50 protein-coding genes and 2 pseudogenes (1 of these 52 cut by a window edge) are annotated in these 56,713 nt (G+C 71.8%); 19 read left to right on the forward strand and 33 right to left on the reverse strand.

Annotation, left to right across the window (positions count from 1 at the left end):
- The first annotated feature begins 554 nt into the window (after window positions 1-554).
- Complete coding sequence (gene trpS, locus ASC56_RS15220; RefSeq protein ID WP_055491950.1) at window positions 555-1,550, forward strand: tryptophan--tRNA ligase; 996 nt, start codon at window positions 555-557, stop codon at window positions 1,548-1,550.
- 90 nt (window positions 1,551-1,640) lie between these two features.
- Here trpS and proC read toward each other — a convergent pair whose 3' ends face one another.
- The 6 genes and pseudogenes from proC to ASC56_RS15250 form a co-directional block, all read right to left on the reverse strand.
- Entirely contained in the window at window positions 1,641-2,453 is an 813-nt protein-coding gene (gene proC, locus ASC56_RS15225; RefSeq protein WP_055491951.1) for a pyrroline-5-carboxylate reductase, read from the reverse strand.
- Between the two features lie 124 nt (window positions 2,454-2,577).
- Window positions 2,578-3,351, reverse strand: a complete 774-nt coding sequence (locus ASC56_RS15230) for an ABC transporter permease (RefSeq protein WP_055491952.1) — start codon at window positions 3,349-3,351, stop codon at window positions 2,578-2,580.
- Window positions 3,348-4,169 carry an ABC transporter ATP-binding protein gene (locus ASC56_RS15235; RefSeq protein ID WP_234376976.1) on the reverse strand — a complete coding sequence of 274 codons (822 nt, stop codon included), beginning with the start codon at window positions 4,167-4,169 and terminating at the stop codon, window positions 3,348-3,350. The genes ASC56_RS15230 and ASC56_RS15235 overlap by 4 nt, the downstream gene beginning before the upstream one ends.
- Before the next feature lie 176 nt (window positions 4,170-4,345).
- A pseudogene (locus ASC56_RS37975) lies at window positions 4,346-4,826 on the reverse strand (class I SAM-dependent methyltransferase); the annotation flags it as partial.
- A 63-nt stretch (window positions 4,827-4,889) separates the two neighbouring features.
- Window positions 4,890-5,381 carry a hypothetical protein gene (locus ASC56_RS15245; protein WP_055491954.1) on the reverse strand — a complete coding sequence of 164 codons (492 nt, stop codon included), beginning with the start codon at window positions 5,379-5,381 and terminating at the stop codon, window positions 4,890-4,892.
- A gap of 80 nt (window positions 5,382-5,461) precedes the next feature.
- Entirely contained in the window at window positions 5,462-5,779 is a 318-nt protein-coding gene (locus ASC56_RS15250) for an SH3 domain-containing protein (protein ID WP_055491955.1), read from the reverse strand.
- A 181-nt stretch (window positions 5,780-5,960) separates the two neighbouring features.
- Here ASC56_RS15250 and ASC56_RS15255 point away from each other — a divergent pair, with 181 nt between their 5' ends.
- A complete protein-coding gene (locus ASC56_RS15255; RefSeq protein ID WP_055491956.1) occupies window positions 5,961-8,060 on the forward strand; it encodes a PQQ-binding-like beta-propeller repeat protein in 2,100 nt (699 codons plus the stop codon).
- A 49-nt stretch (window positions 8,061-8,109) separates the two neighbouring features.
- Here the strand turns inward: ASC56_RS15255 and ilvD are convergent, their stop codons facing one another.
- From ilvD to ASC56_RS15275, 4 genes are all read right to left on the reverse strand, one after another.
- Complete coding sequence (gene ilvD, locus ASC56_RS15260) at window positions 8,110-9,963, reverse strand: dihydroxy-acid dehydratase (RefSeq protein WP_055491957.1); 1,854 nt, start codon at window positions 9,961-9,963, stop codon at window positions 8,110-8,112.
- Window positions 9,964-10,166: 203 nt separating this feature from the next.
- A complete protein-coding gene (locus ASC56_RS15265; RefSeq protein WP_055491958.1) occupies window positions 10,167-10,796 on the reverse strand; it encodes a TetR/AcrR family transcriptional regulator in 630 nt (209 codons plus the stop codon).
- 16 nt (window positions 10,797-10,812) lie between these two features.
- Window positions 10,813-11,637 carry a sugar phosphate isomerase/epimerase gene (locus tag ASC56_RS15270; RefSeq protein WP_199835998.1) on the reverse strand — a complete coding sequence of 275 codons (825 nt, stop codon included), beginning with the start codon at window positions 11,635-11,637 and terminating at the stop codon, window positions 10,813-10,815.
- A gap of 213 nt (window positions 11,638-11,850) precedes the next feature.
- Window positions 11,851-12,783, reverse strand: coding sequence for a Ppx/GppA phosphatase family protein (locus ASC56_RS15275; protein WP_055491960.1), 933 nt, complete (start codon window positions 12,781-12,783; stop codon window positions 11,851-11,853).
- Between the two features lie 71 nt (window positions 12,784-12,854).
- Between ASC56_RS15275 and ASC56_RS15280 the strand changes: the two genes are divergently transcribed.
- Window positions 12,855-13,721, forward strand: coding sequence for a hypothetical protein (locus ASC56_RS15280; RefSeq protein WP_055491961.1), 867 nt, complete (start codon window positions 12,855-12,857; stop codon window positions 13,719-13,721).
- Window positions 13,722-13,755: 34 nt separating this feature from the next.
- Here the strand turns inward: ASC56_RS15280 and ASC56_RS15285 are convergent, their stop codons facing one another.
- Window positions 13,756-15,480, reverse strand: coding sequence for a sigma-70 family RNA polymerase sigma factor (locus ASC56_RS15285; protein ID WP_055491962.1), 1,725 nt, complete (start codon window positions 15,478-15,480; stop codon window positions 13,756-13,758).
- Window positions 15,481-15,968: 488 nt separating this feature from the next.
- On the opposite strand from ASC56_RS15285, the gene radA reads away from it, so the two are divergent.
- Window positions 15,969-17,378 carry a DNA repair protein RadA gene (gene radA, locus ASC56_RS15290; protein WP_055491963.1) on the forward strand — a complete coding sequence of 470 codons (1,410 nt, stop codon included), beginning with the start codon at window positions 15,969-15,971 and terminating at the stop codon, window positions 17,376-17,378.
- 82 nt (window positions 17,379-17,460) lie between these two features.
- Complete coding sequence (disA, locus tag ASC56_RS15295; protein WP_055491964.1) at window positions 17,461-18,585, forward strand: DNA integrity scanning diadenylate cyclase DisA; 1,125 nt, start codon at window positions 17,461-17,463, stop codon at window positions 18,583-18,585.
- A gap of 297 nt (window positions 18,586-18,882) precedes the next feature.
- On the opposite strand, the gene ASC56_RS15300 is transcribed toward disA, so the two are convergent.
- Window positions 18,883-19,710: a hypothetical protein gene (locus tag ASC56_RS15300; protein ID WP_079102512.1), complete on the reverse strand. Its 828-nt coding sequence runs from the start codon at window positions 19,708-19,710 to the stop codon at window positions 18,883-18,885.
- A 420-nt stretch (window positions 19,711-20,130) separates the two neighbouring features.
- Between ASC56_RS15300 and ASC56_RS15305 the strand changes: the two genes are divergently transcribed.
- From ASC56_RS15305 to cseC, 5 genes are all read left to right on the forward strand, one after another.
- Window positions 20,131-21,096, forward strand: a complete 966-nt coding sequence (locus ASC56_RS15305; RefSeq protein WP_055491966.1) for an A/G-specific adenine glycosylase — start codon at window positions 20,131-20,133, stop codon at window positions 21,094-21,096.
- Window positions 21,097-21,482: 386 nt separating this feature from the next.
- Window positions 21,483-22,022 (forward strand): SigE family RNA polymerase sigma factor, encoded by a 540-nt coding sequence (locus tag ASC56_RS15310; RefSeq protein WP_055491967.1) that lies wholly within the window; start codon window positions 21,483-21,485, stop codon window positions 22,020-22,022.
- A complete protein-coding gene (locus ASC56_RS15315) occupies window positions 22,010-22,666 on the forward strand; it encodes a hypothetical protein (RefSeq protein WP_055491968.1) in 657 nt (218 codons plus the stop codon). The genes ASC56_RS15310 and ASC56_RS15315 overlap by 13 nt, the downstream gene beginning before the upstream one ends.
- Window positions 22,667-22,675: 9 nt before the next feature.
- Window positions 22,676-23,380 carry a two-component system response regulator CseB gene (gene cseB / locus ASC56_RS15320; protein ID WP_055491969.1) on the forward strand — a complete coding sequence of 235 codons (705 nt, stop codon included), beginning with the start codon at window positions 22,676-22,678 and terminating at the stop codon, window positions 23,378-23,380.
- A gap of 8 nt (window positions 23,381-23,388) precedes the next feature.
- Window positions 23,389-24,732, forward strand: a complete 1,344-nt coding sequence (gene cseC / locus ASC56_RS15325) for a two-component system sensor histidine kinase CseC (RefSeq protein ID WP_055491970.1) — start codon at window positions 23,389-23,391, stop codon at window positions 24,730-24,732.
- A 44-nt stretch (window positions 24,733-24,776) separates the two neighbouring features.
- On the opposite strand, the gene ASC56_RS15330 is transcribed toward cseC, so the two are convergent.
- The 3 genes from ASC56_RS15330 to ASC56_RS15340 form a co-directional block, all read right to left on the reverse strand.
- The gene (locus tag ASC56_RS15330) at window positions 24,777-25,223 is read right to left on the reverse strand and encodes a VOC family protein (protein ID WP_055491971.1); all 447 of its coding nucleotides are present in this window, start codon (window positions 25,221-25,223) and stop codon (window positions 24,777-24,779) included.
- 58 nt (window positions 25,224-25,281) lie between these two features.
- The gene (locus ASC56_RS15335; protein ID WP_055492242.1) at window positions 25,282-25,704 is read right to left on the reverse strand and encodes a helix-turn-helix transcriptional regulator; all 423 of its coding nucleotides are present in this window, start codon (window positions 25,702-25,704) and stop codon (window positions 25,282-25,284) included.
- A gap of 168 nt (window positions 25,705-25,872) precedes the next feature.
- Window positions 25,873-27,456 (reverse strand): MDR family MFS transporter, encoded by a 1,584-nt coding sequence (locus tag ASC56_RS15340; protein ID WP_055491972.1) that lies wholly within the window; start codon window positions 27,454-27,456, stop codon window positions 25,873-25,875.
- Between the two features lie 176 nt (window positions 27,457-27,632).
- Between ASC56_RS15340 and ASC56_RS15345 the strand changes: the two genes are divergently transcribed.
- Window positions 27,633-28,232 (forward strand): TetR/AcrR family transcriptional regulator, encoded by a 600-nt coding sequence (locus tag ASC56_RS15345; protein WP_055492243.1) that lies wholly within the window; start codon window positions 27,633-27,635, stop codon window positions 28,230-28,232.
- A gap of 307 nt (window positions 28,233-28,539) precedes the next feature.
- Here the strand turns inward: ASC56_RS15345 and ASC56_RS15350 are convergent, their stop codons facing one another.
- On the reverse strand, window positions 28,540-31,065 hold the full coding sequence (locus ASC56_RS15350; protein WP_055491973.1) for an ATP-dependent Clp protease ATP-binding subunit: 2,526 nt from the start codon (window positions 31,063-31,065) through the stop codon (window positions 28,540-28,542).
- Between the two features lie 430 nt (window positions 31,066-31,495).
- Here ASC56_RS15350 and ASC56_RS15355 point away from each other — a divergent pair, with 430 nt between their 5' ends.
- Window positions 31,496-32,113, forward strand: coding sequence for an SCO3374 family protein (locus ASC56_RS15355; protein ID WP_055491974.1), 618 nt, complete (start codon window positions 31,496-31,498; stop codon window positions 32,111-32,113).
- Here the strand turns inward: ASC56_RS15355 and ASC56_RS15360 are convergent.
- From ASC56_RS15360 to ASC56_RS15405, 10 genes are all read right to left on the reverse strand, one after another.
- Window positions 32,092-32,430 carry an Lsr2 family protein gene (locus ASC56_RS15360; RefSeq protein ID WP_055491975.1) on the reverse strand — a complete coding sequence of 113 codons (339 nt, stop codon included), beginning with the start codon at window positions 32,428-32,430 and terminating at the stop codon, window positions 32,092-32,094. The two genes, ASC56_RS15355 and ASC56_RS15360, sit on opposite strands and share 22 nt — an antisense overlap.
- Window positions 32,431-32,683: 253 nt before the next feature.
- Window positions 32,684-33,217, reverse strand: coding sequence for an amino-acid N-acetyltransferase (locus ASC56_RS15365; protein ID WP_079102514.1), 534 nt, complete (start codon window positions 33,215-33,217; stop codon window positions 32,684-32,686).
- 9 nt (window positions 33,218-33,226) lie between these two features.
- The gene (locus tag ASC56_RS41890) at window positions 33,227-33,778 is read right to left on the reverse strand and encodes a BlaI/MecI/CopY family transcriptional regulator (RefSeq protein ID WP_055491976.1); all 552 of its coding nucleotides are present in this window, start codon (window positions 33,776-33,778) and stop codon (window positions 33,227-33,229) included.
- A 205-nt stretch (window positions 33,779-33,983) separates the two neighbouring features.
- Window positions 33,984-34,163, reverse strand: coding sequence for a hypothetical protein (locus tag ASC56_RS15375; protein WP_055491977.1), 180 nt, complete (start codon window positions 34,161-34,163; stop codon window positions 33,984-33,986).
- Window positions 34,164-34,421: 258 nt separating this feature from the next.
- Complete coding sequence (locus tag ASC56_RS15380; protein WP_055491978.1) at window positions 34,422-35,072, reverse strand: hypothetical protein; 651 nt, start codon at window positions 35,070-35,072, stop codon at window positions 34,422-34,424.
- Between the two features lie 206 nt (window positions 35,073-35,278).
- Window positions 35,279-36,076: a type III pantothenate kinase gene (locus ASC56_RS15385; RefSeq protein WP_055491979.1), complete on the reverse strand. Its 798-nt coding sequence runs from the start codon at window positions 36,074-36,076 to the stop codon at window positions 35,279-35,281.
- Window positions 36,077-36,085: 9 nt separating this feature from the next.
- The gene (gene nadC, locus ASC56_RS15390; protein ID WP_055491980.1) at window positions 36,086-37,084 is read right to left on the reverse strand and encodes a carboxylating nicotinate-nucleotide diphosphorylase; all 999 of its coding nucleotides are present in this window, start codon (window positions 37,082-37,084) and stop codon (window positions 36,086-36,088) included.
- 5 nt (window positions 37,085-37,089) lie between these two features.
- The gene (locus ASC56_RS15395; RefSeq protein ID WP_055491981.1) at window positions 37,090-38,844 is read right to left on the reverse strand and encodes an L-aspartate oxidase; all 1,755 of its coding nucleotides are present in this window, start codon (window positions 38,842-38,844) and stop codon (window positions 37,090-37,092) included.
- Window positions 38,841-39,863, reverse strand: a complete 1,023-nt coding sequence (gene panC / locus ASC56_RS15400) for a pantoate--beta-alanine ligase (protein ID WP_055491982.1) — start codon at window positions 39,861-39,863, stop codon at window positions 38,841-38,843. The genes ASC56_RS15395 and panC overlap by 4 nt, the downstream gene beginning before the upstream one ends.
- Window positions 39,860-40,780 (reverse strand): Rossmann-like and DUF2520 domain-containing protein, encoded by a 921-nt coding sequence (locus ASC56_RS15405; protein WP_055491983.1) that lies wholly within the window; start codon window positions 40,778-40,780, stop codon window positions 39,860-39,862. Before ASC56_RS15405 ends, panC begins: the two co-directional genes overlap by 4 nt.
- A gap of 219 nt (window positions 40,781-40,999) precedes the next feature.
- On the opposite strand from ASC56_RS15405, the gene ASC56_RS15410 reads away from it, so the two are divergent.
- Window positions 41,000-42,190 carry a low specificity L-threonine aldolase gene (locus tag ASC56_RS15410; RefSeq protein ID WP_055491984.1) on the forward strand — a complete coding sequence of 397 codons (1,191 nt, stop codon included), beginning with the start codon at window positions 41,000-41,002 and terminating at the stop codon, window positions 42,188-42,190.
- A 130-nt stretch (window positions 42,191-42,320) separates the two neighbouring features.
- Here ASC56_RS15410 and ASC56_RS39685 read toward each other — a convergent pair whose 3' ends face one another.
- Window positions 42,321-42,539, reverse strand: a complete 219-nt coding sequence (locus ASC56_RS39685) for a hypothetical protein (protein WP_055491985.1) — start codon at window positions 42,537-42,539, stop codon at window positions 42,321-42,323.
- A gap of 160 nt (window positions 42,540-42,699) precedes the next feature.
- Between ASC56_RS39685 and ASC56_RS15420 the strand changes: the two genes are divergently transcribed.
- Window positions 42,700-43,806, forward strand: a complete 1,107-nt coding sequence (locus tag ASC56_RS15420; protein ID WP_055491986.1) for a DUF5937 family protein — start codon at window positions 42,700-42,702, stop codon at window positions 43,804-43,806.
- A 16-nt stretch (window positions 43,807-43,822) separates the two neighbouring features.
- On the opposite strand, the gene ASC56_RS15425 is transcribed toward ASC56_RS15420, so the two are convergent.
- The 3 genes from ASC56_RS15425 to ASC56_RS15435 all read right to left on the reverse strand — a co-directional run bounded on the left by ASC56_RS15425 (window position 43,823) and on the right by ASC56_RS15435 (window position 46,476).
- On the reverse strand, window positions 43,823-44,455 hold the full coding sequence (locus ASC56_RS15425; protein ID WP_055491987.1) for an AAA family ATPase: 633 nt from the start codon (window positions 44,453-44,455) through the stop codon (window positions 43,823-43,825).
- A 45-nt stretch (window positions 44,456-44,500) separates the two neighbouring features.
- A complete protein-coding gene (locus ASC56_RS15430; protein WP_055491988.1) occupies window positions 44,501-45,172 on the reverse strand; it encodes a response regulator transcription factor in 672 nt (223 codons plus the stop codon).
- Window positions 45,173-45,270: 98 nt separating this feature from the next.
- Window positions 45,271-46,476 (reverse strand): sensor histidine kinase, encoded by a 1,206-nt coding sequence (locus ASC56_RS15435; RefSeq protein WP_055491989.1) that lies wholly within the window; start codon window positions 46,474-46,476, stop codon window positions 45,271-45,273.
- 877 nt (window positions 46,477-47,353) lie between these two features.
- Here ASC56_RS15435 and ASC56_RS15440 point away from each other — a divergent pair.
- Window positions 47,354-48,391, forward strand: coding sequence for an SAM-dependent methyltransferase (locus tag ASC56_RS15440; RefSeq protein WP_055491990.1), 1,038 nt, complete (start codon window positions 47,354-47,356; stop codon window positions 48,389-48,391).
- On the opposite strand, the gene ASC56_RS15445 is transcribed toward ASC56_RS15440, so the two are convergent.
- Entirely contained in the window at window positions 48,356-49,507 is a 1,152-nt protein-coding gene (locus ASC56_RS15445; protein ID WP_055491991.1) for an NADH-quinone oxidoreductase subunit D, read from the reverse strand. The genes ASC56_RS15440 and ASC56_RS15445 overlap by 36 nt on opposite strands.
- Window positions 49,508-49,538: 31 nt before the next feature.
- Here ASC56_RS15445 and ASC56_RS15450 point away from each other — a divergent pair.
- Window positions 49,539-50,029 (forward strand): annotated as a pseudogene (locus ASC56_RS15450) (PH domain-containing protein).
- Entirely contained in the window at window positions 50,026-50,418 is a 393-nt protein-coding gene (locus tag ASC56_RS15455) for a PH domain-containing protein (RefSeq protein ID WP_055491992.1), read from the forward strand. The pseudogene ASC56_RS15450 and the gene ASC56_RS15455 overlap by 4 nt, the downstream one beginning before the upstream one ends.
- 93 nt (window positions 50,419-50,511) lie before the next feature.
- Here the strand turns inward: ASC56_RS15455 and ASC56_RS15460 are convergent, their stop codons facing one another.
- On the reverse strand, window positions 50,512-52,074 hold the full coding sequence (locus ASC56_RS15460) for a hypothetical protein (protein WP_055491993.1): 1,563 nt from the start codon (window positions 52,072-52,074) through the stop codon (window positions 50,512-50,514).
- 431 nt (window positions 52,075-52,505) lie between these two features.
- On the reverse strand, window positions 52,506-53,630 hold the full coding sequence (locus ASC56_RS15465; protein WP_055491994.1) for an esterase family protein: 1,125 nt from the start codon (window positions 53,628-53,630) through the stop codon (window positions 52,506-52,508).
- A 205-nt stretch (window positions 53,631-53,835) separates the two neighbouring features.
- On the opposite strand from ASC56_RS15465, the gene ASC56_RS15470 reads away from it, so the two are divergent.
- Together ASC56_RS15470 and folP are read left to right on the forward strand one after the other, a co-directional pair.
- Window positions 53,836-55,671 carry a phosphatidylglycerol lysyltransferase domain-containing protein gene (locus tag ASC56_RS15470; protein ID WP_055491995.1) on the forward strand — a complete coding sequence of 612 codons (1,836 nt, stop codon included), beginning with the start codon at window positions 53,836-53,838 and terminating at the stop codon, window positions 55,669-55,671.
- A gap of 187 nt (window positions 55,672-55,858) precedes the next feature.
- Window positions 55,859-56,713, forward strand: the 5' portion of a protein-coding gene (gene folP / locus ASC56_RS15475; protein WP_079102515.1) for a dihydropteroate synthase. Its footprint extends 108 nt past the window's final position; the window shows 855 of its 963 coding nt (coding positions 1-855); its start codon is at window positions 55,859-55,861; the stop codon falls past the right edge of the window.

A 56,713-nucleotide genomic window follows, 5' to 3' on the forward strand; every position in this document is an offset into this window, starting at 1 on the left:
CGCTTTCCAGGTTCCCGCTCTCGCGTTTCCCTTTCCGGCGATGTCGACTCTATCAGATCCCTCAGTTCCCTTCGGGCCTGACTCCCAGTCAACCGGGTTTGTCCTCGCGGCCCTTGGGCCGTTCCGACGAGTGAGACTTTAGCGGATTCCCGGCTCCCGAGCTAATCGGGGGCTGCGTCCTCGCAGAAGCTCGAACGCGGATTCCTCATTCCGAAAATACGCATGCCAATACGCACGACGAAACAGCGCCGATTGTCGGTGGGTACTTGCGGGATGGCTGTCCGGGGACCGACCGGAGTCGGCGCTCACGTCGGACAACCCGGAGAACAGTACGCACCGGACCGGGGCGTGTCAAACCCCCTCCGCGCCTGCCCTGAGGGGCGTACCCTCGTGGTCATGACTTCGCGTACGTGTACCCAGCTGTGGTGGGCCGCCTGACGGCGGCCGGACTCACGTATGCGCACATCGGCCGCCGCCTCGGCGGCCGATGTCGTATCTCCCTCCAGAAGGGGCGGCCGACCGGTGGTGGCGGCCCCGACCAGTGAGGTGGAGAGATGACACGCGTCTTCAGCGGGGTCAAGCCGACCGGGCATCTGACGGTGGGGAACTATCTGGGGGCCGTACGGCGGTGGGCCGACGTGGACCAGCGCCAGGCCGACGCGCTCTTCTGCGTCGTCGATCTGCATGCCCTGACCGTGCACCACGATCCGGCTCGGGTGCGCAGGCTCAGCCGGCAGGCGGCCACGCTGTTGCTGGCGGCGGGGCTGGATCCGGAGTTGTGCACCGTGTTCGTACAGAGCCATGTGGACGAGCATGCGCGGCTGTCGTACCTGTTGGAGTGCGTGGCCACCGACGGCGAGATGCGGCGGATGATCCAGTACAAGGAGAAGGCCGCGGGTGAGCGGCAGCGGGGCGGGAGCGTGCGGCTGTCGTTGCTGACGTATCCCGTGCTGATGGCGGCGGACATCCTGGCCTACGGGACCGACGAGGTGCCCGTGGGCGACGACCAGACACAGCACGTGGAGCTTGCGCGGGACCTGGCGGTGCGGTTCAACGAGCGCTACGGGCACACCTTCGTGGTGCCCCGGGCGACCCGTCCGCAGGTCGCTGCCCGCATCATGAACCTGCAGGAGCCGACGTCGAAGATGGGGAAGTCGGACGACTCGGGGCCCGGGATCGTCTATCTGCTCGACGAGCCGGACGTGGTGCGGAAGAAGATCATGCGGGCCGTCACCGACAGCGGGTCGGACGTCGTGTACGACCGGGAGGCACGGCCGGGGGTCGCGAATCTGCTGGAGATCCTGGCCGCCTGCGAGGGCGGGGATCCCGAGGCGCTGAGCGGTGCGTACTCGTCCTACGGCGCCCTGAAGAAGGACACCGCGGAGGCCGTGGTCGAGTTGCTGCGGCCGGTGCAGGAGCGGCACAAGGAGTTGTGCGCGGATGCCGCCCATGTGGAGGGGGTGTTGCGGGCGGGAGCGGAGAGGGCGCGGGAGATGGCGAAGCCGACGGTGGACGCCGCGTACCGGGCGATCGGGCTCCTGCCCGCCTGAACGTCGAGGTTGCCGGCCGCCCGGGGCGGGAGGCGCACACGGCACCGGGTGCGGCTCGAAGGAGGTCCGTCCCGGCGCCGCGACCCGTCGTCAGCTGGTGTTTCCGGACGCCAGCTCCCGGCTGCGGTCGCGGGCGGCCTCCAGCGCGGCGATGAGCGCGGCGCGCACGCCGTGGTTCTCCAGTTCGCGGATCGCGTTGATCGTCGTGCCCGCGGGCGAGGTGACGTTCTCGCGGAGCTTCACCGGGTGCTCCCCGCTGTCGCGGAGCATGATCGCGGCGCCGATCGCGGACTGGACGATCAGGTCGTGGGCCTTGTCGCGGGGCAGGCCGAGCAGGATGCCGGCGTCGGTCATGGCCTCGACCAGATAGAAGAAGTACGCCGGGCCCGAGCCGGAGAGGGCGGTGCAGGCGTCCTGCTGGGACTCGGGCACGCGCAGGGTCTTGCCGACCGCGCCGAAGATCTCCTCGGTGTGGGCGAGGTGCGCCTCGGTGGCGTGGCTGCCCGCGGAGATGACGGACATGGCCTCGTCGACGAGGGCGGGAGTGTTAGTCATGACGCGGACGACCGGGGTACCGGCGGTGAGGCGTGCCTCGAAGAAGGAGGTGGGGATGCCGGCGGCGCCGCTGATGACCAGACGGTCGGCGGGGACGTGCGGGGCGAGTTCGTCGAGGAGCGTGCCCATGTCCTGGGGCTTGACCGTGAGGATGAGCGTGTCGGCGGTCTTCGCGGCCTCGGGGTTGCTGACCGGGGTGACGCCGTAGCGCGTGCGGAGCTCTTCGGCCCGTTCCGGGCGGCGGGCGGTGACCAGGAGATCGGCGGGGGCCCAGCCGGCTCGGATCATTCCGCTGAGCAGGGTCTCGCCGATCTTTCCGGTGCCGAGGACTGCGACTTTCTGGGTCATGGTGCGGGTGCCCTCCGGGGGTTGCGTCGTCCGGGTTCATCCTCGCACCGGGGGTGGGTGTGCGGGTTGGTTGTCCGGTGGGCGGGACGCGGCGTGGCCGGGTGTCGGTGCCACGGCGCGTGCGTCACGCCGTGCGGCGTCGCAGCGTTGCGGCTCCCAGCGCCAGGACCAGCAGGGCGCAGCCCGCCACCACCAGGACGTCCCGTACGAACGTCGCGGTCACGTCCGTGTGCCGGAGGACCTCGTTCATGGCGTCCACCGCGTAGGACATGGGGAGGACGTCGGAGACGGCCTCCAGGACGGGGTGCATGGCGGAGCGGGGGGTGAACAGTCCGCACAGCAGGAGTTGCGGGAAGATCACGGCCGGCATGAACTGCACCGCCTGGAACTCCGAGGCCGCGAAGGCCGAGACGAACAGGCCCAGGGCCGTGCCGAGCAGGGCGTCCAGGAGGGCCACCAGAAGCAGCAGCCAGGGAGAGCCCATGACGTCCAGGCCCAGGAGCCAGACCCCGAGGCCTGTGGCCAGGGCCGACTGGATGATGGCCAGGGTGCCGAAGGCGAGGGCGTAGCCCGCGATCAGATCGGCCTTGCCGAGGGGCATGGCCAGGAGACGTTCCAGGGTGCCGGAGGTGCGTTCGCGCAGGGTGGCGATCGAGGTCACCAGGAACATCGTGATCAGCGGGAAGATGCCGAGGAGCGAGGCCCCGATCGAGTCGAACGTGCGCGGGCTGCCGTCGAAGACGTAGCGCAGCAGGAACAGCATCAGGCACGGAACGACGATCATCAGTGCGATCGTGCGGGGGTCGTGGCGGAGCTGGCGCAGGACCCTCAGGGCCGTCGCCGTCGTACGGGAGTAGGTGAGGGCGCTCCCTGCCGGGTACGGGGTGGTCGTGGTCATCGGACCGTCTCCTTTTCGGCCTTCCTCCTGGCCGCCGCCTCGTCCACGAGGCGCAGGAAGGACTCTTCGACGGTCTCCGTGCCGGTACGGGCGCGCAGGGCGTCCGGGGTGTCGTCGGCGAGGATCCGTCCCTCGCGCATCAGCATGAGTCCCTGGCAGCGCTCGGCCTCGTCCATGACGTGGGAGGAGACGAGCAGCGTGGCGCCGCGGTCGGCGGCGATGGTGTGGAAGAGCGCCCACAGGTCGCGGCGCAGGACCGGGTCGAGGCCCACCGTCGGTTCGTCCAGGACGAGGAGTTCCGGGGAGCCCAGGAGCGCGACCGCGAGGGAGACTCGGCTGCGCTGGCCGCCCGAGAGGGTGCCGGCGAGGGCGTCGGCGTGCGAGGTGAGGTCGACGTCGGCGATGGCCCGGGTGACGTTCTGGCGGCGGCGGTCGGCGGCTGCCCGGCCGGGGTCGAGGATCGCGGCGAAGTAGTCGAGGTTCTGGCGGACCGTCAGGTCGTCGTAGACGGAGGGCGCCTGGGTGACATAGCCGATGCGGGAGCGCAGGGAGGCGTGACCGGCGGGGAGGCCGAGGACCTCCAGGGTGCCGGTGACCTTGGCCTGGGTGCCGACGACCGCGCGGATCAGGGTCGACTTGCCGCATCCGGAAGGGCCCAGCAGTCCGGTGATCCGGCCCCGTGGGACGGTGAAGTCGAGGCCGCGCAGGACGGTGCGGGCGCCGCGTACGACGGTGAGGTCCTCGGCGCGGAGGGCGGGGGCGGCAGGGGCGGGATCCGACCGCGGCGGGTCGGGTGGATGGGGACGACCTATATTCATCATGCGATGAATATGGCGCGTGCCGGGGCGGCCGTCAAGCGCGGTGAACCCGCCCGCCGTCCGCTGCCGCCCCGGGCGCGCGCGGAGGGCCGTCCCACCCGGTGCTCACGGTCGTGTCGCGACGATCTGAACGGGGGTGGCCGGGCGGTGCGCGCGGCAGCGCCGGCGCTGCCGCGCGCACCGCCCGGACGCAGGACGCACAGGGCTTGCAGGACCGAACGGGAGGTGGCCGTCCAGTGCCGGGCCTGGGCATGGGTGAGGAAGTCGGAGGCGGTCGCGAGGGGGAGGGCGGTGCCGTCGCCGCGCAGGAGCGGGGCGTCCGGGAGGGCGCGGCGGGACTGGGCCGCCATGCCGTCGCCCGGCTCCACGGCGAGGACCCGCGCGCCCCGGGCCTTGAGGAGGGCGGTCGCGATCCCGGTGCCGGCGCCGATGTCCACGACGCGGGCGCCCGACGGGGCGGCCCGCGAGGTCTTCCAAGGCGTCGAGGAGGGCGGGCGGGTACGAGGGGCGGTTCGCGGCGTACGGGGCCGCGGCGGCGTTGAACGAGTGGGCCCGGGTGGCACGGGAGGGGCGGTCATACGCCCATGGCGGCGGGGCCCGGGTGCCGGGGACGGTGTGTTTCCGGCGGGAGGACGGGGTGGCCGGGCCGTTGCGCACGCCGCGTCGGCGCTGCCACGCGTGAAGGAACCGGCGGCACCTTCCGCCGGGAGTCACGCCGGGTCAGGAGCGGCGCCTGCGGGACGGGTTGCCCGTACGCCGCGACACACGCTTCTCATGGGCGGAGCGCGCCGCCTCGTACTCCTCGCGGTGGAGCTTCTCGCCGGGGGCCTCGCTCAGCGAACGGAGGAAGTACGCGAGCAGCGAGCCGATGAACCCGATCGTCAGCAGGCCGCGCAGGGAGGCCTGACGCCCCGGGTCGGGCCGCTTGGTGAAGGCGCCCCAGGTGTTGCCGAACGCCAGCGCGCCGCACACCGCGAACATGACCACGACCATCAGGGTCACCGGCGTGCCGACGGCCGCGATCCGCAGGCCCTGATAGGCGAAGCGCAGGACGAGGCAGGAGACGGCGGCCGCCAGGAGCGAGCCGACGCCGACGGCGGCGCGACGTGCCCGGTAGCCGCCGTCGTGCTCCACCCAGGTCGTGCCGAAGAAGCGGATCGGTTCGGGGCGGGGGCCCGTGGGGGTGTCCGGAGTGCCGTTCTCGTCGCTCACGCGTCGATTATCACTCCGGCCCCGCAGAGGCCCCCGCCGCCCCGCGCCTCAGCCTCAGCGCGGCGGAACCCGAGGTGTACTCAGCCGCAGCGCGAGGCGACGTACCCGTCGCTGCCCGTGTGCACGTACGCGTCCGAGACGTACTCGCCGTCGGCGATGTTGTCCCAGATGCTGCTCGTGCCGTACGGACCCGTGACCGTCGTGCCCGGCGTCTGGCAGAAGACCGGAACCATGGCGCCCTCGGGCAGGACCCTGACGATGGTGTACCCGGTGCCGGGACCGCTGCGGACGTTGAGCCGGACGCCCGGCGCGACCGGGTAGTAGCGCACGGCCGCGGCCGCCGCGGCGGCTTCCGCCCCGCCGCCGGTCCCGGCTTCCTCGATTCGGTCGACAGACATGAATGACCTCCCCCGTCGGACCCCATGACTGCCATGGGGTCCCGTTGATTCCCTTGGATCACGTCACGAAACACACGTGTGCGACGCGCACGCGGAGGCTAGCAAGCCGCCTCGGTCTCGTACGAGTCATCGACTAGGCTCCGTGCGTCGCGCGCGCGAACGAACAGCACGGGGGTGGTCCATGGCGCCACAGCGCAACACCGGAGCGGGCGCGGAAGCGGAACTTCCCGAATACGCCGGTCACTACCGCCTGGAGTCCTGCCTGGGCTCCGGCGGCATGGGCGTGGTGCACCTGGCCCGGAGCACCTCGGGGCTGAAGCTCGCAGTGAAGGTCGTACACGCCGCGTTCGCGAAGGACCCCGAGTTCAGGGGCCGCTTCCGACAGGAGGTGGCCGCCGCCCGAAGGGTGAGCGGTGCCTTCACCGCGCCCGTCGTCGACGCCGATCCGGAGGCCGAACGGCCCTGGATGGCCACGCTGTTCATCCCCGGCCCGACCCTGTCCGAGCATGTGAAGCGGAACGGCCCCATGTCTCCGGGCCAGCTGCGCCGGCTGATGGCCGGGCTCGCGGAGGCGCTGCGCGACATCCATCGCGTCGGGGTCGTGCACCGCGATCTGAAGCCGAGCAACGTGCTGCTCGCCGAGGACGGGCCGAAAGTCATCGACTTCGGCATCTCCCGGCCGAAGGACAGCGAACTGCGCACGGAGACCGGCAAGTTGATCGGCACGCCGCCCTTCATGGCGCCCGAGCAGTTCCGCCGGCCGCGGGAGGTCGGCCCCGCCGCCGACATCTTCGCGCTCGGGTCCGTGATGGTGCACGCGGCGACGGGGCGCGGACCGTTCGACTCCGACAGTCCCTACATCGTCGCCTACCAGGTCGTGCACGACGAGCCGGACCTCACCGGCGTACCGGAGAACCTGGCGCCGCTGGTGCTGCGCTGCCTCGCCAAGGAGCCCGAGGACCGGCCCACCCCGGACGAGCTGATGCGCGAGCTGCGGTCGGTGGCGGCCTCGTACGACACACAGGCGTTCATACCGGCACAGCGGCCCGGCGATACGCCGGCTCCGGAGCCCCGCGCCGAGGAGCCGGAACGGCGGCCCGGAAGCCGCCGGCGCAGAAACCTTCTCCTCGGGGGCGGGGCGCTCCTCCTCGTCGTGGGCGGTGCGCTCGTCCCGGCCCTGTCGCTCCTGTCGCCCGCGGAAGGAACCGCCACGCCGAGGGGCGCCACGCCCCGGACCGCGTCGGCCGGGTTCCGCGCGTGGCAGGCGAAACCGGTGTCCGAGGACGGAGACACGCCGCAGTGCTCCTACGGCGCCGGGAAGTTGATGTGCGCACAGCCCGGGCTGGTCTTCGCCCTCGATCCGTCGGACGGCACCACGCTGTGGCGGCACGCCGTCGCCCGGACGTCCAGAAGCCGTCCGCCGGTGGTCTCGGGCGGTCTCGTCCAGCCCCTGACGGAACAGCGCGGGCACCTGGAGGCACTGGATCCCGCCTCGGGCAGGACGCGCTGGCAGCGGAGCATGCCCTACAACGGGCTGCGACAGGCCGGGGACATGCTCCTGATCACCGGTGCCGACGGGACGGTCACCGGCGTGCACAGCGCATCGGGAGCCACCGGGTGGAGCCGCCGGATCCCCGGCCAGAGCATGCCGTACTTCACCTCGTTCACCGGGGACCCGCTGGCGTATGCGACGAGCACCTCTGCCGACGGATCGAGCACCCATGTCACCGCCGTGGATCCGAACACGGGTGACGTGCGGTGGGACGCCCGCCTGAGGGGGACGCTGGAACCATTCGGCACCTCGGGCGGGTCCGTCTTCTTCCTCTCCCTCGACCAGGTCTTCGGGGAGGCGAAAGCCGTGATCCGCTACACCCCGGCGTCCCGGTCCACGCGCGGCGTGGCGCTGCCCGTTCCGCGCGCGGGCGCCCGGGCCACCGTGCACGGCGACGTCGTGTACCTCCTCGCCGCCGGAGGTGCGCTGGAGGCCCTGGACATGGACGCGCGCAAGCAGCTCTGGCACGTCGAGACGTCCGTGAGCCGCGGCTCGGCGCCGGCCGTGGCCGACGGGCACGTCTACTTCATCGCGGCCGACGGACGGCTGCTCGCCTTCGACGCCACCAGAGGACGGCTCATCGGCCAGACCTCACCGCGGCTCGGCACGAGCGCGGACCGGGTCGCGGCCGCGCTGCCCGATCCCCTCCTCGCCGACGGCCACGTCTACGCCGGCGCTCCAGACGGCACCGTCTTCACCGTGGACGGACGCGACCCGTCACGCTGGTGACATGCGAAGGGGGCCGCTCCGGCGGGAGCGGCCCCCTCCTGGACCGGGCTCAGCCCAGCTTGCCGACGTCCCGCACCGCGCCCCGGTCGGCGCTCGTCGCCATCGCGGCGTAGGCGCGCAGGGCGGCCGAGACCTTGCGGTCGCGGCTCGCCGGGGCGTACACGCCGTGCAGGGCGGCGCGGCGGGTGTCCAGCTCCTCGTCGGCGACCAGGAGGTCGATCGTGCGGTTCGGGATGTCGATGCGGATGCGGTCCCCGTCCCGGACCAGGGCGATGGTGCCGCCCGAGGCAGCCTCGGGGGACGCGTGGCCGATCGACAGGCCCGAGGTGCCGCCGGAGAAGCGGCCGTCCGTGATCAGCGCGCAGGCCTTGCCCAGGCCGCGGCCCTTCAGATACGAGGTCGGGTACAGCATCTCCTGCATGCCCGGGCCGCCCTTCGGGCCCTCGTAGCGGATGACGACGACGTCACCCTCCTTGATCTGCTTCGTCAGGATCTTCTCGACGGCCTCCTCCTGCGACTCGCAGACGACCGCCGGCCCCTCGAACGTCCAGATCGACTCATCGACGCCCGCCGTCTTCACCACGCAGCCGTCGACGGCGAGGTTGCCCCGGAGCACTGCCAGGCCGCCGTCCTTCGAGTACGCGTGCTCGGCCGAGCGGATGCAGCCGTTCTCCGCGTCCACGTCCAGGGCCTCCCAGCGCTCGGACTGGGAGAAGGCCTCGGCCGAGCGCACACAGCCGGGTGCCGCGTGCCACAGCTCCACCGCCTCGGCGGACGGGGAACCGCCGCGGATGTCCCACGTCTTGAGCCACTCCCCGAGAGAGGGGCTGTGGACCGAGTGCACGTCCTCGTTCAGCAGGCCCGCCCGGTGCAGTTCGCCGAGGAGGGCGGGGATGCCGCCGGCGCGGTGCACGTCCTCCATGTAGTACGTGCGGTCCTTGGCGACGTTCGGGGCGACCTTCGCCAGGCAGGGGACCCGGCGCGAGACCTCGTCGATCTCCGACAGGCCGAACGGGACGCCCGCCTCCTGCGCCGCCGCCAGCAGGTGCAGGATCGTGTTGGTCGAACCGCCCATCGCGATGTCGAGCGCCATGGCGTTCTCGAAGGCCGCGAAGGTGGCGATGTCGCGGGGCAGGACGGTCTCGTCGTCCTGCTCGTAGTAGCGGCGGGTCAGGTCCATGACCGTGCGGGCCGCGTTCTCGTACAGCGCACGGCGGGCCGTGTGCGTCGCCAGGACCGATCCGTTGCCGGGCAGGGAGAGACCGATCGCCTCGGTCAGGCAGTTCATCGAGTTGGCCGTGAACATGCCGGAGCAGGAGCCACAGGTCGGACAGGCGTTCTCCTCGATACGGAGGATGTCCTCGTCGGAGACCTTGTCGTTGGCGGCGTCGGCGATCGCGTCGATCAGGTCGAGGGTACGCACCGTGCCGTCGACCAGGGTGGCCCGGCCGGCCTCCATCGGGCCGCCGGAGACGAAGACCGTCGGGATGTTCAGGCGCAGGGCCGCCATCAGCATGCCCGGAGTGATCTTGTCGCAGTTGGAGATGCAGACCAGGGCGTCGGCGCAGTGCGCCTCGACCATGTACTCCACGCTGTCCGCGATCAGATCGCGAGAGGGCAGGCTGTAGAGCATGCCGCCGTGACCCATGGCGATGCCGTCGTCCACCGCGATCGTGTTGAACTCGCGCGGGATGCCGCCGGCCTCCCTGATCGCCTCGCTGACGATCCGGCCGACCGGCTGGAGGTGGGTGTGGCCCGGCACGAACTCCGTGAAGGAGTTGGCGACCGCGATGATCGGCTTCCGTCCGATGTCCGCACCGGGTACACCGGAGGCGCGCATCAGGGCGCGGGCGCCCGCCATGTTGCGGCCGTGGGTGACTGTGCGGGACCTCAGCTCGGGCATCGTCGCTCGCTCCTTCGGAGAGTTCTGACTCACGTCGAGCGTACGCCGGTGCTCCAAGGGACGGACACGAGTGTCCGGCATACGGGACATGCGTCTCGGGCGGCGGCTGGGGAACGGGGGCGTGAGGGGGCGCGGGGGCGTGAAGGGGGGCGCGCGGGCGCGGTGTGGCTGCGGGCGGGAGGCGAAGGCCGTTCGCCTGAGGGTCAGGGGTTCGTCAGGTGGCCCTGGACCACCGGGGCCAGTCGGGCCACGAGTTGTTCCAGGTCGGCCGAGGCCAGTGGCTCGACCTTGATCACGTACCGCAGCATCGCGACCCCGACCAGCTGCGCGGCCGCCAACTCGACGCGCAGCTCCGCGTCCGGCAGGTCGAGACCGCCGGCGATACGGCGCAGCAGCTGCGCCGCGACCAGACGGCGGAAGACGGCCGCCGCGCTCTCGTTGTTCACGGCGGACCGCACGATCGCCAGCAGGGGCGTACGGGTCGTGGGGTTCTCCCAGATGCCGAGGACGAAGCGGGTGAGCCGCTCCCCGACGGCCTCGCGCGGCCCCTGGGCGATCGTGTCCGGCGCGCTCAGGGCGGGTGCGAAGGCGACCTCGATCGCGGCCTCGAAGACCTGTTCCTTGGTGCCGAAGTAGTGGTGCACCAGCGCGGAGTCCACCCCGGCGGCCTTGGCGATGCCCCGCACCGACGTCTTCTCGTAGCCGCGCTCGGAGAACTCCTCGCGGGCCGCCTCCAGGATGCGGTCGCGGGTGGCGGGGGCGGCCGCCGTCTCCGTACGGCTGGGCCGTCCTCTGCCGCGGCGGACGCGGCCCGCCCCGGTCGCCTCGGTCACGGGCGGAACACCTCGCTCACCCGCGGGGCACCTTCAGGGCCGACGCGAGGTGCAGACGCGTGAAGGCGAGGGCCTCCGCGAGATCGGCCTCGCGCTCGGCGCCGGACATGGCGCGGCGGGTGTTGACCTCGATGACCACGTACCCGTCGAAGCCGGTGAGCGCCAGCCGTTCCAGGACCTCGGCGCAGGGCTGGATGCCACGGCCGGGGACCAGGTGCTCGTCCTTGTTGGAGCCGTTGCCGTCGGCGAGGTGGACATGGCCGAGGCGGTCGCCCATGCGGTCGAGCATCTGCAGGGCGTCGGTACGGGCCGTCGCGGTGTGGCTGAGGTCGATCGTGAAGTGGCGGTAGTCGTCCCTCGTGACGTCCCAGTCGGGCGCGTACGCGAGCATCTCGCGGTCCCGGTAGCGCCACGGATACATGTTCTCGACGGCGAACCGCACATCCGTCTCGTCCGCCATGCGCCAGATCCCGTCCACGAAGTCGCGGGCGTACTGGCGCTGCCAGCGGAAGGGCGGATGGACCACGACGGCGCCCGCGCCCAGCTTCTCGGCGGCGGCCCGGGCCCGCTGGAGCTTGGCCCACGGGTCGGTCGACCAGACGCGCTGCGTGATCAGCAGACAGGGGGCGTGGACGGCGAGAACGGGGATCTGGTGGTAGTCGCTGAGCCGGCGCAGCGCCTCGATGTCCTGGCTGACCGGATCGGTCCAGACCATGACCTCGACCCCGTCGTACCCGAGGCGCGCGGCGATCTCGAAGGCCGTCGCGGTCGACTCCGGATAGACGGAGGCCGTCGACAGGGCGACCTTCGCATCCGGGATGCGCACCGCTGGTTCTGCCACGAGGGACAGGGTACGGGGCGCCGCCTTGACATGGAGGGCCGGATGCGATGCGACGAAGTGTGGGAAGGGGCACAGCGGCCGGATGTCGCCGGTGCCGGGATCGTACGGGCGTTCCCTCCCGGCCCGGGGCTGAGCGGCACCGTGACCTAGGGCCCCTGACACGGCGGACGTGCGGGAACGGCGGGAAGTCGGCCACCGTCTCCCCAGGGGCCCCTACGCCTCCGCCATGTGATCGAGCCGGCGCAGGATCACACCCTCCCGCAGCGCCCACGGGCAGATCTCCACCGTCTCCACCGCGAACAGGTCCATCGCGCCCTCCGCGACCAGCGCCCCGGCCAGGAGCTGGCTCGAGCGGCCCTCGGAGACTCCCGGGAGGTCCGCGCGTTCCACGGCCGTCATCCCGGCGAGCCGCGGTACCCACGCCTCAAGGGACTCCCGCTTGAGCTCGCGCTGCACGTACAGCCCGTCCGCGGAGCGCGCCGCCCCCGCGAGGCGGGCGAGCTGCTTGAACGTCTTGGAGGTGGCGACGACGTGGTCGGGCGACCCCAGGCGGCTGAACTCGCCGACCGTACGGGCGATCTCGGCCCGTACCCGGCGGCGCAGCGCCTTCACGTCGGCCGGGTCCGGCGGGTCCCCGTGCAGCCAGGCCGCAGTCAGCCGGCCGGCGCCCAGCGGCAGCGACACCGCCGCGTCGGGTTCCTCGTCCATGCCGTACGCGATCTCCAGCGAGCCGCCGCCGATGTCGAGGACCAGCAGCTTGCCCGCCGACCAGCCGAACCAGCGGCGGGCCGCGAGGAAGGTCAGCCGCGCCTCCTCCTCGCCGGTCAGCACCTGGAGCTCGACGCCGGTGGCGTCCTTGACCTGGTCCAGCACGTCGTCCGCGTTGCTCGCCTCGCGCACCGCGGAGGTGGCGAACGGCAGCAGGTCCTCGACGCCCTTGTCCTCGGCCGCCTGCAGGGCGTCCAGGACGACGGCGATCAGCTTGTGGACCCCCTCGGTGCCGATGGCCCCGCTGTCATCGAGGAGTTCGGCGAGCCGCAGCTCCGCCTTGTGCGAGTGCGCGGGCAGCGGGCGCGCGCCGGGGTGGGCGTCCACCACCAGCAGATGCACCGTGTTCGAACCCACGTCGAGGACACCGAGTCTCATGTACGGAACGCTACTGCCAGTACGACGATCCACAGTCTCCGGAGCGGTGCGGGGCCACTTACCCTGGTTGCGTGCCAAAGACGAAAAAGGCGAAGACCGACAAATCCTCCAAGGGTTCGAAGGAACCTTCGCAGGCGAAGGTGTCCCGGTCCCTGAAGGCCTCCCGACTGAGCGACGAGAAGGGGCTCGACTTCGCGCGCGCGTGGGTGGAGTTTCCGGATCCGGCCGACGACGAGCAGGTCTTCCGGTGCGATCTGACATGGCTGACCTCGCGCTGGAACTGCATCTTCGGAAGCGGCTGCCAGGGCATCCAGGCGGGCCGCGCGGACGACGGGTGCTGCACGCTGGGCGCGCACTTCTCGGACGAGGACGACGAGAAGCGGGTGGCCCAGCACGTGGCACGGCTGACGCCGGAGATCTGGCAGCACCATGACGTGGGCATGGAGACCGGCTGGGTCGCGGAGGACGACGAGGGTTCCCGGCAGACCCGCCCGTACCAGGGGTCGTGCATCTTCCAGAACCGGCCCGGGTTCCCGGGCGGAGCCGGCTGCTCGCTGCACATCCTCGCGCTGCGGGAGGGCCGCGAGCCTCTGGAGACCAAGCCGGACGTCTGCTGGCAGCTGCCGATCCGACGGACGTACGAGTGGATCGACCGGCCCGACGACACCCGGGTCCTGCAGATCTCGATCGGCGAGTACGACCGCCGGGGCTGGGGCCCGGGCGGCCACGACCTGCACTGGTGGTGCACATCGGCGACATCGGCGCACGGCGCGGGCGAGCCGGTGTACGTCTCGTACCGCGCGGAGCTGACCGAGCTGATGGGCAAGGCGGGGTACGACCGCCTGGCCGAGCTGTGCGAGCAGCGTCTGGCCTCGCAGCTGCCGCTGCTGGCGCCGCACCCCGCCGATCCCGCCGCCCCCGCGGACCCGGCGGGCTGAGGACGCGAACCCGCGCGCACGGTGATCGCGGCGCCTACGAGGACGGGCTCGGGGCGCCGTCGGCGCTGGGCGTCGGCGTCGAGGGCGGCGGGTCGGAGGCGGGCGGAGTCGTGGGCGGGGGGTCCGTCGGTGCAGGGACGCTGGGCGTGGGGTCCGGGCCGCTCGACGGAGGGACGCTCGGCGCGGGCGTGGACGGGCCGGTGTGCACGGGAGTGGGGCGCGGGTCGGGCGGGCCCGCCGTCCCGTACCCGTCGATCGTGACCACGGCGCCCGCTGGGGCCACCGCCACGCGCGCGTGCCAGGGGCCGGAAGGCTCGTGGAGATGGTCGACGTAGATCCGGACCGTGAACGATTCGCCCGGCGCGAGCGTCCCCGAGGACTGGCTCACATAGAGCCAGGAGGCAACCGTGGACACGGACCAGTGGACCGGTGAACTCCCGGACGCGGTCAGTTTGACCAGGGTCGTGGTGCCGTCGTTGCCGGCCGCCACCGCCAGGTCCCCCGCCGCGGGGGTTCCCGTCCGCACGCCGATGACCTCGACGGAGACATCGGGCGAGCGGCCGTCCTTGCCGAAGCGGGCGTCGGGCTTCGCACGCGCGTTGCCCGCGTTCTCGTAGCCGCCCGCGCCCTCACCGCCGAGCATGTCGGGGCCGTGCGCCTCGCGCGCCGTGGCGGTGCGGCCGTCCGCGGCCTCGCCGGTGAGAGGGCCGCGGTAGGCGGCCCACAGGGCGATGACCGGGGCCGCGACCACGGTGGCGACGACGGTCGTGGTGACGGCACGCGCGCGCAGCCGGTCGCGGCGGGCCGCGTGGTCCTTCGGGTCCATGGGGAAACCGCGCCGGTCGAAGCGGGGGGCCGCGCCCCTCGCGCGTGGAGCGTGGGTCATCGCCGCGTCCAGGGCCGCGCGAGGAGCCGCGAGGACGGGAAGCGCGGCGGGTGTGACGCTGGTGCCGGGCCAGCTGCCGGGGACCGCGCGCTCGGCGGTGCGGCGGCAGCGCGGGCAGTCGTCCACATGCCGGACGAGCTCCCGGCGCAGGGTGGCGCTCAGGACGAGCTGGGGGTCGCCGGTGAGGTGGGCGACGCTCGGGCAGCTGCCGGTCTCGACGACGGCGAGGGCGGCCCGGGTGCGCTCGACCTCGCAGGCGGCGGAGGCCAGGAGCTCACGCGCGGCGGCCTGCCCCATGCCGAGCACGGCGGCCACCTCTTGGGGGGTGAGCTGATGGCGCACGGCCAGTTCGAGCGCCTCGCGCTGCTCGGGGGTCGTACCGGCGGCCTCCGGCCAGGCGAGCTGGGTGAGCTCCCGCCGACGCAGCTCCTGGGCCTCCTCGGAGACCGGTTCGGCGCCGACCGCCCCGGCGGCACGCCGGTCGGCGGCCTCGGGCTGCGGGCCGTGTCGGCGCCCGGCGGCGTGCCCCGCCCGGCGGCGCCGCCTGGCCTCGGCGAGTCGCCGCAGACAGGACCAGCGGGCGAGGGCGTACAGCCAGGCACGAAGCCCGTCGGGGGCCTCCGGACCGCGTGTGCCGCGTCGCTCGGCGAGCGCGAGGGCGTCGCCCAGGGCGGCGGTCGCCGCGTCGTGGTCGCACAGCACGGACAGGCAGTAGGTGAACAGGCCGTCCAGGTAGGGCTCGTAGGGCGCGGGCGGGTGTGCCGCGCTGCGGGTCTTCGCGCCACGAGGCGCGCCCACCCGCTCGTAGGCGTCTTTGCGCGCCGGGTGTGCGCCGCTGGCGTCTGTGGAGGTCTCCGGCCTGCTGCTCATCACCTGTGCGACCGTAGGCGCCCAAGGGCGGCGCCTACTGCCCCCTTGCGCACATTTACTCCGTACGGGTGAGACGACCCCTCATACGGACACATGATCGGCGGATTCCCCGGCGCGTCCCCTCCGCGGGCATGCGCGGCGCTCCCGACCGGGGCGCCGGAACGGTCGCCCGCCGCGGCCCGCCGACCATGGGCCGCCGGGACCACGAGGCCTACGAGGCGTACGAGGCATACGAGGCCTACGAGGGACGCGAGACGACAACGGACCGGTCGGCGCGGCCCCGGTCGCCGTCGTCACCCACAACCCGCCCGATCCTGGGGTGCGCCTTGTCCGATCGAGTCGTCCGAGGTCACCCACCTGCGGTTCGTGCGCCGTGGTGACGCAGTCACCGCCGGCGGCCCGGCGGCGCCGGCTCGGCCGCCGACGGCACCCGACCCCGCCCGCCCCGGGCGGGTCCCCCGGTGTCGGTGGGCCCCGCTACGGTTTCGTCCATGGCTGCCCGTACGAAGACCACCAAGGACCGGCCGTCCTACCGCTGCACCGAGTGCGGCTGGCAGACGGCCAAGTGGCTCGGCCGCTGCCCCGAGTGCCAGGCCTGGGGGACGGTCGAGGAGTACGGCGCGCCCGCTGTGCGCACGACGACACCGGGCCGGGTGACGACCTCCGCCGTGCCCATCGGCCAGGTGGACGGGCGGCAGGCCACGGCCCGTTCCACCGGCGTGCCCGAGCTGGACCGCGTCCTCGGTGGCGGGCTCGTGCCGGGCGCGGTCGTGCTGCTCGCCGGTGAGCCGGGCGTCGGCAAGTCCACGCTGCTGCTGGACGTCGCGGCCAAGGCGGCCAATGACGAGCACCGCACGCTGTATGTGACGGGCGAGGAGTCGGCGAGCCAGGTCCGCCTGCGCGCGGACCGCATCGGGGCCATCCACGACCACCTCTATCTGGCGGCGGAGACCGATCTCGCCGCCGTCCTGGGCCACTTGGACGCGGTGAAGCCGTCGCTCCTCGTCCTCGACTCCGTACAGACCGTCGCCTCCCCCGAGATCGACGGCGCGCCCGGCGGCATGGCCCAGGTGCGCGAGGTCGCCGGGGCGCTGATCCGCGCCTCCAAGGAGCGCGGCATGGCCACCCTCCTCGTCGGTCACGTCACCAAGGACGGCGCGATCGCGGGCCCGCGACTGCTCGAACACCTGGTGGACGTCGTCCTGCACTTCGAGGGCGACCGGCACGCGCGCCTGCGCCTCGTGCGAGGCGTCAAGAACCGGTACGGCGCGACGGACGAGGTCGGCTGCTTCGAACTGCACGACGAGGGCATCACGGGGCTCGCCGACCCGAGCGGCCTGTTCCTCACCCGCCGCGACGAGCCGGTCCCGGGCACCTGTCTGACCGTCACGCTGGAGGGCCGCCGTCCCCTGGTGGCGGAGGTCCAGGCCCTGACCGTCGACTCGCAGATCCCCTCCCCGCGGCGCACGACCTCCGGTCTGGAGACCTCCCGCGTCTCGATGATGCTCGCCGTGCTGGAGCAGCGCGGGCGGATCAGCGCGCTGGGCAAGCGGGACATCTACTCCGCGACCGTCGGCGGAGTGCGGCTCTCCGAGCCGGCCGCGGACCTGGCGATCGCGCTGGCACTGGCGAGCGCCGCGAGCGACACCCCGCTGCCCAAGAACCTGGTGGCGATCGGCGAAGTGGGTCTGGCCGGCGAGGTCAGAAGGGTGACGGGGGTGCAGCGCCGGCTGGCCGAGGCACACCGTCTGGGCTTCACCCACGCGCTCGTACCGACCGACCCGGGCAGGACCCCGGCCGGGATGAAGGTGCTGGAAGTGGCGGACATGGGGGACGCCCTGCGGGTCCTTCCGCGCTCCCGTCGCCGAGAGGCCCCACGGGACGAGGAGGACCGCCGGTAGACTTTGCCCTGGTCTCGCCCGTCCGTACGAACCGAGTGTGCGACACGGGAGCGCCTGAAGAACCTGCGACCGGAGGAGTGCAGTGGCAGCCAACGACCGGGCGGCAGCTCCCGGAAAGTCCGGCGGGAGTTCCGGTGCCGATGGCCTGATGCGCGCCTCACTGAGCGCCGTGGCACCCGGCACGGCCCTCCGCGACGGCCTTGAGCGGGTGCTCCGCGGCAACACCGGCGGGCTCATCGTGCTCGGCTCGGACAAGACCGTCGAGACGATGTGCACCGGCGGATTCGTCCTGGACGTGGAGTTCACGGCCACCCGCCTGCGGGAGCTGTGCAAGCTGGACGGCGCCCTGGTGCTCTCGTCGGACCTGTCGAAGATCCTGCGGGCCGGTGTGCAGCTGGTCCCGGATCCCACGATCCCGACGGAGGAGACGGGCACGCGCCACCGCACGGCGGACCGGGTGAGCAAGCAGGTCGGCTTCCCCGTGGTCTCCGTCTCCCAGTCCATGCGTCTGATCGCGCTGTACGTCGACGGACAGCGCCGTGTCCTGGAGGACTCGGCGGCGATCCTCTCCCGCGCCAACCAGGCCCTGGCCACCCTGGAGCGGTACAAGCTCCGCCTGGACGAGGTGGCCGGCACGCTGTCCGCGCTGGAGATCGAGGACCTGGTGACGGTCCGGGACGTCTCCGCGGTGTCACAGCGGCTGGAGATGGTCCGACGGATCGCCACGGAAATCGCCGAGTACGTGGTCGAGCTGGGCACGGACGGCCGTCTGCTCGCCCTCCAGCTGGACGAGCTGATCGCCGGGGTGGAGCCCGAGCGGGAGCTGGTGGTGCGCGACTACGTGCCCGAGCCGACCGCGAAGCGGTCCCGCACGGTCGAGGAGGCCCTGTCCGAGCTGGACGCGCTGCCCCACGCCGAGCTTCTCGAACTGCCCACGGTGGCCCGTGCCTTGGGCTACACCGGCTCTCCCGAAACCCTCGACTCGGCGGTGTCCCCACGCGGGTTCCGTCTGCTGGCGAAGGTGCCACGGCTGCCCGGCGCCATCATCGACCGCCTGGTGGAACACTTCGGCGGCCTCCAGAAGCTCCTCGCGGCGAGCGTGGACGACCTCCAGACGGTGGACGGCGTCGGCGAGGCGCGGGCCCGCAGCGTACGGGAAGGGCTGTCGCGGCTGGCGGAGTCGTCGATCCTTGAACGGTACGTCTAGTGCTGCGACCGGAAAGGTTCACCGGCTCGCGACGCCCGGCACGGCACCTCGCCGCGTTGTCGCATCGCCCGAGTACATCCAGTACGCGGGCGACGCTCCGCCTTGCGATGCACCGCACCGGACGCCGCGAGCTTCCCGGCAAACCTTTCCGGCCACAGCACTAGCCTCCGGCCTGTGAACGGGCCAAGGCGGCCCGCTTCGTCGCCGCGGCCCGGTGTGGGCATGACCGTCGTGTGCTGCGCCCGGGACCCCTTCAGCACCGAACGGAATGGGAGTTGTCCGGAGCGCTGAAGGGCCCTAGTCCTTCGACAGCACGAACGACGCCCGGGCGTCGGGGAAGCCGGGGGCTTTCGCCTCCACCAAGTACGTGCCCGCCGATGCCGAACCCGCCGGGGGCGTCGCGCAGTTCGGGGCACTGGGCCTGCGGTCCCACTTCACGGTGTAGGCGACCTGGCCGCCCGCGGGCACGTGGAACAGCACGCTTCCCGAGCCGCCGGGGCAGTCGGCCGAGGACCAGAAGGCCTTGCCGCTGCCGGCCTGAGTGATCGTCAACACCGCGCTCCTGGAACCGAGATCGGTCTTGCAGTCGTTGGTGGACGCGTTCTTGGCGATCAGCTGGAAGGTGGGGGTGGCTCCGGGTGCGTACGTGTTCTGTGCGCTCTTGACGGTCAACTGAACCGCGCTCGCCGTGCAGTTGGGCAGGGATGAACCGGCACCGGCCGGCAACTGACCGCTGGAGGCGCCGCCGCTGCCGTCGCCGCTGCCGGTCCCACCGTCCGAGCCGCCGGACCCGGTGCCGGCACCTCCGGGATCACCGGAGCCGGACGACCCGGACGACCCCGACGATCCGGATGACCCTGAACCGTTTCCACCGCCCGACTCGTCGCGTCCGCCCGGGTGTTGGCTGATCGCAGGCCCCGTACCGGAAGGCCCCGGCGTGATCGACGACGTGGGGTGCTTGCCGTTCGAACCGCCCGCGCCGTTCTTGCCGCCGCCGCTGCCCGAGGAGGTGACCACCCAGGTGATGAGCAGGGCCAACAGGGCGACCACGGACAGCAGTACGGCCCTCCGTCGCCAGTAGATGGAGGAGGGAAGCGGCCCGACCGGATTGCGCAGAGATCCCACGGCGGAAACTGTACGAGAGATCGGCGCCGGGCCTTGCCCCACCCGCCGCCGCAGCCCCAACTTTTCCAGATCATCATCCCGCACCGGCCTCCGCCGGCAGGGGCGAATCCCGGCACCGGCCTTCACCGACAAGGCCCGCGCCCACACCAGCCCCCGACACCGACACCCGACGGGGGGGTCCGACGAATCCACGCCGGGCGCCGCCCTCGGTCATACACACGCAAGGTGGGCGTACCCGTTCTCACCCCCACCTCGCGCGGCGAACCCGCCACCGCCGACCGGGCACCCCGCGGCCCCGACCTCCCGGCCAAGGCCCCGCGCCCCCGGACGGAGGCAGCACGCCGTCCACCGACACAACCAGCCCCAACCCCAGCCCATCCCCCACCCCGGTGCCCCTCCCGTGGCAGGATCGAAAGCGTCATGACTGCACCCCCCACCTCCACGGCCGCCACCGTCCCCGTCTCCGCCGGGACGGACGACACCGCCGGCCCCGCTCCCGCCGCCCAGAACCCCGGCAGGGCCCTGCACGGCCCGGTCATCGCCTGGTTCGACGAGCACGCCCGTGATCTCCCCTGGCGACGCCCGCAGGCCGGCCCGTGGGGCGTGATGGTCAGTGAGTTCATGCTGCAGCAGACGCCGGTCAGCCGCGTCCTGCCCGTGTACGAACAGTGGCTCGCTCGCTGGCCGCGCCCCGCCGACCTCGCCAAGGAGCCTCCCGGCGAGGCGGTCCGCGCCTGGGGCCGTCTCGGCTACCCGCGCCGCGCCCTACGGCTGCACGGCGCCGCCCTGGCCATAGCGGAACGGCACGGCGGCGACGTCCCGACCGACCACGCCCAGCTCCTCGCGCTGCCCGGCATCGGCGAGTACACGGCCGCGGCCGTGGCCTCCTTCGCGTACGGCCAGCGGCACCCGGTGCTCGACACCAATGTGCGCCGCGTCCTCGCGCGCGCGGTCACCGGCGTGCAGTACCCGCCCAACGCCACCACCGCCGCCGAGCGCAGGCTCGCCCGGGAGCTGCTGCCCGAGGACGAGCGCACGGCGTCACGCTGGGCCGCCGCCTCCATGGAGCTCGGCGCGCTGATCTGCACGGCGAAGAACGAGACCTGTCATCGCTGCCCGATCGCCGCGCAGTGCGCCTGGCAGCTGGCCGGGAAGCCGGAACACGAAGGCCCGCCGCGCCGCGGTCAGACGTACGCGGGGACGGACCGCCAGGTCCGCGGACGGCTCCTGGCCGTGCTGCGGGAGGCGGTGAGCCCGGTTCCGCAGTCGGTCCTCGACCGTGTGTGGGAGGAGCCGGTGCAGCGCGCACGCGCCCTGGACGGCCTGGTCTCCGACGGTCTGGTGGAGCCCCTCCCGGGTGGGCTCTACCGTCTCCCCCTCACCTGAACCCGTCCCGCCCGGGCGCGCATCACCCATGGCGCCCGGGTGGTCCGCGCCGCTCCTTCGCTCAGCCGTTCCACAGCCAACGGCTCACCACGGCACAGCCCCCGCCTCGTTTCATCACAGCGTTCTCCGCCCACATAGCGGACAAATCACACCATATCGCTACCAACTCCCGCTCCCCCTTACCCCGTTCCTACATCCGTTACACAACCGACGGACAGCCGAGGGCTCTCCGCAGGCTGCCTCGGACAACGCCGTGACAACCCGTCCGTAACTTCATATGCGTGCCGCAGACGACGCGGCACACAGCTGACACAGGCTTAGAACCGGCAGCCGGCTGTGGGACGCAGCCGACGAACAAGTCGGAACGGGGAACGGAGGCGGTTGGAATGGCGCACGGCGAGGTGCTCGAGTTCGAAGAGTACGTACGCACCCGGCAGGACGCGCTGCTGCGCAGCGCCCGTCGTCTGGTCCCCGACCCGACCGACGCGCAGGACCTGCTGCAGACCGCGCTGGTGCGTACGTACGGCCGCTGGGAGGGCATCGCCGACAAGCGTCTGGCGGACGCCTATCTGCGCCGCGTGATGATCAACACGCGCACCGAGTGGTGGCGGGCCCGCAGGCTTGAGGAGGTCCCCACCGAGCAGCTCCCGGACGCGTCGGTCGACGACTCCACGGAGCAGCACGCCGACCGTGCCCTGCTGATGGACGTCCTGAAGGTGCTCGCCCCGAAGCAGCGCAGCGTGGTTGTGCTGCGACACTGGGAGCAGATGTCCACGGAGGAGACGGCCGCCGCCCTCGGCATGTCGGCCGGAACGGTCAAGAGCACGCTGCACCGGGCGCTCGCCCGGCTCCGGGAGGAGCTGGAGGCCCGCGACCTGGACGCACGCGCGCTGGAGCGTGAGGAGCGGGAGCGTTGCGCGGCCTAGGCACGGAGGCCATACGGCCCAGCGGAGCCCTCAAGGCGGCGGTGGCGGCGGTGGCCGCGATCGCCGCCCTCGGGCTTTTCGTCTCCGCCTGCGCCACCGGCGGCACGGGCGCGCGGGACGAGGGGCCGGCGGGCAGCCAGTCGGTGGTCGCGGGTGCCGCCAAGCCCTCCGCCTCACCGACGACCAAGGAACCCACGCGGATGGACGTGGTGAAGCTGGTGAAGGACGATCCCGAGGTCGCGAATGCGGTCAAGGAGGATCTGAGGCCGTGCGTGGCCGACGAGTACCCGGTCGACGTGTCCTACGGCGACCTGACCGGCGGCACCGTGAACGACATCGTGGTCAACGTGATGACGTGCGGTGACGCCGTGGGAGTCGGCTCGTACGTGTACCGGATGAAGGATCACAAGTACCAGAATGTCTTCAAGGCCGAGGACCCTCCGGTCTACGCGGAGATAGACCGCGGTGATCTGGTGGTGACCCAGCAGATGTACGAGAAGGGCGACCCGGTGTCGTATCCCTCCAGCGAGGAAGTGATCACCTACCGCTGGACGACGAGCCACTTCACCGAGCAGGCCCGCACGCACAACGACTACAGCAACGCGGTGGGCAACGGCGGCACGGCCGCCCCGACCGGGAACTGAGAGCAGCGGATGGCAGAGCAGACCCACGTCCTGTTCGTCGAGGACGACGACGTCATCCGCGAGGCCACCCAGCTCGCGCTGGAGCGGGACGGCTTCGCGGTCACCGCCATGCCCGACGGCCTTTCGGGCCTGGAGGCGTTCCGCGCCCGTCGCCCCGACATCGCCCTGCTGGACGTGATGGTCCCCGGTCTGGACGGCGTCAGCCTGTGCCGCCGCATCCGTGACGAGTCGACCGTGCCGGTGATCATGCTGTCCGCCCGCGCCGACTCGATCGACGTGGTCCTCGGCCTGGAGGCGGGCGCCGACGACTATGTGACCAAGCCGTTCGACGGCGCCGTGCTGGTCGCGCGCATCCGGGCGGTGCTGCGCCGCTTCGGGCACGCGAGCGGCGCCGACCGGGCCGCTGACAACGCCTCTTCGGTGGACGCCGGGGTGCTCACCTTCGGTGACCTGGAGGTCGACACGGAGGGCATGGAGGTACGACGGTCCGGGCAGCCGGTGGGGCTCACGCCGACCGAGATGCGGCTGCTGCTGGAGTTCTCGTCGGCACCGGGCACGGTTCTCTCGCGCGACAAGCTGCTGGAGCGCGTGTGGGACTATGGCTGGGGCGGCGACACCCGCGTCGTCGACGTCCATGTGCAGCGGCTGCGCACGAAGATCGGCCAGGACCGGATCGAGACGGTTCGCGGCTTCGGTTACAAGTTGAAGGCCTGAGCAGGAGTATGCGGGGGATTCTCGGACGGCTGGTTCCGGATGACGCAGCGATACGGACGGGTCTCAGATGGAAGCTCAGCGCGGCGATCGCCCTGGTCGGCGCGCTTGTCGCGATCGCGCTGAGCCTGGTCGTGCACAACGCGGCGCGCGTGTCGATGCTCGACAACTCGCGTGATCTCGCCGACGAGCGCATCCAGGTGGCCCAGCGGATGTACGAGTCCGGGCGCACCCAGACGTTCGGCGTCAAGGTCGACGACCCGAACATCCCGCGGGAGCTGCTGGAGAAGGTCGTGCAGGGTCGGCGCGCCACCTTCGTGTCCGAGGGCGCGCACGGCGTGCCGGACATCTGGGCCGCCGTACCGCTCAAGGACGGCCGGGTGCTGTCCCTGCACACTCGTTTCACCGACCGCAGCGCCACTGTGATGGCGGACCTCGACCAGGCGTTGATCATCGGTTCGGTCGCGGTGGTCCTCGGCGGTTCGGCGCTCGGCGTGCTGATCGGGGGGCAGCTGTCACGGCGTCTGCGCAAGGCGGCGACCGCCGCGAACCAGGTCGCCAAGGGCGAGACGGACGTGCGCGTACGGGACGCGATCGGCGGCGTGGTGCGCGACGAGACCGACGATCTGGCGCGCGCGGTGGACGCGATGGCGGACGCCCTGCAGCAGCGCCTGGAGGCGGAGCGCCGGGTGACGGCGGACATCGCACATGAACTGCGCACCCCGGTCACCGGCCTGCTCACGGCGGCGGAACTCCTCCCGCCCGGCCGTCCCACCGAACTGGTGCTGGACCGCGCGAAGGCCATGCGCACGCTGGTGGAGGACGTCCTGGAGGTCGCTCGCCTGGACAGCGCGTCCGAGCGGGCCGAACTGCAGGACATCATGCTCGGCGAGTTCGTCAGCCGGCGGGTGGCCGCCAAGGACCCGGACGTCAAGGTCCGGGTGATCCACGAGTCGGAGGTCACCACGGACCCGCGCCGCCTGGAGCGGGTGCTGTTCAACCTGCTGGCGAACGCGGCACGGCACGGCAAGCCGCCGATCGAGGTGTCGGTCGAGGGCCGGGTGATCCGGGTACGGGACCACGGCCCCGGCTTCCCGGAGGAGCTGCTCGTGGACGGTCCTCAGCGCTTCCGCACGGGTCACTCGGACCGCTCCGGCGTCGGCCACGGCCTGGGCCTGACGATCGCGGCGGGCCAGGCGCGGGTGATGGGCGCGCGCCTGACGTTCCGCAACGTACGGGCGGCCGGCCTGCCGGAGCACCTCCCGGCGGAGGGTGCGGTCGCCGTGCTGTGGCTGCCGGAGCACGCGCCGACGAACACGGGAAGCTTCCCGGTACTGCCGCTGTCCGGCAACTGAGCTCCGGCGGCCCGCCCACGGCCGGCCCTGGGACCGTCCGAGACTCAGCCGGCCCAGTCCTTGTCCATGTCCAGGCCGCCCTCCCGGCGCTGGGTGAAGGAGAACCAGTTGCCGGAGTCGTCGCGGAAGAGCGCCTCGGTGCCGTAGGGGCGCTCCTGCGGCTCCTGGAGGAACTCCACGCCGCGGTCCTTGAGCTTCTTGTAGTCCCCGTGGATGTCGTCGGTGGCCAGCACACCGGCGCCCAGGGCGCCCTTGGCCACGAGCTTCTTCATCATCTCGGCGGACTCGGGGTCCATCGCGGGCGGTCCGGGCACCATGAGCGTCAGCTCGACGTCGGGCTGGTCGGGGGCGCCGACGGTGAGCCAGCGCATGCCGCCGTCGCCCATGGTCATGTCGGTACGGACCTCAAGGCCCAGCTTCTGTGTGTAGAACTCCTTGGCCCGGTCCTGGTCGAGGACCCAGACGGTCGTGATGGCGAGCCCCTTGATCATGGCGTTCTCCCGAGTGCGCGGGGTGTTGCTTGCGCTGCCACGGTAAGCAGCCGGGGCGTCAGCGCGCTTCTCCGGAATTGCTGTCCCGCGCCCCGGCCCCCGGACGGAACCCACCGGCCCAGAGCATCGCGTAGCACCCGGGGATGAGAGCGGCCCCGCGGCCCACGTGCTTGGCGCGGTACTCGCTCGGGGTGAGGCCGGTCCAGGACTTGAAGCGCGCCGAGAACGTGCCCAGGCTGCTGAACCCCACGAGATGGCAGATCTCCGTCACGGTCAGGTTCGCGGTGCGCAGGAGGTCCTCGGCGCGCTCGATCCGCCGGTGCGTCAGATACTGGCCGGGCGTCTCTCCGTACGCCGCCTTGAAGGCCCGTATGAAGTGATAGCGGGAGTACCCGGCATGCGCGGCCACGGCATCGAGATCGAGCCCAGGGTCCGCCCAGTCCCGGTCCATCGCGTCCTTGGCGATCCGGAGCTGACGCATCTTGTCCACGGCGTCGATGGTGACACGCACCACCGACAACACCGCGAACCACCGGCCGCCGAGCTCCACCCTCCTTGACTCCCGCTCAGGACGGGGCATCCCACCCGTACACGGCGAAGGCCCCCGGGCGGACAGCGCCGGGGGCCTTCGGGCCGGGAGTGGTGCGGGTCAGACGGCCTCTGCAACCGCCGGCTGCGCATCCGCGGCGTCCCCAGCCGCGCCCCCGGCCCGCTTGTCCGGCCCCGCGCCCCGCAGCGGAACCTCCTTCACGAACACCGCGGCCACCAGCGACGCCACGGCCACCACCGCGCCGAGCAGGAACGCCGAGTGCGTACCCGACGACACCGCGTACTGATAGGCCTCACGGGCCGCAGCCGGCAGCTTCTCCAGGCTCTTCGCGTCCAGCTGCGCGGACTGCGCGGTGATCTTCGAGCCGAGCGAGCCCGCCCGCTCGGCCATCACGTGCTGCACCCGGTTGTTGAACAGCGCGCCCATGATCGCGACACCGAAGGAGGAGCCGAGCGTCCGGGCCAGGGTGGTGGTCGAGGAGGCGACACCCATGTCCCTCATCTCGACGCTGTTCTGGGCCACCAGCATGGTGATCTGCATCAGGCAGCCCATTCCGGCACCCAGGACGGCCATGTACACACCCGAGGTGAACCGGCTCGTCCCGGTGCCCATCTGCGCGAGCAGGAACAGGCCCACGACCATCAGCACACTGCCGACCACCGGGAAGACCTTGTAGCGCCCGCTGTTGGTGGTGACCCGGCCGGCGATCATCGACACGACGAGCATCGCGCCGAGCATCGGCAGGAGCAGCAGCCCGGAGTTGGTCGCGGACGCACCCTGCACCGCCTGCTGGTACAGCGGCAGGAACAGCGTCGCACCGAACATCACGAACCCGGTGATGAACCCGATCGCCGACATCAGCGAGAAGTTTCGGCTACGGAAGATGTGCATCGGCACGACCGGCTCGGCGGCCCTGGTCTGCCAGAACACGAACCCGACGAGCGCGGCGACCCCGATCCCGATCAGCTCCATGATCCGCGCGGAGGTCCAGGCGTACTCGGTCCCGCCCCAGGTGGTGACCAGCACGATCGAGGTGATGCCGACGGTCAGCAGCAGGGCGCCCGGGTAGTCGATACGCGCCTGGGAGCGCTTCTTCGGCAGGTGCAGGACGGCGCTGATCAGCGCCAGCGAGACGGCTCCGAGCGGCAGGTTGATGTAGAACGCCCAGCGCCAGCCCCAGTGGTCGGTGATGGTGCCGCCGACCAGCGGTCCGCCGATCATCGCGAGGGCCATGACAGCGGCCATCATGCCCTGGTACTTGCCCCGCTCCCGCGGCGGTATCAGATCCCCGATGATGGCCATGACGCCGACCATGAGACCACCGGCGCCCAGGCCCTGTACGGCACGGAAGCCGATGAGCTGGCCCATGTTCTGCGCCATGCCGCTGAGCGCCGATCCGACCAGGAAGATCACGATCGAGCTCATGAAGGCGCCCTTGCGCCCGTACATGTCGCCGAGCTTGCCCCACAGCGGGGTGGATGCCGCGGTCGCGAGGGTGTAGGCGGTCACCACCCACGAAAGGTGCTGGAGCCCGCCGAGCTCGCCCACGATCGTCGGCATCGCCGTGCCCACGATCATGTTGTCCAGCATCGCGAGCATCATCGTGATCATCAGGGCGAGCAGGACGACCCGCACGCTCCGTGGTTGTTTCTCGCTACCGGCCGGCGCCTCGTGGTCCGCCATGCTCCCCACTCCCCTAGGTACTGCGGGCCGCCCGGCTACTTACTTGCCGACCGGCTAGTTGACTACACTGCGGGACGGTAGCCCGGTAACTAGCCGGGCGTCAAGTAAGTTTCCCGGGCCTGCCTGTTGGCCGGCACACAGGTCCGGGGAGCGCGAGGAGTACGAGGATGGGCACCATGGACGGCACCAAGCGGCAGCGGCGCGGGGACACCCGCCAGCGCATCCAGGACGTGGCGCTCGGACTCTTCGCCGAGCAGGGGTACGAGAAGACCTCGCTGCGCGAGATCGCCGAGCGCCTGGACGTCACCAAGGCCGCGCTCTACTACCACTTCAAGACCAAGGAAGAGATCCTCGTCAGCATCTTCGAGGACCTGACCCGGCCCATGGACGAGCTGATCGAGTGGGGCAAGGCGCAACCGCACAGCCTGGAGACCAAGCAGGAGGTGCTGCGCCGCTACAGCGAGGCGCTGACGGGTGCGGCCCCGCTCTTCCAGTTCATGCAGGAGAACCAGGCGACGATCCGCGAACTGAGCATCGGCAACCAGTTCAAGGACCGCATGCTGGGGATGCGGGACATCATCAGGGACCCGGACGCGTCCCTGACCGACCAGGTCCGCTGCCTCAGCGCGCTGTTCACCATGCACGCGGGGATGTTCGTCCTCCAGGAGGACGACGGCGACCCCGAGGACAAGCGCAAGGCGGTCCTGGAGGTCGCGATCGATCTGGTCACGCAGGCGCACGCGGGCACGCAGTCGGCGGACCCCCAGACGCCGTAGGGACGCCTCGGACCAGCCGGGTCCCTCACCGGCGCGGAGGTCATCCACGGCACTGCTTCGTGCACCACCGGGGGTATTTCGCCGATACTCGACAGAAGCCCGGCGCCTTCTCCCGCCCCAAGGCGAATATCCCTTTTGCCCTTATTGGCTGTAGTGCTATCGCACCGGAATATCCCCGATTCACACCAAAGGCACTTCAGTTCGCCGAGCTGTGGGGCGCGGCGCATACGCCGTAAAGGAAAGGGGCTGCCCCGGGACCTGGTCCCGGGGCAGCCCCTTTCCACTCAGTAGGCCGAGCGCCCTGCGCTCACGCCTCCTTGCTCAGGTTCGGGCCCGCGCCGCCGGCCGCCTGCTCGATCGGCGGAACGTCCGGAAGCGCCGACTTCTCCTCACCGCGGAAGGTGAAGGTCTTGGTGTCGCCCTCCTCCTCCGTGTCGACGACCACGATGTGACCCGGACGCAGCTCCCCGAAGAGGATCTTCTCGGACAGCGTGTCCTCGATCTCGCGCTGGATCGTGCGGCGCAGCGGCCGGGCGCCCAGCACCGGGTCGTAGCCCTTCTTCGCCAGCAGCTCCTTCGCGGACTGGGCGAGCTCGATGCCCATGTCCCGGTCCTTGAGCCGCTCGTCGACCTTGCTGATCATCAGGTCGACGATCCGCAGGATGTCCTCCTGGGTCAGCTGCGGGAAGACGACCACGTCGTCGACGCGGTTGAGGAACTCGGGCCGGAAGTGCTGCTTCAGCTCGTCCGACACCTTGTTCTTCATGCGCTCGTAGTTGCTCTTCGTGTCGCCCTGGGCGGCGAAGCCCAGGTTGAAGCCCTTGGAGATGTCCCGGGTGCCGAGGTTGGTCGTCATGATGATGACCGTGTTCTTGAAGTCCACGACCCGGCCCTGGGAGTCGGTCAGACGACCGTCCTCCAGGATCTGCAGCAGCGAGTTGAAGATGTCCGGGTGGGCCTTCTCGACCTCGTCGAAGAGGACGACCGAGAACGGCTTACGGCGCACCTTCTCCGTCAGCTGGCCGCCCTCCTCGTAGCCCACGTAACCGGGGGGCGAACCGAAGAGACGCGACACCGTGTGCTTCTCGCTGAACTCCGACATGTCGAGGGAGATCAGCGCGTCCTCGTCGCCGAACAGGAACTCGGCGAGCGCCTTGGACAGCTCGGTCTTACCGACACCGGACGGGCCCGCGAAGATGAACGAACCACCCGGACGCTTCGGGTCCTTCAGACCCGCACGCGTACGGCGGATCGCCTTCGACAGCGCCTTGACGGCGTCCACCTGGCCGATGACCCGCTTGTGGAGCTCGTCCTCCATACGGAGCAGGCGGCTGGACTCCTCCTCGGTGAGCTTGAACACCGGGATGCCCGTGGCGGTGGCCAGGACCTCGGCGATCAGCTCGCCGTCGACCTCGGCGACGACGTCCATGTCGCCGGCCTTCCACTCCTTCTCCCGCTTGGTCTTCGCGGCGAGCAGCTGCTTCTCCTTGTCGCGGAGAGAAGCCGCCTTCTCGAAGTCCTGGGAGTCGATCGCCGACTCCTTGTCCCGGCGGACGGCCGCGATCTTCTCGTCGAACTCGCGGAGGTCCGGCGGCGCGGTCATCCGGCGGATGCGCATCCGGGAACCCGCCTCGTCGATCAGGTCGATCGCCTTGTCCGGCAGGAAGCGGTCCGAGATGTAGCGGTCGGCCAGGGTGGCGGCCTGGACCAGGGCCTCGTCCGTGATGGAGACGCGGTGGTGCGCCTCGTAACGGTCGCGCAGACCCTTGAGGATCTCGATGGTGTGCGGCAGGGACGGCTCCGCGACCTGGATGGGCTGGAAGCGGCGCTCCAGGGCCGCGTCCTTCTCCAGGTGCTTGCGGTACTCGTCGAGCGTGGTCGCACCGATGGTCTGCAGCTCACCACGGGCCAGCATCGGCTTCAGGATCGAGGCGGCGTCGATGGCGCCCTCGGCGGCACCCGCACCGACCAGCGTGTGCAGCTCGTCGATGAACAGGATGATGTCGCCGCGGGTGCGGATCTCCTTCAGCACCTTCTTCAGGCGCTCCTCGAAGTCACCGCGGTAGCGGGATCCGGCGACCAGCGCGCCCAGGTCGAGGGTGTAGAGGTGCTTGTCCTTGAGGGTCTCGGGCACCTCGCCCTTGACGATGGCCTGCGCCAGGCCCTCGACGACCGCCGTCTTGCCGACGCCGGGCTCGCCGATGAGGACCGGGTTGTTCTTCGTACGGCGGGACAGCACCTGCATGACCCGCTCGATCTCCTTCTCGCGCCCGATGACCGGGTCGAGCTTGGACTCACGAGCGGCCTGGGTGAGGTTCCGGCCGAACTGGTCCAGGACGAGTGAGGTCGAGGGCGTGCCCTCGGCCGGGCCGCCGGCGGTGGCGGTCTCCTTGCCCTGGTATCCCGACAGCAGCTGGATGACCTGCTGGCGGACACGGTTGAGGTCTGCGCCCAGCTTGACCAGGACCTGGGCGGCGACGCCCTCGCCCTCACGGATCAGGCCGAGCAGGATGTGCTCCGTGCCGATGTAGTTGTGGCCCAGCTGAAGGGCCTCGCGGAGCGACAGCTCCAGGACCTTCTTGGCACGGGGGGTGAAGGGGATGTGGCCCGAGGGGGCCTGCTGGCCCTGGCCGATGATCTCCTCCACCTGCTGGCGGACCGCCTCGAGCGAAATCCCGAGGCTCTCCAGGGCCTTAGCGGCGACACCCTCACCCTCGTGGATCAGGCCCAGGAGGATGTGCTCGGTGCCGATGTAGTTGTGGTTGAGCATCCGGGCTTCTTCCTGAGCCAGGACGACAACCCGCCGCGCGCGGTCGGTGAACCTCTCGAACATCGTTAATCGCTCCTCAGAGCGGTCAGGCAGTAAGGGGACGCTCCCCTCCCTGTCCTTCCGCAGCTTAGTCCCGCAAGCGGGGACCGCTCATTCCAACTGCCGACACCGTTCTTGGCCTCCTGACCCGGAACGCCGACATCTGCTCCAACCCGATGGTGCGAGACGATGTTCCCGCAGGCCAGGCAGTTACCCCTGTCACCAGTACGCCGATGGCGAACGTGAGACGACCTTTCCCGCGTGACGCCCCCTCCCACTAGGGATGTCTTACCCGTCCGCACCGACACTCCATGCCGAGCGCACCGCTTCCCTCCGCTACGGGCGAACATCCTTGCGCCGCCGAACACCCCCGCACGCCCCCTCTTTCGGCACTGTACGCAATCGCACCGCCACTCAGCGTAACCCCGAACGGGCTTCCGCTGTTGCTCCTGGCATGGTCCACACGGTGCCGCTCCCCCGATGGCCGCTCCATCCGGGCAGTGCGGTGCGTCGGTGGTACGAGGAGGAGCTGGGCTGGGCGACCGCGCCCGGAGAGCCGGTGCGGCTGGTCACGGGGCTGCGCTTCGACGTCCTGGACGTCCCCGCGGAGGCGGGCAGGCCCGCGCTGCGGCATGTGGGGCCGGCGGCCCCGGTCGCGCTGTGCGGGGAGCGGATGCGGCTGCTGGTGGCCGCGGGCAGCGCGGAGGAGCTGCCGGGACTGCTCGACTGGCTGGAGTGGGGCGCCCTGGACCTGGACCTCAGGGCGACCGGGGCGGGCGGGCACGTCGAGGCGCCGCTGCCGCCGGGGTGGGCGGCGGGTGTGCCGCCGGGGCCGGCCGACACCCCGGGATCGCGGCCGCTTCCCCTGAGCCGGACCGGTTCACAGGGGGCCGCCGTCTGGCTGCGGCCCCCCGAGCCGGGGTGCGAGGTCGAGCTTCTGCTGCCGACGCTGTCGGCCGTGCGGGGCGGCGAAGGCGCCCCCGATCTGGTACGGCTGGTCGACACGATGGCAACGCAGTGCCACCGGGTGCGGCTGCGGCGCGCGTGCGCTCAGGCGTTGGCCTTCTCGTAGGCCTCGCGGATGGACGCCGGAACGCGGCCACGGTCGTTGACCTCGTAACCGTTCTCCTTCGCCCAGGCACGGATCTGCGCGGTGTCCTGGGCGCCACCGGAAGCGGCGGCGCGAGCCTTGCCCCGCCCGCCCGCGGCACGGCCTCCGGTACGACGACCGCCCTTCACATAGGGGTCGAGAAGGCCACGGAGCTTGTCCGCGTTGGCCGTCGTGAGGTCGATCTCGTACGTCTTGCCGTCCAGTGCGAACGTGACGGTCTCGTCCGCCTCGCCGCCGTCGAGGTCGTCGACAAGAAGGACCTGAACCTTCTGTGCCACCGGATTTCCTTTCATCGATAACTTCAGGGCCGAGGGCTGCGGCGCGTGCCGCATGTTTCGCGTCCCCTGTTATATGCAGTACTGCAGTACATCGGAAAGCAAACCGCTTTTGCCTGAAAAACACAAACCCCTCGACAGAGCCCGACGGGGGGCCGGGAGACCGGAAAGATGCGCGTTTCGGACATAGGGAACCTGGGCACGGGTGTCCGGCCGTCAAGCAACACCCGAATAGTCACGGACGATCCCTTGGCGATCACAGATGCAGAAGCATCCGACTGTTGCCCAAGGTGTTCGGTTTCACTCGTTCGAGACCGAGGAACTCCGCCACGCCCTCGTCATAGGAACGCAACAGCTCGGCGTAGACATCGGCGTCGACGGGCGTCTCCCCGATCTCCACGAAGCCGTGCTTCCCGAAGAAGTCCACTTCGAAGGTCAGACAGAAAACGCGACGAACGCCGAGCCAGCGGGCGGTCTGCAGCAACTTCTCCAGCAACCGGTGCCCGACGCCGAGACCCCTGGCCCCGGGCATCACCGCGAGTGTGCGGACTTCCGCCAGGTCTTCCCACATGACGTGCAGGGCGCCGCAGCCCACGACCTCGCCGCTGTCGTCACGTTCCGCCACCCAGAACTCCTGGATGTCCTCGTAAAGCGTGACCGTCGCTTTGTCGAGCAGGATGCCGCGCCGGACGTAGGCGTCGAGGAGGCGGCGCACCGCCGGCACATCGCTGGTTCGGGCCCGTCGGACGGTGATGGCTTTTGCGGTCGCTTCGGGGCGCTCTGCTGGCATGAGCGGACGCTATCGCCCGGTGTCGTCCTCGGCGGAGGCGGGGTTCTTCTCCTCAAGCGTCTGCGCACGCTTCTTCCCCGGGTTCTCGCCTCTTCCCCTCTTCCCCGGGTTCTCGCCGGGCTTCTCGCCGCCGCCACCGGCCGGACGATCGGGGGACGCGGCGGATTCGGGGGATTCGGGGGAGACGGCATCCGCGGTGGCCGCCGTTTCGGCGCTTCCGGGCTCCTCGGCACTCACGGGACCTTGCACGATGCGTACGGCGTCCCGCAGTGCCTGCCGCTGTTCGTCGCTCATCATGCCGAAGAAGGCGACGAGTGCGGCGGCCGGGTTGTCGCTCTGCGACCAGGCGTCGTTCATCAGTGCGGCCGCGTAGGCGGCACGGGTGGAGACCGCCTCATATCGATAGGCCCGGCCTTCCGCCTCACGGCGGACCCAGCCCTTCTGATGGAGATTGTCCAAAACGGTCATCACCGTGGTGTACGCGATGGACCGTTCCTGCTGGAGGTCTTCCAGGACTTCTCGAACGGTCACCGGGCGGTTCCACTTCCACACCCGCGTCATGACCGCGTCTTCGAGTTCTCCCAATGGGCGAGGCACGCTCAGCACAATAGTGGGAGATGTCGACAATGGCCCGGCGGACGTGCGCTTACACGGCGAACGGCAACAAAAAGGGCGTACGACTCGAAAAGTGCATGAGTCGTACGCCGGGGTGGCGCGGGACGGCGCCGGGAGTGCGGGGAGCCGGGGGCCGGCCCGTGGGCCGGGCTCAGGCCTCGGCGTCCCAGGCGCCCTGGCGGGCGGCCTCCGCGCGGGCGAGGGCCGCGTCGACGGCCGCGTCCTCCTTGGCCTTGTTGGCGCCGCCCTGGGTCTTCACGATCACCCTGATGAGCCCGACGAAGAACACGGCCATGACGACCGGGGGTACGAGCGCGGAGACGTAGTCCATGTGTCCAGAGTAGCCAGGGCCTGTCCGATGGATCCCGGTCGGGTGGGCGTTACCGGATGGGACGGGTACGCCGGGTACGGCCCCGCCCGCCCGGCTAGTGCTGTGGCCGGAAAGGTTTGCCGGGAAGCTCGCGGCGTCCGGTGCGGTGCATCGCAAGGCGGAGCGTCGCCCGCGTACTGGATGTACTCGGGCGATGCGACAACGCGGCGAGGTGCCGTGCCGGGCGTCGCGAGCCGGTGAACCTTTCCGGTCGCAGCACTAGCCGACGGCCAGCTGCCGATGCGCGTGGGGCGGGCCGGGTTTCCGTTTGGGCGGGAAGACCTCGCCGGGAGTCGGGATGGGGCGCGAGGGGCGTGGCGTTCCCGGCTCGGGGCGCGGGGCGGGCTTCTCGGGCCTCTCGGCCGGCTTGTCGGGTTTGCGGGACGGCTTCTCCGCCTGCTCGTCCGCGGCCGCGCGGCCGCCCGGGAGCGCCGTGAGACGGGCACGGGAGACGGGGATCGAGACCCTGCGGGGGGTGCGGCAGGCGCGTGCGTCGCGTTCGGCGAGGGCGCCGCAGCGGTCGAGGAGGGCGGCGGCCGTGGGGGTGCCGCGCAGGGCGCGCAGGGCGGCGAGGTCGTCCGCGACCGGGCGGTAGCCGACGCGCAGGCCGTCCGCAAGGAGAGTCAGATAGCCGGTGGCGGCGCCGGGGAGGGCGGCGCGGTAGCGGGCGAGGTCGGCCAGCAGAAAGGCCCTCAGTCGGGCGCCCTCGTGCACCGCCTCGTCCAGGGACGCGGCGAGGCGGAGGCAGTCCTGGACGTCCTCGGGGGAAGCGGCGTGGTGGTGGAGGGCGAGGGCGAGGGCGCGGCGGAGCACGCGCAGCTCCTCCGCGCCGAACGCCAGGCCGCCGCGGGATCCGTATGGCGTGGGCATGCGGTGACGCTACCGCTAATCGGACAAAACCGGCATAGCGGTAATGTCGTGTCGCTTGGGGTTCCCTCAGGTGGGGGCGGCCTGCGCCCTTTCGCCCATGTGGTTCCTGTCCGTGGGTGACCGCGGCTCGTTCGTGGCTCGTCGCGCCCACGCGGCGGAGCCGCGGGGCTGTCACAGACCCGCGCCCCTGCGGGGCGCTGATCCCCTCACATGCGTGAGACGTTCCGTTCGTAGACCAGGCGCAGACCGATCAGGGTCAGCCACGGCTCGTGTTCGTCGATCACCGTCGACTCGCCCAGGACCATCGGGGCCAGGCCGCCCGTGGCGATGACCGTGACGTCGTCCGGGTCGTCCGCGAGCTCGCGGGCCATGCGGTTGACCACGCCGTCGACCTGCCCCGCGAAGCCGTACACGATGCCCGCCTGCATCGCCTCGACCGTGTTCTTGCCGATCACCGCGCGCGGACGGGCCAGTTCGATCTTGCGGAGCTGGGCGCCGCGGACACCGAGGGCCTCCACCGAGATCTCGATGCCGGGGGCGATGACACCGCCCGCGTACTCGCCGCGTGCCGAGACCGCGTCGAACGTCGTCGCCGTGCCGAAGTCCACGACGATCGCGGGGCCGCCGTAGAGCTCGACCGCCGCCACCGCGTTGATGATGCGGTCGGCGCCGACCTCCTTCGGGTTGTCCATCAGGATCGGGACGCCCGTCTTGATGCCGGGCTCCACCAGGACCGCGGGGACGTCACCGTAGTACCGGCGGGTGACCTCGCGCAGCTCGTGCAGGACGGACGGGACCGTCGAGCAGATCGCGATGCCGTCGATGCCGTCGCCCAGTTCCTCGCCGAGGAGCGGGTGCATGCCCATCAGGCCATGGAGGACCACCGCCAGTTCGTCCGCCGTGCGGCGGGCGTCCGTGGAGATGCGCCAGTGCTCGACGATGTCCTCGCCGTCGAACAGGCCGAGGACGGTGTGCGTGTTGCCTACGTCGATGGTCAGCAGCATGGGCCCTACCTACTCCGCCGCTCGCAGGTCCAGGCCGATGTCCAGGATCGGCGAGGAGTGCGTCAGGGCTCCGACCGCCAGGAAGTCGACGCCCGTGTCCGCGTACGCCCTCGCGTTCTCCAGGGTCAGCCGGCCCGACGCCTCCAGGACGGCGCGGCCGGCGACGATCGACACCGCCTCCTCGCACTCGCCCGGGGTGAAGTTGTCCAGCAGGATCAGGTCCGCCCCCGCGTCCACGGCCTCGCGCAGCTGGTGCAGGGTGTCGACCTCGACCTCGATCGGCACGTCCGGGAACATCCCGCGGACCGCCTCGAAGGCCTCCGTCACGCCCCCGGCCGCCACGACGTGGTTGTCCTTCACCAGCGCCGCGTCCGACAGCGACATACGGTGGTTGACGCCGCCGCCGCAGCGGACCGCGAACTTCTCCAGGGCACGCAGGCCCGGTGTCGTCTTACGGGTGTCCCGTACACGCGCCTTGGTTCCCTCCAGGGCGTCCGCCCACGCGCGCGTGGCCGTCGCGATGCCCGACAGACGGCACAGGATGTTCAGCGCGCTGCGCTCCGCGGTGAGCAGGTCGCGGGTGCGCGTGGTCACGGTCAGGAGCTTCTGGCCGGCCTCCACCCGATCACCGTCGTCCACATGCCGCTCGACCTCGAACTCGTCGGTGCAGACCACCGAGATGACCGCCTCGGCGACCCTGAGGCCCGCCACCACGCCCGGCTCGCGCGCGCTGAAGTCGCCCGTCGCGACCGCGTCCTCGGGGATGGTCGCGACCGTCGTCACGTCCAGGCCGTGGTCCAGGTCCTCCTGGATGGCCACGTTGGCGATGTCCTCGACCTCCACCGGGTCGAGTCCGGCGTCCGCGAGGAGTTGGGCGAGCGCGGGATCGAGCCCGCACTCCATGTAGTCGCCGTGGTCGCCGTACTCGTCGGCGGCGCCGGCGGCACCGCAGGCACAGCCGTCGCCGCAGCCGCCGCTCGGGACGAGGGGATGGTCGGGGGTGGTCACTTCTGTCACTCCTGAGGACGGGCCTTGGCGGTCTCCCCGGCGCCGGCGGAGCCGGAAGCCCGGGAGAGGGTCGGGGGGAAGTCTGCGGTGTCGGTGGTGCGTACGGCCAGCGTCCGGTCCGGGTTCAGCCGTACGACGATGTGGCGGCGCCAGGCGGTGTCGTCGCTCCCGGCGTGGTCCTCACGCCAGTGGCAGCCGCGGGTCTCCTCGCGCTGGAGGGCGGCGGCGACCAGGACCCGGGCCACCCACAGCAGGTTGGTGGTCTCCCAGGTGTCGACGCCCGGCTCGGAGGTCTTGCCGTTCTCGTCCAGCGCGTCGCGCGCGTCGCTGTGCAGCCGCTGGAGGCGGTCGGCGGCCTCCCGCAGCGACGCCGCGGACCGGAGCACTCCGGCGCCTTCCGTCATGATCCGCTGGATCGTGAACCGGTCCTCCGGGGCGAGCAGGGGATGCGCGGGCTTCTCGGAGTATGGGACGGATGCGGGCACGCGCGCGTGAAGGCCGTCGGCCGCCCGGCCCCGCGCGATGTCGACGGCGATGCGCTCGGCGTAGACGAGCCCCTCCAGAAGCGAGTTCGAGGCGAGCCGGTTGGCGCCGTGGACGCCCGTGCAGGCGACCTCCCCGCACGCGTACAGGCCCGGCACGGTCGTCCGGCCGTGGGAGTCGGTGCGGACGCCGCCGGAGGCGTAGTGAGCGGCGGGGGCGACCGGGATGGGCTCGGTGACCGGGTCGATGCCGTGGGCGCGGCAGGCCGCCAGGATCGTCGGGAAGCGGTGCTCCCACATGTCGGCGCCGAAGTGGCGGGCGTCGAGGAACATGTGCTCGGCGTCCTGCTCCTGCATGCGACGCATGATGCCCTTGGCGACGATGTCCCTGGGCGCCAGTTCGGCCAGTTCGTGCTGCCCGATCATGAAGCGCACCCCGTCCGCGTCCACGAGGTGGGCGCCCTCGCCGCGCACCGCCTCGGAGACCAGCGGCTGCTGGCCCTCCGCGTCCGGGCCGAGGAACAGCACGGTCGGGTGGAACTGCACGAATTCGAGGTCGCTGACCTCGGCTCCGGCCCGCAGGGCGAGCGCCACGCCGTCGCCCGTGGACACCGAGGGGTTGGTGGTCGCGGAGTAGACCTGGCCCATGCCGCCGGTCGCGAGGACCACGGCGGGCGCGTGCACGGCGCCCACGCCGTCGTGCTGGCCCTCGCCCATGACGTGCAGGGTCACGCCCGCGGTGCGGCCCTCGGCGTCCGTGAGCAGATCCAGGACCAGCGCGTTCTCGATCGTGCGCAGTCCACGCGCGCGTACCGCCTCGACGAGGGCCCGCGAGATCTCGGCGCCGGTCGCGTCGCCACCCGCGTGTGCGATACGGCGGCGGTGGTGGCCACCCTCACGGGTGAGCTGGATGCCGCCCTCGTCGTCGGTGTCGAAGTGCGCGCCGGTGGAGATGAGCCGGCGTACGGCGTCGGGGCCCTCGGTGACCAGGAGGCGCACGGCCTCCTCGTCGCACAGGCCCGCGCCCGCCACCAGCGTGTCCTGGAGGTGCTGGTCGGGGCTGTCGCCCTCGCCCAGGGCCGCCGCGATACCGCCCTGCGCCCAGCGGGTGGAGCCGTCGTCGAGGCGGGCCTTCGTGACGACGACCGTCGTCAGGCCGGCGGCCCCGCAGCGCAGGGCCGCGGTGAGGCCCGCGACCCCGGAGCCGACGACCACGACGTCCGCGGCGATGGACCAGCCCGGTGCGGGCGCGTGCAGTCGTATGCCTGTGCCGGTCACGAGGCGGCTCCGTGAGGGTCGACGGGTTCGGGGGCTCCGAAGGAGAGCGGGATGTTGTCGATCAGGCGGGTCGTCCCGACCCGGGCGGCGACGGCCAGGATCGCCTCGCCGGTGAAGTCGCCGGAGATCTCGCTGAAGTCCGACGGATCGACCAGGGCCAGGTAGTCCAGGACCAGCGGCGGGTCCAGGTGGGCGGCCTCGTCCAGGACGAGACGGGCGGCGGCGCGGACGGCGGCGGGGCCGCCGGGCGCGGCCTTCGCGACCGCGTGCGCGTCGGCCGCCGCGCGCGACTCCCCCAGGGCGCTGAGCGCCTCGGCACGCGCGTGCGTGGAGGGCACTTCGCGGGCACGCGCGCGCAGCGCCTCCTGGGCGGCGTGCCGGTCGCGGCCCGCGAACAGGGCCCGCGAGAGCGCGAGCGCGGCGTGCCGTTCGTCCGGCGACAGGTAGCGGTTTCGGCTGGAGAGGGCGAGCCCGTCGTCCTCGCGCACGGTGGGCACGCCGATGATCTCCACACCGAAGTTCAGATCGCGCACCATCCGGCGGATCAGGGCGAGCTGCTGGGCGTCCTTCTGCCCGAACAGCGCCGCGTCGGGCCGGGTGAGGTGCAGCAGCTTGGCGACGACGGTGAGCACGCCGTCGAAGTGGCCGGGGCGAAAGCTCCCTTCGAGGCGCTCGCCCATGGGGCCCGCGGAGATCCGCACCTGGGGCTCTCCGCCGGGGTAGACCTCGTCCACGGAGGGGGCGAACACGGCGTCCGCCCCGGCCTGTTCGGCGATCTTCAGGTCGGCGTCCAGGGTGCGCGGATAGCGGTCGAGGTCCTCGCCCTTGCCGAACTGCAACGGGTTCACGAACACGGTGACGACCACCTCGCCGTGCGGCCCGGCGATCTGGCGGGCGGCGCGGATCAGGGTGGCGTGGCCCTCGTGCAGGGCGCCCATGGTCATCACGACTGCCCGGCGGCCATGCTTCACGCGCGCGTGCAGTTCGTCGGCGGTGCGCAGCAGCAGGGTGGTGGTCATCGGGCGTTCCCCTCGGTGCCGTTGGCGAGTACCCCGAGCAGGTCCTCGGCCAACTCCGGCTTGAGCAGTCCATGGGCCAGGGCCCGGTCTGCGGTCGCGCGGGCCATCGCCAGATAGCCGGCGACCGTCTGCGGGGCGTGCTTGCGCAGCTCGGCGACGTGCGCGGCGACCGTACCCGCGTCACCGCGCGCCACGGGGCCGGTCAGAGCCCCGTCGCCGGAGCGCAGGGCGTTGTCGAGGGCGGCGCCCAGGAGCGGGCCGAGCATGCGGTCGGGGGCCTCGACGCCCGCCGCGCGCAGCAGTTCCATGGACTCGGCGACCAGGGTGACCAGGTGGTTGGCGCCGATGGCGAGGGCCGCGTGGTACAGCGGGCGCATCTCCTCGGCGATCCACTCGGGCTCGCCGCCCATCTCGATCACGAGCGCCTCGGCGGCGAGGCGCAGCTCCTCGGGCGCGGTGACCCCGAAGGAGCACCCGGCCAGGCGCTGCACGTCCACCGGGGTGCCGGTGAAGGTCATCGCGGGGTGCAGGGCCAGCGGCAGCGCTCCCGCGCGCAGGGCGGGATCGAGCACCTTCGCGCCGAACCGGCCGGAGGTGTGCACGAGCAGCTGTCCCGGCCGTACGGCCCTGGTCTCGGCGAGGCCCTCCACGAGGCCCGGCAGCGTGTCGTCCGGAACGGTCAGCAGGACAAGATCGGCGCGCTCCAGGACCTCGGCGGTCGGGACGACCGGCACGTCCGGGAGCATCGTCGCCGCCCGTCGTCTCGAGTCGTCGGAGACCGCGGAAACGGCGACCGGGCGATGCCCGGCGAGTTGCAGCGACGCGGCCAGCGCGGGCCCGACCCGGCCGGCTCCGACCACACCCACGGAGAGCCGCGCCGGGCGGTCCCTGGGATCCGGCTGTTGGAATGTACTCACTCGACGGTGGCCTTCCCGTTCCAGTCCGCTCTGGGTACCGGACGATTTCTCGTCATGTTAACGCGATTGGCCGCCGGGCCGACCGGTTGTCCACAGGCTGTGGGTTCCCGCAGGTCATGGGCGCACGGAAATGCGGTGCCCGGCGGGGTGGGTGCGCGGCATCATCGGTGGGTGGACGACAGGGCGAAGAGGACGGCCGGGCGGCCGGTGGAGGGGGACATGGCGCAGACAGCCGAACACGACGGGGAACGGTCGGCGGAGTCGCCCGACGAGGCCCGGCGCCTGCTCCGGGAGCGCCGGATCGCCGCCGTCCGGCGCGCGGAGCGCGTCCTTGCGCGACCGGGCTTCCTGGGGACGCTCCGGGAGCGACTGGCGCTGCTGGACGGCGTGGGGGACGTGTACGACCTGGACGAGACCGCGGACATCTACGGGTCGGGGGTCGTCGAGGCGCTGGAGAAGAAGGTCGCCGGACTGCTCGGCAAGGAGGCCGCCGCCTTCTTCCCGACGGGCACGATGGCCCAGCAGGTGGCCCTGCGCTGCTGGGCGGGCCGCACCGGGAACATCACGGTGGCCCTGCAGGGGCTCGCCCACCCCGAATTGCATGAACGGAAGGCGTTCAGCGAGGTCAGCGGGTTGCGCCCGGTGCGTGTCACGAGTGAGCCCCGGCTGCCGACGGCCGACGAGGTGCGTGACTTCGCGGAACCCTTCGGGTCGCTGACGCTCGAACTGCCCCTCAGGGAGGCCGGTTTCGTCCTGCCGTCCTTCGAGGAGCTGACCGACGTCGTCCAGGCCGCTCGCGAGCGGGACGCGGTGGTGCACTTCGACGGCGCGCGCCTGTGGGAGTCCACGGTCCACTTCGACCGCCCGCTGGAGGACGTGGCGGGCCTCGCCGACAGCGTCTACGTGTCGTTCTACAAGTCCCTCGACGGGTACGGCGGAGCGGCCCTCGCGGGTCCGAGGACGCTCGTCGACGAGGCGAAGGCCTGGCGGCACCGTTACGGCGGGCAGGTCTTCCAGCAGTTCCCGACGGCGCTGTCGGCGCTCGCCGGTCTGCAGCGCGAGCTGCCCAGACTGCCGCAGTACGTGCGCCACGCGCGCGTGGTCGCGGCCGCGCTGCGCGAGGGGTTCGCGGCGGCCGGGGTGCCGTGGGCGCGTGTGCACCCCGGGCAGCCGCACACCCACGAGTTCCAGGTCTGGCTGCCGTACGACCCCGACGCCCTCTCGGAGGCCGCGGTCCGGCAGGCCGAGGAGACCGGAACCCTGCTGTTCGCGGACTCCTGGGCCCGCGGCGGCCCGGACCTGGCCGTCACCGAGGTCTCCGTACGGGCCGACGGCCTGACGTGGACGGCGGACGACGTGAAGGAGGCGGTGACGGACTTCACGAACCGGCTGCCGGGGGCCGCGGACTAAGAGCTCCGGACAGAATGGGAGGCCGTGAGCCGGGCGCCCACTCTGTTCGGAGCTCCGGCGGTCTCCGTGGGACAAGGAGCGGCGTCCGGTGCGTGCTCTCGGCGTGCCGCCGGGGAGACGGGCAACCGGCTCAGCATGAAGGACGCGAGCGGCGGCCAGGCAACCACCCTGCCAGCGCCGCCCGCAGCCGTCCGCGCGGCGGGCGGCCCGCCAGCACCGCGCGGAAGTGCTGATAGTCGCGCACTTCACGGACGAGCTGCCAGTCGTGGGCGCCGGGCGCGGGTGGGGCGGGCTCGCCGAGGCGCTGGGCGCGGTAGGTGTCGAGGAGGTACTGCTGGGTGATGCTCATGGCGAAACGGCCCTCTTCGGGTACGGGAACGGGATCCGGAAGGCTCCGCGGCTGCCCCGGTGGTTCCAGCCTGCATGCGCCCCCGGCCATGCGTCGCCCCGATTGACAGGCCTCGTCAATCGGCGGCGGCGTTGTCGGTGGCGGGGTGCACCATGAGGTCATGAGCGTGGACATCGACATCAGCGGGCTGCGGCGGGAGAGGATCGCCGTCGTGATCTCCCCGCTGGCCGAACTCGGGATGGCCCTGCACGCACTGTCCGAGCCCGGCCACCATCCCGGCCTGCAGGGCTGGGTCACCTCCGTGACCGCCGGCCTCGACTCGCATCTGGCCGACCGGATGTGCGAGGCCGACTTCCTGTGGCGTACGACGTTCTCGGACCTCTTCCTGCCGTGCGCGGGCATGCCGGGCCGGGACACCCTCCCCGGTGCCACGCTCGCCGAGGAGCTGGACCTGCTGGACAAGCTCAGCGACGAGCAGTTCGTCGACGCGGCGCTGGAGTTCACCTGCGCGCTGCCGTGCAGCGGTCCGGGCCCCGCCGTGCTCGCCGACGCCGACGCCCGCGCACGCGCCCTGGAGCTGGCCGCCGCGCGGGGGCCGCAGCAGCTGCGGTTCAGCGAGCGGCTGCTGGCCGACCCGCCGGGCACCCGGGCCTGGCTGCGGCAGTTCCTCGCGGACTGCGACGCCGCCTTCTTCGCCGACACCTGGTCCCGGTTGCGCCACCAGCTCGCCGCCGACGCCCGCCACAAGACGGACCTCCTGCGTCGCAAGGGCCTGGGCGAGGCGCTGGCGTCGGTGTCGTCCGCGGTGACGCTCGACGAGGCCGCGAACCGCATCGTCGTCGACAAGCTCGGCGAGGGCCGGACCGCCACGGCGGGCGGCGGCCTGCTGCTCGTCCCGACCAGCCTGGGCCGTCCGCATCTGATGGTGCTGCACCGCCACGGCTGGCAGCCGGTGCTGCACTACCCCATCAGCTCCCCCGCGCCTGCGGCTCCGCCGTCGCTGGAGCAGCTGACCCTGCGGATGGCCGCCCTGTCCCACCCGGTGCGGATGCGCATGTGCCGCAGCCTGGCCCGCAGCGCGTTCACGACGGGTGAGCTGGCCCAGGTCCACGGCCTGACGGCGCCCGAGATATCCCGGCACCTCAGCGCCCTGAAGAAGGCGGGCCTGCTCACCACCCGCCGCCGCGGCCGGTACGTCCTGCACCAGCTGGACGTGACCGCGGTGGCCCGGCTGGGCAGCGACTTCCTGGAGGGAATCCTCAGATAGCCGATCAGCCGGGCCGTCAGTCGAACCGGATGTGCTGCAGCGAGACCTTCGTCTGCCGCAGCCGTGTCCGCACGGCGCCCTCGTTGTTGGGTCTGAGCGTCAGTCCGGCGAGCACGGCGATCCGGTCCGCCGTCTTGGGCACCGTCGAGTGGTCCGTCCACAGGTGCTCGGCGAACTCCGGCTCGCGCAGCCGCTGCAGACAGTGGTCGAGCTGCTGGACGGCCCAACTCTCCCTGCGCAGCGGGGCGTCCTTCCCTGCGACGTACTGGACGAGGTGCCCGAAGCCGCGCTCGCGCAGCCGTTTCAGGACCGTCTCCCGCTCGGCGAGGAGCGCGAAGTGGCGTACGTCGTGGCCCAGTTCGCCCAGCCGGCCCACCGTCTCCGCGAAGTAGTCCGGATCGGTGACCGTCATGGGGACGATGACCACGCCGTCGTGTTCGCGGAGCGCGAGATCGAGGACCTCGACCACGCCCTGCCGCCACGAGGCCAGGTCCTGGAAGTTCCCGCGCAGTTCGGGCGGCAGCATGCGGCGCAGGCCGAATCCTGCGTGTTCCGGATCGCAGATGACGCTGCCGGGCAGACGGCGCCGGATCTCGTGTGCGGTCTGTGTCTTGCCGCCCCCGAAGGGGCCGTTGATCCACAGGAGCATGCGCAGACCCTAGTGGTCGCCGGTCACGCCGGGATCACAGGTGGCTCAACCGTGCCCGCCCGCCCGTACGAGTCCGGTCTCGTACGCGAGGACCACCACCTGCACCCGGTCCCTGAGCCCCAGCTTCGTCAGGATGCGCCCGACATGGGTCTTCACGGTCGCCTCGGACAGCACCAACCGGGCCGCGATCTCGCCGTTGGACATGCCCTGCGCGACCAGCATCATGACCTCGCGCTCGCGGTCGGTGAGCCGTTCCAGCTCCTTGTGCCGGGGCTCCGTGGTGCCACCGGGCAGCATCGGCGCGAAACGGTCGAGCAGGCGGCGGGTGGTGGACGGCGCGACCACGGCGTCGCCGCTGTGCACGGAACGGATGGCGGTGAGCAGTTCGCCGGGCGGCACGTCCTTCAGCATGAACCCGGATGCGCCGGCCTTCAGCCCGGAGAAGGCGTACTCGTCGAGGTCGAAGGTGGTCAGGATCAGCACCTTCGGAGGGTTGGGCTCCGAGCAGATGCGGCGGGTGGTCTCCACGCCGTCCAGCTTCGGCATGCGGACGTCCATGAGGACCACGTCCACCTCGGTGGAGCGCAGCGCCTGAAGGGCCTCGACGCCGTCGCCCGCCTCCGCGACGACCTCCATGTCCGGCTGGGCGGCGAGCACCATCCGGAACCCGGTGCGCAGCAGCACCTGGTCATCGACGAGCATCACGCGGATCGGCATGGCGGGGGTCCTCCGGTCGGCCTTCGGTGGGCGGGGCTGGGTCGTGTCGCGGGCGGTCGGGCGGGGGTGCACGTGTCAGTGGGCGGGTTTCAGCGGTGTCAGTGGGCGGGTTTCAGCGGCAGCAGGGCGCTGATGCGGAAGCCTCCACCGGGCCGGGGGCCCGCGTCCAGGGTGCCGCCGACCATGCCGACCCGCTCCCGCATGCCGATCAGTCCGTGGCCCTGTCCGTCGGCGCCACCCTCCTCGTACAGCTCGTGCGGGGCGCCCTTGCCGTCGTCCTCGACGAGCAGCCCGAGGCCGTCGTCGAAGTACACCAGGCGCACGCTCGCGCCCGCGTTGGGGCCACCGTGCTTGCGGGTGTTGGTGAGCGCCTCCTGGACGATCCGGTACGCCGTCAGCTCGACGCCGCTGGGCAGCGGGCGCGGCGTGCCCTCCACCTTGAAGTCGACGGGCAGACCCGCGCTGCGGCACTGCTCGACGAGCTCGTCGATCTGCTCGACGTCGGGCTGCGGTACGTATTCCCCGGCCTCCGTGTGCTCGCCGGTGCGCAGCACGCCCAGCAGACGGCGCATCTCGGCGAGGGCCTGGCGGCCGGTCCCCGAGATCGTCTCCAGCGCCTTCCTGGCCTGGTCGGGGGCGGTGTCGAGGACGTAGGCGGCACCGTCCGCCTGCACCACCATCACCGACACGTTGTGCGCGACCACGTCGTGCAGTTCACGGGCGATCCGGGCGCGCTCGGCGGCGACCGCGACCTTGGCCTGCGCCTCGCGCTCCTTCTCCAGGCGGGCGGCGCGCTCCTCGAGCTGGGCCAGGTAGGCACGGCGCGTGCGGAGGGAGTCGCCGAGGACCCAGGCGAGGGCGAAGGGCACGGTCTGGAAGACGGCGACGGCGACCGTGCTCAGGGGGCTCGCATGGTGGTCCGCCCAGCGCGTCTGTGCCAGGGTGCCGGCGCACAAGCCGCCTATCAGGCCCACTCGGGAGGCCCAGCGGGCGCCGTCCGCGGCGACCGTGAAGATGATCACCAGCATGGCGAAGTCGGCGGCCACCGGCTGCTGGTCCAGAACCAGCTGCGCCAGTCCCATCGCCACGGCCACGAGGAGCATGGCCTCGGGCATGCGGCGGCGCAGCGCCACGACCACGCACAGGACGGCGGAGATCGTGAGCCCCGCGAAGAGCGATCCGTGGTAGTTCCGCGCCCCGCTGAGGTTCGTCACACTCACGCAGGAGAGCCCGAACAGAACGACGGCCCAGAAGCTGTCGACCCACGTCGGGTGCCTGCGGAGGAAGTCATAGAGGCGCTGCACGTAACCCAGAGTAGGGAAGCCCGTTGCGTGCAGGGGTCAACCGGAGGGTCGATCCGGGACGGACACGCGTACTCCGCAAGGTGGATGCTCCATGATCCCGAACGGTGAGAGACGGGCCGAACGGAACCGCGCCGGAGCCGCCGGAGCCCATGCGGGCGCTGGGTTGCCCGGCGCACACCCCCTTCGCACCGAGCGCGGTCCCGCACGCCGCGGCAGGAGCGCACGCAGGGGGCGCGAGGGCAGGGAGGGTGAAGACGCGGGAGTGAGGGCGCGGGACCTGGGGACGGGCGTGGGGGGACGGTAGCGGGACGCCGAGGCGGGGGCGAGAGGACGGCGTGGCAGGGAGAGGCAGGGAGACCGCCGGGACGCGGGCGCGAGTCCGGCGGACACGGAGACCGCCGGGACGCGGGCGCGAGGCCGGCGGACACGGAGACCGCCGGGACGCGGGCGCGAGGCCGGCGGACACGGAGACCGCCGGGACGCGGGCGCGAGGCCGGCGGACGCGGAGACCGCCGGGACGCGGGCGCGAGGCCGGCGGACGCGGAGACCGCCGGGACGCGGGCGCGAGGCCGGCGGACGCGGAGACCGCCGGGACGCGGGCGCGAGTCCGGCGGACACGGAGACCACCAGCGCACGGACGCGAGAACGGCGGACGCAAGCCGCCGCGACGCGGGACGCGGACGCCGGACGCCGGGACCCGAGGACGGCCGAGGGCGAGCGCGCTGGGGCGTCAGGAGGCAGGACACGGGGGCGAGGGCGCGTGCGCCCCGCACACACGGCGCCAATGCGGGCCCAGTCCCGGAACGCGGCCCCGGCCCGACCCCGGCCGCAAGCATCCGCGTCCGCGCCCGTACTCGCCCCGTCCTAGCCTGGCACCGTGGTGCACAAGGCGAGCGGTGAGTGGCGGGGATGGCGGGCGGCGGCCGAGGAGGCGCTGTACGGGCCGGGCGGGTTCTACCGGCGGCCCGAGGGGCCCGCGGGGCACTTCCGTACGTCCGTGCACGCCTCGCCGCTCTTCGCCGCCGCCGTGGCCCGGCTGCTGTGCCGGGTCGACGAGGCGCTGGGGCGGCCTGCCGAGCTGGCGTTCGTGGACATGGCGGCAGGCCGGGGCGAGCTGGCCGCCGGTGTCCTCGACGCGCTGCCCCCGGACGTCGCCGCCCGGGCGCGCCCGTACGCCGTAGAGATCGCCCGGCGCCCCGAGGGCCTCGACCCCCGGGTCGAATGGCTCGGCGAACCCCCGAAGGGGATCACCGGGCTGCTGTTCGCGAACGAGTGGCTGGACAACGTACCGGTCGAGGTCGCGGAGGTCGGCCCCGACGGCGTACCCCGGCTGGTCCTCGTACGGGAGGACGGCACCGAGCGCCTCGGAGAGCCGGTCGCGGGCGCGCAGGCGCGGTGGCTGGAGCGCTGGTGGCCGCTGTCCCGCGAAGGGGCCCGCGCCGAGATCGGCATCCCCAGGGACACCGCCTGGGCCGACGCCGTCGCGACCGTCGGCCGCGGGCTCGCCGTCGCCGTCGACTACGCCCACCACGCGGACGCCCGCCCGCCCTTCGGGACGCTCACCGGGTTCCGGTCGGGCCGGGAGACCGCCCCCGTGCCGGACGGCTCCTGCGACATCACCGCGCACGTGGCGCTGGACGCCTGCGCCCTTCCGGGGGCGCGCCTGCTCACCCAGCGCACCGCCCTGCGCGCTCTGGGCATCACCGGCGCACGCCCCCCGCTGACGCTTGCCTCCACGGACCCCACGGCCTACGTGCACGCCCTCGCGCAGGCCGGAGCCGCCGCCGAACTCAACGCCCCCGGGGGCCTCGGTGACTTCGGCTGGCTGCTCCAGCCCGTCGGTATGCCGGACGCCTACCTCGGTGATCTGCTCGGGAAGCTACTTGTCGATGTCCCCGACCACGAAGAACATTGACCCCAGGATCGCCACCATGTCCGCGACCAGCGTCCCCGGCAGCAGTTCGGTCAGCACCTGGATGTTGTTGTACGAGGCCGAGCGCAGCTTCAGCCGGTACGGGGTCTTGTCGCCCTTGCTGACCAGGTAGTAGCCATTGATGCCGAGCGGGTTCTCGGTCCACGCGTAGGTGTGGCCCTCGGGCGCCTTGAGCACCTTGGGCAGGCGCTGGTTGATCGGCCCGGGCGGCAGCTCGGCCAGCCGGTCCAGGCACGCGTCGGCCAGGTCGAGCGCGTTGTGGGTCTGCTCCAGGAGGCACTCGAAGCGGGCCAGGCAGTCGCCCTCCTGCCGGGTGACGACCTTCAGCGTGTCCTGGAGCTCGGGATAGGCCAGGTACGGCTCGTCCCGGCGCAGGTCGAAGTCCACCCCGGAGGCGCGCGCGATCGGCCCGCTCACGCCGTACGCGTGCACGGCCTCCGCCGTGAGGTGGCCCACGCCCCGCGTGCGCCCCCGGAAGATCTCGTTGCCGAGCACCAGGTCGTCGAACCGGTCCATGCGGGAGCGCACCCCCGAGACTGCGGCACGCGCGCGTGTGGCCCAGCCCGCGGGCAGGTCCTCCTTGAGGCCGCCCACGCGGTTGAACATGTAGTGCATGCGCCCGCCGGAGACCTCCTCCATGACGTTCTGGAGTTCCTCGCGCTCCCGGAAGGCGTAGAACACCGGCGTGATGCCACCCAGCTCCAGCGGATAGGAGCCGAGGAACATCAGATGGTTCAGGACGCGGTTCAGCTCCGCCAGGAGCGTGCGCATCCACACCGCCCGTTCGGGGACCTCCATGCCGAGCATCCGCTCGACGGCCAGGACCACACCCAGCTCGTTGGAGAAGGCGGAGAGCCAGTCGTGACGGTTGGCGAGCATGATGATCTGGCGGTAGTCGCGCGCCTCGAACAACTTCTCGGCGCCGCGATGCATATAGCCGATGACCGGCTCCGCGCCCTTGATCCGCTCGCCGTCCAGCACGAGCCGCAGCCGCAGCACGCCGTGCGTCGACGGGTGTTGGGGGCCGATGTTGAGCACCATGTCGGTGCTCTCCGCGGCACCGCCGATCCCGACCATGGTCTCCGTCGTAGGAGTCATGGTCCCAGTCTCTCGTACGTACGCTTGCGGCATGGAGACGGGGACTGTACTCGCCGGCGGTGAGCCCGTCTGGACGGGACTGCCGCCGGGGCTGCCGCGGATGCGGCGGTCGCTGCCGGTGGTGTGGCTGGGGCTGCCGGCCTTGGTCGCGGGACTGCTTCTCGGCCTGCTGGCCGGGCCCGCGTGGGCGCTCTTCGCGCTGCTGCCGCCGGCGCTGCTGGGGTGGGGCTGGGTGCTGCTGGCCACAACTGGCGCTCCTGGCGGTACGCCGAGCGGGCCGACGACCTGCTGATCAGCCGGGGCGTGCTGTGGCGCGAGGAGACCGTGGTGCCGTACGGGCGCATGCAGCTCGTCGAGGTCACCTCCGGTCCGGTCGAACGGCACTTCGGACTGGCGAACGTGCAGCTGCACACCGCGGCCGCCGCGACCGACGCCACCATCCCGGGCCTCGACCCGGCCGAGGCGGAGCGGCTGCGGGACCGGTTGACCGAGCTGGGCGAGGCCCGATCGGCGGGGCTGTGAGCGCGCCCGAGGCAGAGGCCGGCATACCGGAGGTGCGGAAGGGGCGGCAGGTCGCCGAACGGCGGCTGCACCCGTTGACCCAGCTGCCGCTGTGGTGGCGCGGCCACGGCCTCGCCGTCACCGACACGGTCTTCGCCGCCCGGCACGGCCTGCTGCGCCGCAGCCTGGCCCTCGTACCGCATGCGAAGGTCCAGAGCGTACGGCTGACACAGGGGCCCTGGAGGCGGTTCAAGGAGGTGGCCGACGTACAGGTGGACACCGGCGCGAACCGGACGGTGCGGGCGCGCCTGCGGGACGCCGAGGAGGCGACGGCGCTGCTGTACGCGCAGGCGGACCGGTCGCGCACCGGACGCCGGGACGCCCGGCCCGAACGGTGGATGGTCCCGTAGCCGAGGTCCGAACGGCGCGAGGGGCGGCGGCACATGACGTGCCTCCGCCCCTCACCCGTGTCGTCGGTGGGCCGACACGTACGTCGGCCGGTCTCAGGACGCCGCGGTGCGCAGCCCCTGGACGTCGATCTGCTCGGTCTCGTCATGGGCCGTCAGATCGATGATCTGGCTGACGGCGCGCGCCTCGGGGTCCGCGGGCTTGAAGCCGGACTCGGCCTCCTCCTTGTGCACCGCGAGCGCCTCCTGGCCGACGACGTCCGCGAGGTCCTCGTTCTGCACGGACTCCAAGTCCTGCCGCGGCTTCTGCGTACCGAAGAAGTCGAAACCGCCCTCGGCGGCCTGGCGCCGTCGAGGAGCCGCCGGTACGACGGCCACGGCGGTCGGCACGGTGAAGTGGCCGGTGGCGTGTGCCGGCTTGGTGACGACCGGTTGGGGCTGCTGGTGGGTCGGGGCGGCCGCGTCCTGCCGTTCGGCGACCGCCACGGGCTTCCCCTCCGCCTCGCCCTCCTCGCCGGCATGGACACCGGGCGCGTCGGGTTCGGCGGTGGGCCGCTTCGTGCCGCCGCCGTCACCGGGGCCGCCCTTCTTCGGGGAGGACTTGGCGGACAGGGCGGACAGGGCGGAGATGACGGGCGTGGTACGGGCCTCGGGGGAGGCCTTGTCCCGCGCGGCGGTGTCCGGCGCCTCCGCGGCGCCGTCGTCCTCCACGGACGCGGTCGTGTCGGCCGCCTCCCCGTCCTCGGCGGGGGCGGTCGCGTCCCCCGCGTCGCCGTCCCTCGCGTCCATCGCGGAAGCGGTCGCCTCGGCCGGGTCGCCGTCCTCCGTGGAAGCGGTCTCCTCCGTCGCCTCGGAAGCGGTCGTCTCCCTGGCGTCGCTCGCAGGCGTGGCGGCGGGCACGTCCGTCGCGGCGCGCTCCGCGGCGGCGCCCTCGTCCTCGGCGAGCCGTGCGAGCGCCGAGCCGGCCCGCAGGAAGAGCGCGGAGCCATCCGGGGAGAACGCTCCGGGAGCCGGCGCCCCGGAAACCGCGCCCCGCTCGGGCTCTGCACCGGCCGGGGCGGTCGCGTCCGTCACGTCCGGAACGTCCGTGACGTCCTCGGGGGGCCGTACGTCGGCACGGGCGGCCGCGTTCCGAGCGGCGTCCGGTGTCTCCCGCGCGGCGGGGGTCGGCGGCTGCGGCGCGGGCAGCGCACGTGCCGGAGTCGTCGTCTCGATCTCCAGCAGGCGGCGCCCCTCCAGGGCGCTGGCGCGCTCCGTCTCCGCCGTGGCGTACCGCCGCAGCAAAGCCGCGTGTTCGTTGCGGAGCTTGGCCAGCTCCGCGCGCTTGGCCCGCAGCCTCTGCTCCAGCTTCGTGCGCAGCTCCCGAGACTCCTCCAGGTCGGTCTCCAGCTCGGCGACCCGTTCCTCGTAGCGCCACTCGTCGCTCGCCCGCGCGCGCGTGAGGTCGGCGACGCGTTTGCCCGCGGCGGCGTCCCAGCGGCGCATGACGACCGCGCCCACGACCGTCGTCAGCGCGGCGCCCGCGGCCAGCCCACGGAGCACCAGCGGCTCCGTGAACAGCCAGGGCCCCACGGCGCAGACGACCGAGACGCCGGCGATCACCGAAGGAGGCAACAGCCTGTGCAAGGGCGGGGAATGGCGGTGACGTCCACGTGGCATGGCCAGAAACTTACCGCGCGTAGGCGAATGATGGTGCCCCGCCCGGTAAAAACACGGCTACCCGAAGCCTTCGCCCCGCCCCGCCGGCAACGTAAGCGGAACAGTTACCTCGCAAATCCGGCGCGTTTACCTTCGGCAACGGATACACCAGGAACACCCGAAGGCGAGGGCGGACGCCCCCACAGGCCCTGGTCCAGCGCTCCCGGGCGGCCTCCGAAGCCGTCGACACGCTCCATTCAAGATCATTTCCTGCCCGGGCGTGGATCGGGATCCCCGGCCTCCGGCACCTGCCCCAAAGTGACTTGACGGACCGCCACCCGACGAATTCCGACCACACGGAGACAACACCGAAGGGGGCCGGCTCCGTGTCCGGAGCGGCCCCCTTCGGATTGCGCGGAATTACCGGCGGTCGCCGCCGGGGTATTCGCCGCTCAGCGCTCTTGGAGCCGTCCGCTCATCCACTGCAGCGCCGACGGGATCTCCCGGCGCCACGTGTTGAAGTTGTGGCCGCCGCTGTCGAGGATGATCGACGAGATCCGGGTCTTCTTCTTGGCCTGCACCTGCTGGATGAACTTGAGCGTGGCGTTGTAGTCCTTCTCGCCGGCCTTGCTGCTCGTGACGAGCAGTGAGGTGTCCGGCGGCGGCATGTGCTTGGCGTACCACAGCAGGTCGGCGCGGTTCTGCAGACCCTTGTTGCCCTGGAAGAGGTTGCCCGTGGTCGGGTCGATCGGCGCCTTGTAGTACGGCGACAGGCCCACCCCGGCGAAGTAGGCGTTCGGGCGGTGCATCGCCAGCTTCAGCGCGCAGTAGCCGCCCGTGGAGTCGCCGATGATGCCCCAGCCGGTGGGGATCGGGCCCACCCTGTAGTGCGACCGGACCGCGTCGGGGAGGTCCTTCGCGAAGAACGTCTCCGTCTGGGGCCCACCCGGGACGTCCACGCACTCCGTGTCGCGCGGCGGGGCCACCGTCGGCCGCAGCATCACCAGGATCATCGGCTGCATCTTGCCGGTCTTCGCCAGCTCGTGCGCCGTCTGCGGGTAGTGCAGCCCCTTGATGAGCGCCGAGGCCGTACCCGGATAGCCGGTGAGGACGACGGCCACCGGGAACGTCCTCGCGCGGTACTGCGGCTGGAAGTACTCCGGCGGCAGATATACGAAGGCAGACGAGGAGATGTGCGTCGTCTGTCCGAATATGCCGACCTTCTGAATCTGACCCCCGATCGTGGGCTGCCCGCCGCCCGGCACGTTCACCGTCTGGGTGTCCATCACCTGGAGGGGGCCGCTGCTCGATCCGCCCGCGCCGTCGACGACCAAGGCCTGCCCGTTCTCCTGTCCGAACAGGTCGGCCCAGCTGGCGTAGAACCCGAAGGCCTGGTTGGCCGCGAGTCCGATCGACGCGAAGATCGCCACCTGGGTGGCGAACAGCAGACCGACCCGTCCGCCGACGGCCCGCCAGCTACGCCGGGCGAAACGTGGCCAGTACCACACCGTGCAGACGAACAGCAGCACGGCGAACACGACCGCCAGTGCCAGCACTTTGTTGCTCGTGAGACCCATGGACTCTTTTCCTGCCTGCGCTTTCCATCCATGGGCCGTGCCCGCGCCTTAGCGAGGGCTTGCCCCGGACTTTCCTTCGCCTTTGAACCGGCTTTGTGTTGGGGAGTGAACCTCTCTCCCCGAGACACCGTCCTAGAGGGCGCAATGTCGCCGGATGCCCTGATCGGCACCGGGCTCAAGGTCTCTCGCAGAACTACGGGATGCGATGTCTGTCAGGATAGATGGGGAAAAGTCGGGTGAGGTTCCGGAGCGATCAGATGTGGTGCGGCGCATACTGCGCGGCCCACGCCCGGAGGCCGTGCCCGCGCTGATCGCCAGGGCCTGCACACTCGTGGGAGTCCTGGACGTCGCCGCAGGGGTGTTCCCGCGCTTCCGGCACAGCCGTATGCATCGTATGGCGGAGGTCCTGCCCGGCTCGCTCGGCCCCTTCGCGGCGGCCCTGTCGCTGAGCGTGGGCATCCTGCTGCTGCTCCTCGCGCACGGGCTGCGGCGCCGCAAGCGCCGTGCGTGGCGCGCCGCCGTACTGCTCCTGCCTGCGGGTGCCGTGGGCGAGTACGTCTACCGCCACTCCGTGGTGGGCGTCCTCATCTCCGTGGCGCTGCTGGTGCCGCTGCTGCGCCACCGCGGCCAGTTCGCGGCCCTGCCCGACCCGCGCAGCCGCTGGCGCGCGCTCGCCAACTTCGTCCTCATGGGCGCCGGCTCCCTGGGCCTCGGCCTGATCATCGTCAGCGTCCACACCCACCGGATGGTCGGCGATCCGAGCCTGTCCGACCGGATCGAGCACGTCCTGTACGGCCTCTTCGGCTTCGAGGGACCGGTCGACTACACCGGCAACACCTCCTGGACGGTGGGCTTCTCGCTGGGCGCGCTCGGCCTGCTGACCGCGGTCACGACGGTCTACCTGGCCTTCCGCCCGGAGCACCCGGCCGCCCGGCTCACCGAGGAGGACGAGGCACAGCTGCGTGCCCTGCTGGAGAAGCACGGCGCCCGCGACTCCCTCGGCCACTTCGCCCTGCGCCGCGACAAGGCGGTCATCTTCTCGCCCAGCGGCAAGGCGGCGGTCACCTACCGGGTCGTATCGGGTGTGATGCTCGCCAGCGGTGACCCGATCGGCGACGTGGAGGCCTGGCCCGGCGCCATCGAGCGCTTCATGGACGAGGCCAAGGCCCACTCCTGGACCCCCGCGGTCATGGGCTGCTCGGAGACGGGCGGCGAGGTGTGGACCCGTGAGACCGGCCTGGACGCTCTCGAACTGGGTGACGAGGCGGTGGTGGACGTCGCGGATTTCTCCCTCTCCGGGCGCGCGATGCGCAACGTGCGCCAGATGGTGAAGCGCATCGAGCGCGCGGGCTACGAAACCCGGGTACGGCGCATCCGTGACCTCAGCGAGGGCGAACTGGAGCGCATACGGCGGGCCGCCGAGGACTGGCGCGGCACGGACACCGAGCGCGGCTTCTCGATGGCGCTCGGCCGCGTCGGTGACCCGGCGGACGGTGACTGCCTGATCGCGACGGCCCACAAGGCGGACGCGGAGACGGGCCTGTACGGCGACCTGAAGGCGGTTCTGCACTTCGTGCCGTGGGGCAGCGACGGGGTCTCCCTGGACCTGATGCGCCGTGACCGCTCGGCGGACCCGGGCATGAACGAACTGCTGATCGTGGCCGCGCTGCAGGCCGCCCCGAAGCTCGGCATCGAGCGCGTCTCCCTGAACTTCGCGATGTTCCGCTCGGCCCTGGCACGCGGCGAGAAGATCGGCGCGGGGCCGGTGCTGCGGGCGTGGCGGGGGCTTCTGGTCTTCCTCTCCCGCTGGTTCCAGATCGAGTCCCTGTACAAGTTCAACGCGAAGTTCCAGCCGCGCTGGGAGCCGCGCTTCGTGGTGTACGCCTCCTCCCGCGACCTCCCGCGCATCGGCCTGGCGGCCATGCAGGCGGAGGGCTTCGTGAACCTGGCCCTGCCGCGCGTCCTGCGCCGCAAGGCCCCGGCCGCGCGCCCGTGCGCCCACGTCACCGAACACGGAGTCGGCGCCGCCAGCCGCGCCTGACCCCGCACCCACGAACAGGCCTGAGCGGGCCACCGCCCCACCCGCGGCACCGCTCAGGCCTTCTTGCGCCAGGGCCCTCCCCAGAGCACGACACCCGACACTCCTTCGCCCCCAGCCGCAGGCTCGCGGTGGTGCCGGGCCGCCCCGTGAGCCGAACGCGGGGCCACCGGGGGCCTACGCTGAACGTATGAGCACGAAGACCGGGCGGGGCCACGTGGCAGGCCTTCCGACATGGGACCGCTGCGCGGTCATGGGGGTCGTCAACGTGACCCCCGACTCCTTCTCCGACGGCGGCCGCTGGTTCGACACCACCGCCGCCGTCAAGCACGGCCTCGACCTGGTCAGCGAGGGCGCCGACCTCGTCGACGTCGGCGGTGAGTCCACCCGCCCCGGCGCCACCCGCGTCGACGAGGCCGAGGAGCTCAGGCGCGTCATCCCCGTCGTGCGCGGCCTCGCCTCCGAGGGCGTCACGGTCTCCGTCGACACCATGCGTGCCACTGTCGCCGAACAGGCCCTCGCCGCCGGCGCCGCCCTCGTCAACGATGTCAGCGGCGGCCTCGCCGACCCCGCGATGATCCCGATCGTCGCGGCCGCCGACGCCCCCTTCGTGGTGATGCACTGGCGCGGCTTCCTGCAGGGCGGCAGCGTCAGGGGCGTGTACGAGGACGTCGTCACCGAGGTCTTCGACGAGCTCCACGCGCGCGTGGAGGCCGTTCTGGAGGGCGGCGTCGCCCCCGACCGGATCGTCGTCGACCCCGGGCTCGGCTTCTCCAAGGAGGCCGAACACGACCTCGCGCTGCTCGCCCACCTCGACCGCCTGCACCGCCTGGGCCACCCGCTGCTGGTGGCCGCCTCCCGAAAGCGGTTCCTGGGCCGGGTACTGGCCGGCCCCGAGGGCGCCCCGCCTCCCGCGCGCGAGCGCGACGCCGCCACCGCCGCCGTGTCCGCACTCGCCGCCCAGGCCGGCGCATGGGCGGTGCGCGTCCACGAGGTGCGCGCGACGGCGGACGCGGTACGCGTCGCACGCGCCATCGAGGAGGCG

It is taken from the genome of Streptomyces sp. TP-A0356, assembly GCF_001417775.1.
Lineage (GTDB): Bacteria > Actinomycetota > Actinomycetes > Streptomycetales > Streptomycetaceae > Streptomyces.

Coding starts and splice junctions, on each gene's coding strand:
- trpS (WP_055491950.1), top strand. CDS start 555: ATGACACGCGTCTTCAGCGGGGTCAAGCCGACCGGGCATCTGACGGTG.
- proC (WP_055491951.1), bottom strand. CDS start 2,453: ATGACCCAGAAAGTCGCAGTCCTCGGCACCGGAAAGATCGGCGAGACC.
- ASC56_RS15230 (WP_055491952.1), bottom strand. CDS start 3,351: ATGACCACGACCACCCCGTACCCGGCAGGGAGCGCCCTCACCTACTCC.
- ASC56_RS15235 (WP_234376976.1), bottom strand. CDS start 4,169: ATGAATATAGGTCGTCCCCATCCACCCGACCCGCCGCGGTCGGATCCC.
- ASC56_RS15250 (WP_055491955.1), bottom strand. CDS start 5,779: ATGTCTGTCGACCGAATCGAGGAAGCCGGGACCGGCGGCGGGGCGGAA.
- ASC56_RS15255 (WP_055491956.1), top strand. CDS start 5,961: ATGGCGCCACAGCGCAACACCGGAGCGGGCGCGGAAGCGGAACTTCCC.
- ilvD (WP_055491957.1), bottom strand. CDS start 9,963: ATGCCCGAGCTGAGGTCCCGCACAGTCACCCACGGCCGCAACATGGCG.
- ASC56_RS15275 (WP_055491960.1), bottom strand. CDS start 12,783: ATGAGACTCGGTGTCCTCGACGTGGGTTCGAACACGGTGCATCTGCTG.
- radA (WP_055491963.1), top strand. CDS start 15,969: ATGGCTGCCCGTACGAAGACCACCAAGGACCGGCCGTCCTACCGCTGC.
- ASC56_RS15305 (WP_055491966.1), top strand. CDS start 20,131: ATGACTGCACCCCCCACCTCCACGGCCGCCACCGTCCCCGTCTCCGCC.
- ASC56_RS15310 (WP_055491967.1), top strand. CDS start 21,483: ATGGCGCACGGCGAGGTGCTCGAGTTCGAAGAGTACGTACGCACCCGG.
- cseB (WP_055491969.1), top strand. CDS start 22,676: ATGGCAGAGCAGACCCACGTCCTGTTCGTCGAGGACGACGACGTCATC.
- cseC (WP_055491970.1), top strand. CDS start 23,389: ATGCGGGGGATTCTCGGACGGCTGGTTCCGGATGACGCAGCGATACGG.
- ASC56_RS15330 (WP_055491971.1), bottom strand. CDS start 25,223: ATGATCAAGGGGCTCGCCATCACGACCGTCTGGGTCCTCGACCAGGAC.
- ASC56_RS15335 (WP_055492242.1), bottom strand. CDS start 25,704: ATGCGTCAGCTCCGGATCGCCAAGGACGCGATGGACCGGGACTGGGCG.
- ASC56_RS15340 (WP_055491972.1), bottom strand. CDS start 27,456: ATGGCGGACCACGAGGCGCCGGCCGGTAGCGAGAAACAACCACGGAGC.
- ASC56_RS15345 (WP_055492243.1), top strand. CDS start 27,633: ATGGACGGCACCAAGCGGCAGCGGCGCGGGGACACCCGCCAGCGCATC.
- ASC56_RS15350 (WP_055491973.1), bottom strand. CDS start 31,065: ATGTTCGAGAGGTTCACCGACCGCGCGCGGCGGGTTGTCGTCCTGGCT.
- ASC56_RS15355 (WP_055491974.1), top strand. CDS start 31,496: ATGGTCCACACGGTGCCGCTCCCCCGATGGCCGCTCCATCCGGGCAGT.
- ASC56_RS15365 (WP_079102514.1), bottom strand. CDS start 33,217: ATGCCAGCAGAGCGCCCCGAAGCGACCGCAAAAGCCATCACCGTCCGA.
- ASC56_RS41890 (WP_055491976.1), bottom strand. CDS start 33,778: ATGACGCGGGTGTGGAAGTGGAACCGCCCGGTGACCGTTCGAGAAGTC.
- ASC56_RS15375 (WP_055491977.1), bottom strand. CDS start 34,163: ATGGACTACGTCTCCGCGCTCGTACCCCCGGTCGTCATGGCCGTGTTC.
- ASC56_RS15380 (WP_055491978.1), bottom strand. CDS start 35,072: ATGCCCACGCCATACGGATCCCGCGGCGGCCTGGCGTTCGGCGCGGAG.
- ASC56_RS15385 (WP_055491979.1), bottom strand. CDS start 36,076: ATGCTGCTGACCATCGACGTAGGCAACACGCACACCGTCCTCGGCCTG.
- panC (WP_055491982.1), bottom strand. CDS start 39,863: ATGACCACCACCCTGCTGCTGCGCACCGCCGACGAACTGCACGCGCGC.
- ASC56_RS15410 (WP_055491984.1), top strand. CDS start 41,000: ATGGCGCAGACAGCCGAACACGACGGGGAACGGTCGGCGGAGTCGCCC.
- ASC56_RS39685 (WP_055491985.1), bottom strand. CDS start 42,539: ATGAGCATCACCCAGCAGTACCTCCTCGACACCTACCGCGCCCAGCGC.
- ASC56_RS15420 (WP_055491986.1), top strand. CDS start 42,700: ATGAGCGTGGACATCGACATCAGCGGGCTGCGGCGGGAGAGGATCGCC.
- ASC56_RS15425 (WP_055491987.1), bottom strand. CDS start 44,455: ATGCTCCTGTGGATCAACGGCCCCTTCGGGGGCGGCAAGACACAGACC.
- ASC56_RS15430 (WP_055491988.1), bottom strand. CDS start 45,172: ATGCCGATCCGCGTGATGCTCGTCGATGACCAGGTGCTGCTGCGCACC.
- ASC56_RS15445 (WP_055491991.1), bottom strand. CDS start 49,507: ATGACTCCTACGACGGAGACCATGGTCGGGATCGGCGGTGCCGCGGAG.
- ASC56_RS15460 (WP_055491993.1), bottom strand. CDS start 52,074: ATGCCACGTGGACGTCACCGCCATTCCCCGCCCTTGCACAGGCTGTTG.
- ASC56_RS15465 (WP_055491994.1), bottom strand. CDS start 53,630: ATGGGTCTCACGAGCAACAAAGTGCTGGCACTGGCGGTCGTGTTCGCC.
- ASC56_RS15470 (WP_055491995.1), top strand. CDS start 53,836: ATGTCTGTCAGGATAGATGGGGAAAAGTCGGGTGAGGTTCCGGAGCGA.